Genomic DNA, 55,750 nt, shown 5'->3' with positions numbered 1-55,750 from the left:
AGTGCGGCATGGCGCGGAACAGATCGGCGTATTCGTTGTCCCCGGTCGCCGTGAGAATCCGTCCGTCGCCGGTGAGGATGTCCATCTCGGTCACGCTGTCGTGCGGCAGCCCGCCCCGGAACGAGGAGGATTCCGCGCCGGTCCCGGCCACGCCGCCGCCGATGGTGATGGTCTTGCAGTCCAGCACGACCGAGGGCAGCAGGCCCGCCGCCAGCGTGGCATCGGCAATGGTCTCGTAGGTCGCCATGCCCTCGACCTCGGCGGTCCGCGTCGCCGGGTCGATGCTCAGCACCCGGTCCAGACCGCGCACATCGAGGGTCGCTCCGCGATGGCGCTGCCGCGGCCGGTACAGGTTGGAGGACCGTTTGGCGAGCCGGACCGGCTGCCCGGGTGGCAGCGAGTGGAACCGATCCAGCAGCCGATCTACGGCGCGCCGGTGTTCCGCCATGGTGGCGAGGGGTCGAATAGTCATGCGCCAGGCTCTTTTCCGTCACGCTGTGACCGACATCACCAGCATCCCACGTCCCTCCGACAGGTTTCTCCCTCGGCGTAATCGTGCGGGAACAATCACCGCTGCTCGGACGCTCTATTGTCGAAGTAGTCCAGCGCGCCGGGCGCAGACCCGTGTGTGCTCATCCGTGCTCACGAGGACGAACCCGTTGAAATATGTGCCGCGCCTGATCCTCTTCCTGGCGATACCCGCCCTGCTCTTCGCGCTGCCGTGGTGGACGCTGGTCGCGGCGCCCACCGACGGGACCGGGCCGCTGTTCTGGGCCGGGTCGGCGCTGTTCCTGCTCGGGTACGTGACGCTGCCGGCGACCATGTTCCTCGGTCACGGCCCGCGACAGGCCGATGCGGCAACCATCGTGGGCGACACGCTGCTCGGCGTGATGTGGGTGCTGTTCAGCTGGTCGGTCATCGGCAATCTCGGGCGGCTGCTGCTGGCCGGTTTCGTGGACGATCCCGCGCGCTCCCGGATTGTCGCGGCCGCGGTCGCGGCGGTGTCGGCGATCGTGGTCGCGTACGGCATTTTCGAGGCGCGCCGAGTGCCGCGGGTGCGCACCGTGGATGTCGGGATCCGCGGGTTGGCCCCGGGACTCGACGGGCTGCGGATGGTGGTGGTCACCGATACCCACTTCGCGGCGCTGGATCGGTTGCGCTGGTCGGAGAAGGTCGTCGATATCGTCAATGCGCAGCAGCCCGATATCGCCTGCCACGCTGGTGATCTCGCGGACGGGTCGGTGGCGAAGCGGCATGCGCAGGTGGATCCGCTCGGCAAGGTCGAAGCCCCGCTGGGCAAGTTCTACATCACCGGCAATCACGAGTATTTCGGTGACGCGCAGGGCTGGATCGAGCATATGACCTCGATCGGCTGGCAGCCCCTGCGCAATCAGCACGAGACGCTCGAGCGCGGCGGCGACCGCCTGGTGATCGCGGGTATCGACGATCCGACCGGTACGTCGTTGCCCGGGCACGGTCCCGATCTCCCGGCGGCCCTCGCCGGCGCGGACCCGGAGCTGCCGGTCATCCTGCTGGCGCATCAGCCCAAGCAGATCGCCGATGCCGTGAAAGGCGGTGTCGCGCTGCAGATCTCCGGTCACACGCACGGCGGCCAGATCTGGCCCTTCCACTACCTGGTGCGGCTCGACCAGCCGGTGGTGGCGGGCCTGAGCCGGCACGGTGAGCACACCCAGCTCTACACCAGCCGGGGCACCGGATTCTGGGGTCCGCAGCTACGGGTGTTCGCGCCGAGCGAGATCACCGTCCTGGTGCTGCATCCGGAACCGGCGAACTGATCCCGGAACGGTTATCCGAGAATCCCGCCCAGCATGCCGCCGCTCTGGCCCGCCTGCTGCCCGCCGCCGGTGCCGCCGAGGAGGCCGCCCGGCGGCAGCTCCGACGGCTGCACGATCACGAACCCGCGGCCCGAGAACGCCAGCGTGAGGCCCTCCCCGGTACTGCGGCCCATGAGCCGGCCCAGTCCGAACGAGTCGTTGCGCTTGATCCCGGTCTGCAGACTCGACGACCACGCCACCGCCGCCTGCGGATCCGCGTACGTCGGCTGATCCACGTTCAGCACCACCGGCGCGCCGTGCGTGGTGATGGCGATCCGCCCGCGCCCGGTGAACACGCAGTTGAACAGGCCCGCGTTCGAGGCGTATCCGGCCGCGCCCTGCACCCGCTTGATGCTGTAGCTCAAGGTCGGATCGAAGGCCAGCACATTGGATCCATTGATGGTCAGCCCATCCGAGCCGTCCAGATCGATGGTGTGCACATCCGCGGCGCCATTGGCCAGGAACAGATCTCCGCGCCCGGACACCTTCATCAGCGGCACGCCCTCACCCGTCAGGTGCTGCTGGATCGCCCGGCCGATCCCGCCGGACCCGAGCGCCTTGAACTGCATATCGCCCTGATACGCGACCATGGACCCGGCGCGGGCCATGACCTCCCCATTGACGGCAACCTTGATCATCTTGCTGCCCTGCTTCTGAATCCCCATCCCGTTCACCTCGGCATGGCGGGGATCGAACAGATCGCTTTGCATGGGCTGCGCTCCTTGGTGCAGAGGTGGCATGGGTGGCGGCGCCGGCGCCGAATACGCGGGCGGCGGTGAGTAGTTGGGCGGCGGTGTCGGCGGCGCCTGGTACCCGGGTGGCGGCGGTGCGGAGTAGGCCGGTGGCGGCGGTGGCGAGTAGGCCGGTGGCGGTGTTGCCGGTGCCGAGTACGCGGGCTGTGATGGCGGAGCCGGACGCGCCGCGGGCGGCGAATACGACTGTGTGGCAGGAGTGCTCACGGCCCCCGGCGTCGGCGTCACCGGTTGCTCCGGCTCATCGTCGATATTCACGCCGAAGGCGGCGGCGATTCCGGCCAGCCCGTCGTCGTATCCCTGGCCGACGGCCCGGACCTTCCATGCCCCGCCCCGCCGGTAGATCTCGACGCACACCACGCCGGTCTCGGTGGTCAGCCCGCTCATGGGGAAGGTCAGCGCCCCCGCATCGGATCCGATGGTGGCCGTCAGCGACCCGACGCCCGCGAAGGTGGCGGGCCCGCTCCCGTCCAGGCTGGCCGTGACCACGACCTTGTCCACGTCCCCCGGCAGCGCGCTGGTCTGCACATCGACCATGTCGCCGCTGCCGCGCCCGTGCCGATAGGTCACCCCGGGTCCGACCGGTTGGTTGAAGAACACGAAATCCGCGTCCGACCGCACCTTCCCATCGGCCCCCAGCAATAGCGCCGACACGTCCACGGCGGCCGAACAGGCCACCGTGACGGTCATCCGATCCCCGGGCGCAGGCCGGTTCTCCCCGCGAGCCAGCGAACTCACGCCGAATCACCCCCGCCGAGTTCCCGCTCCGATGTCATGCCATCCACGCTGTCGAGTCTGCCCCGCTCCCGCCGAACACGCTACGACCACCCCGCCCGCGCCGCATTCATCCGCGCGCGGCGCGGGTCGGCACTCGCTCACTCGCCGATCGGCGAGATGTGCACCCGGTTGTCGTGGAACACGGCCCCGCCGCCGAAGTCGGCGTCGCGCTCGGCAATGGTGGCATTGACGGTCGCTCCGCCGGAGAGTTTGGCCCAGCGCCCCTTGGTGGTGGCGGCCACGCCGGGCCGGACGTGATCGGAGACCTCGGCCACCGCCTCGAACGAACCACGGGCATTGCCGACGGAAACCTTTGCGCCATCCGCGATTCCGAGGGCCGCGGCGTCCTGCGGGTGGATGGTGACGGTGGGGTCCCCGGCTCGCCGCAGCAGCTCCCGATTCGCACCGAACGTGGTGTTGAGGAAGTAGTGCGAGGCAGCCGAGATCAGCACCAGCCCGTCACCAGGGTCCCCGGGCGGCGTATACCCGGGCAGCGGGTCGTGCCCGGCCTGCGCGGCCCGCCGCGAAACGAACTGGAGCTTCCCGCGGGGCACCGGCCCCGGGCTGATCTTCAGGAACCCCTCGGTGCGCAGTCGTTCGACGTCGTAGCCCTTCAGCAACTGCCGCGCCAGCTCCTCATCGGACTCGTACAACGCCGGCTCGGTGAACCCCATGCGCTGCGCCAATCGGCGGAAAGTCTCTGTGGTGGACAGGCATTCGCCCGGCGGCGCCACCGCCGGTTCATTCCACACCAGATACAGATTCCCGTACGCGGCCAGCACATCGAGATGCTCGGGCTGCATGGTGGCCGGCAGCACGATATCGGCATAGTCGACGGTATCGGTCGGAAAGTGTTCCAGGACAACGGTGAACAGGTCCTCGCGTTCGAGGCCGCGCCGCACATTCACCTGGTCGGGATTGGACCCGACCGGATTCGCGGCAATCACGAACAGCGCCTTCACCGGCGGGTCGCCGGCCTCCAGCAGCCCCTCGCCGAGCCGGGTCATCGACAGCGTCCGCACCGGATGCGGCAGCAGATCGAACCGCACCAGGCTCGGCAGATCGAGTTCGAAGTGCCCGCTCGTCGAATAGTGCAGTCCACCACCGGGAATCGCCCAGTCCCCGGTGATTCCGGGCAGGCAGGCCAGCGTCCGCAATGCCATCCCGCCGCCGTCATGACGCTGAATGCCTTGTGAGACACGGATGGCGGTCGGCCGCGTACCCGCGATCCGCTCACCCAGTTCGACAATCTTCTCCACCGGCAACCCGGTGATCCCCGCAACCCGCTCCGGCGTGAATTCCGCTATCCGCTCCCGGAATTCGGGCCACCCCTCGGTCTGCTCGGCCAGGAATGCCGAGTCCTCCGCACCCATCGACACGATGACGTGCATCAGCCCCAGCGCCAGCGCCGCATCGGTCCCCGGCAGCGGCGCCAGATGCTCATCGCACCGCTCGGCCGTGCGCGTCCGCACCGGATCGATGGCAATGGTGTACGCCCCGCTGTCCTGAATGAACTTCCACACGTGATGCCCCGACGTCAGCGGATTCGTCCCCCACAGCAGAATCAGCTTCGACTTGGCCAAGTCCTCCGGATCCATCCCGCCCGAAGTCCCCAGCGCGTACTTCAGCCCCGTCGTCCCCGCCACCGAGCAGATCGTCGGATCGTGCAGCGACGCCCCCAGCGCATTGAAGAACCGCCGCCCCGAAAACCCCTCCAGCCCCTGGATGTACCCGAGGCTCCCGGTCCCGTGAAACGGCCAGACCGCCTCACCCCCATACTCCTCGACAATCCCGCCCACCCGCTCCGCGATCTCCCCGAGCGCCTCATCCCAGCTGATCCGCTCGAACCGCCCCTCGCCCTTCCGTCCCACCCGCCGCATTGGATACAGCAACCGCTCATCCGACTTCAGCTGCTCCAGGTACCGATTCACCTTCACGCACAGCGCGCCCCGCGTCACGGGATGCTCCTTGTTCCCCCGCAGCCCGACCGCGGCCCCATCCTCCACGGTCACGACCCATGAGCACCCGTCGGGACAATCCAGCGGACACGCACCCAGCACCTTCATCCCACCAATCCTAGGCGGAACGAAAAATCGGTGCGGATCATGCGATCCGCACCGATTTTCCCAGGTGAAGGCCGTTTACTTCAGCTTGTCGCTGCCCAGCTCGAGCACGCGGCGGGCCACGATGAGCTGCTGGATCTGCTGGGTGCCCTCGAAGATGTCCAAGATCTTCGAGTCGCGGCCCCACTTCTCCAGCAGCGTGCGCTGGGAGTAGCCGGTGGCGCCGGCCAGTTCGACGGCCTTGAGGGTGACGTCGGTGCCCATGCGGCCGGCCTTGGCCTTGGACATGGAGGCCTCGAGGGAATTGGGCTTCTTGTTGTCGGCCATCCAGGCCGCCCGCAGCGAGAGCAGGTAGGCGGACTCGTAGTCGGCTTCCATGCGCAGGAATTCCGCGGCGGCGGCGTGCTGGTTATTGGCCGGCTTGTCGTAGGAGATCTCGATGCCCGCGTCGGTGAGGACCTTGCGGAGCTCTTCGAGGGCGGCGCGGCCGACGCCGACGGCCATGGCGGCCACCAGGGGGCGGGTGTTGTCGAACGTCTGCATGACGCCCGCGAAACCCTTCTCCACATTGACTTCCGGGCTGCCGAGGATGTTGTCCTTGGGGATGCGGCAGTCCTCGAAGCGGATCTCGGCGGTGTCGGAGGCCTTGATGCCCAGCTTGTGCTCGAGGCGGGAAACCGTGAGGCCCTTGGCATCCCGCGGCACCACGAACGACTTGATGGCGGCGCGGCCCAGCGACCGGTCGACCGAGGCCCAGACCACGATGTGGGTGGCGCGCGAGCCGGCGGTGACGAAGATCTTGGTGCCGTTGAGAACCCACTCGTCGCCATCGAGGGTGGCGGTGGTGGTGACGGCCGCGGAGTCGGAGCCGAAGGAGGGCTCGGTAATGGCCATGGCGGCCCACACCTTGCCGAAACGCTGCAGCTGCTCATCGGTGGCGACCGCGGCGATGGCGGCATTGCCGAGACCCTGGTAGGGGATCGACAGCATCAGGCCGACATCGCCCCAGGAGGTCTCCAGGGCGTTCATGAGCGCGGACATATTGCCGCCGTTGCTGTTTCCGAGCAGCTCGGTGGCGTGTTCGTCCTTCTCGCCCTCGGTCTTGCGACCGCCGGTGGCGCCGGAGACGTCACCGCCGGAGTCGGACAGGCCCTCCACCATGGCGGCCATGGTGTCCAGCTCGATGGGGTATTCGTGCTCGGCCAGGTCGTACTTGCGCGAGGCGGGGCGGAAGATCTCCGCGGCGACCTGGTGGGCCTGGTTGGCGCTGGCCCGCAGCTTCTTGGGGAGTTCGAGATTGATCATTTGGTATCTCTCCGTTGCGAAGTCGGGTCAGAGGAGGACGACGCCCTCGGCAACGCCGATGGCACGAAGGTCGCGGTACCAGCGCTCCACCGGGTGCTCCTTGGTGAAGCCGTGGCCGCCGAGCAGCTGCACACCGTCCAGGCCGATCTGCATGCCCTTGTCGGTGGCCAGCTTCTTGGCCAGCGCCGCCTCGCGGGCGAACGACAGGCCCTGCTCCGCGCGCGACGCACCCCGCAGCGTCACGAGCCGGAGACCATCTAGCTCGATGGCCATATTCGCCACCATGAACGCGACCGCCTGCCGGTGGGCGATCGGCTCACCGAACGCCTCGCGCTCCTTCACATACGGAATCACGTAGTCCAGCACGGCCTGACCGGTGCCGACCGCCAGCGCCGACCAGCCCAGGCGAGCCAGGCGCACGGCGTCGGCGTAATCCTCGGCGCGCTGCGCGGTCTCGGCGTCGCCCAGCAGGGCGGTGGCCGGCACGGCGACATTGTCGAGAATGAGCCGGCCCAGGCCCGCGGCGCGCAGACCCATGGACGGATCGGCCTCCACGACCAGACCCTTGGTGTCCGACTCGATAATGAAGAAGGCCGGGCGGCCGTCCAGCTCGGCGGCCACGATGAACAGCTCGGCGTCGCCCGCGGCCGGAACCAGGCTCTTCACGCCATTGATGCGGTAACCGCTGGGGGAGCGGGTGGCCTTGGTCTTCAGCGCGAACGGATCGAACAGCGCCTGCGGCTCGGAGATGACCACCGACGCCTGCGGCACGTTCTCGCCGGTGAAGGCGCCCAGGTAGGTCTGCTGCTGCGCGTCGGTGCCCCACTGCGACAGCGCGACCGCGACACCGCTGGGCGCCAGGATCGGCAGCGCCAGGCCCATATCGCCGTGCGCGAGGGCCTCGGCGACCAGCGCGTTGGTGACCGCGCCTCGCTCGGAGGCCGCGCCGTCCAGCTCCTCGGGCACATTGATGAGCGTGATGCCGAGTTCCGCGGCCCGCTCCAGCAGATCGCGCGGCGCCTTGGCGGCATTGTCGGCGTCGTAGGCGGCCGGGCGCAGGATCTCGGCCGCGAACTCGCGGACCGTCTCGACGATCATCTGCTGCTCGTCGGTCGGCGTCAGATCGAAGTAGTCCTTGCCGCGGGACTCGTTGGCGGGCAGCCGCTTCGGGGCGCCGCCGCCGGCGACCTTCTCGAACACCCGGGTGGCCGCGCCGAGGGTGCGGAAACCGGTCTTGGTGCCCTCGTAAGTGATCCGGTCGATCGGCTTGCGAAGGTTGTACTTCTCGGCGAGTTCCGACCCGGTAATGGTCGTCATGACCCGCATGGCAGCGCCCATCCAGTCGCGCTTGACCGGATTCAGGCCCACGGCGGAAGTATCCGGACGTCGCGTCTTTGCGGTGTCTCGAGTGCTCATAATCACCAGTTTTCTTGAGTGTGGAGGGTGATCCTGCCCAGCAATCTTACTCCAGAGTAAGACTATCTTACTTCAGAGTAAGAACTGCCGTCGAGGGTTGTCGAATCGGCAGGTCACGGCGGTGGTTCTCGGGCGGGGGAGGACGTTCGGGCAATTAGTGAAACAAACTTGCTTCAGATAGGGCTCGGGTGGGCTAGCGTGGCGGCACCATCCGCCCCCCGAATGGAGGTCTTGCCCATGAGAACACTGGTTGGCACTACCGGCGCGTTGGCCGTCGCGCTGTTCCTGGCGAACGCGCCGAGCGCTGCCGCCCAAGGGATTCCATTGCGCCCCGCGCAACCCATCGGCATCGGCACCGAGAGCTCCGCGCCCCAGGGCGGCATCGACCTGGGCTCCGGCGCCGCGGGATCCAGCGGTGACACCGGTTCCGGGGAGACCGGGTCCGGCATCGGCACCGGGTCGGGCCAGACCGGATCCGGCGGCACCGGATCGGGTGGCAGCGGCTCCGGCATCGGGTTGCCGATTCCCTTCTGACCATGACTCCCGGCGCCGGGGACCGCAGCCCCGCGCCGGACGGCGCGTCTACATCCGGCGGGGGAGAGCGGAGTACTCCGGGAGGCGTATTTCAGTGCCAAAGCGATGCGCGCGGGCCGCGGGGGTGCGAGTATTCGTGATGGAGGGGCGGCACGAATACCCGGCGTTCACCGGAGTTCGACAGGGTGGCGGAATGTACTGGGTGGCAGCGGTCTTCGCAGTGGTGATGCTCGCGGTATCGAATCGGTACGGCTATCACCGCGACGAGTTCTACTTCCTGGCCTCCGGGCGGCGACTGGATTGGGGCTACGCCGATCAGCCGCCGCTGGTGCCGCTCATCGCGCGCGGCGTCTCGGCCATCGACGCGGATTCGCTGATCCTGCTGCGGATTCCCGCCATTGCGGCGGGCGTACTCGTGGTGATCTGCGCGGGGCTCATGGCGCGCGAGCTGGGCGGCGGAAGACCGGCGCGGGCGCTGGCCGCGGCCGCCGTGGCCTCGGCTGCGGTGCTGATGGGCGGGGGACACACGCTCGGCACCACCATCTTCGACCTCCTCGCCTGGTCGGTCATCGTGCTGATGGTGGTGAAACTGCTCCGGCCGGACGCGGATCGGCGCTGGTGGCTGCTGATCGGCCTGGCCGCCGGCCTCGGCCTGCAGAACAAAGCGCTGCTCGCGGTGCCGATCCTGTTCCTCGCGCTGTCGCTGGCCGCGATCGGCCCGCGAGAAATATTCGCCACCAGATACTTTCCGCTCGCTATCGGCCTCGCCGCGCTGATCTGGTCGCCCTACCTCTGGTGGCAGGCGAGCAACGACTGGCCGCAGTGGGAGCTCGGCCGCGCCATCGCCGGCGGCTCCTCGGGGACCTCGGACAGCCCGATCGAGTTCGTGCTGCTGCAATTCGGCCTGATGGGCCCACTCATGGTGCCGCTGTGGATCTTCGGCTTGTGGTGCCTGTGGCGACGGCCCCGCTGTCGTGCCTTCGTCCTCGCCTACGCGGGACTTTTCGCCTTCTTCCTGCTCACCGGCGGCAAGGCCTACTACCTCGCCGGCATGTATCCGCTGCTGCTGGCAGCCGGCGCCGTCGGGCTCGAACCCCGGCTGGCCGACAGCGGAATCCGGCGCGGCGCAGTGGCTTCCGTCGTGGTGGTGAACGCCGCCGCCTCGGCGCTGCTGTTCCTTCCGGTGCTACCTGTCAGCACACTGCGCGACTCTCCGGTCCTGGCCGTCAATTACGACGCGGGCGAGACCGTCGGCTGGCCGGAGTTCGTCGCCCAGGTCGCCGCCGCCCGCGCCCGGGTCGCGCCCGACGCCGAACTGCTCACCGCGAATTACGGTGAGGCCGGGGCGATCGAGCACTACGGCGGGCGCTATGGTCTCCCGACGCCGCACAGCGCCCACAACTCCTATTGGTGGTGGGGTCCGCCGCCGGAGGGCAAGCCGGTGCTGCTGGTCGGCGTCGGTCGGGAGCGGGCCTTCCGCGTCTGTATGGACGCAGAACCGGTGGGCCGCATCGATAACGGGCTCGGCATCGAGAACGACGAACAGGACAGGCAGCTGTTCCTGTGCCGCACACCGCGTTCGCCATGGTCGGAAAAGTGGTCTACGCTGCGACGACTCGGATGATCTTGCAGCTCAATGAAATTACGTATGCAATCCGTGAAAAGTGGTTGTGCACACTGTAATTCGCTGCGTAGTGGATCTTGAAAATACGGGACTTGACTACTGTTATTTCGTTCTGATCACGCCGGCTGTCAAGCGTGCCTACGGTTCTGGGTGGAGACGAAAGGAGGAATGGTTATGTTGTCAGGACTCGTCTCAGTTGTAACAAGCCTGCTCAGTGGTCTCGTCGGGGTGCTCATCGGCACCCCCGGTGGCGGAGGCGGCGGCGGCTCTGCCGGCTAATCGCGAAACCGCTTGAAACCGAACACCCCCCGTCGTTACCACGGGGGGTGTTCGCTGTTCGCCGTACTGTGATGTCAGGCCGCGAGCGCGGCCAGCACCTGATCCTGCAGGTGCCCATTGGTGGCCACCGCACTGCCGCCGTGCGGCCCCGGCTCGCCGTCGAGCGAGGTGAAGGTGCCCCCGGCCTCCCGGATCAGAATGTCCAGCGCCGCCATATCCCACAGCGACAGTTCGGGTTCGGTGACAATGTCCACCGCGCCCTCGGCCAGTAGCGTGTACCCGAAGAAGTCCCCGTACCCGCGCACCCGCCACACCTCATCGGTCAGCGTGAGCAGCTTGTGCCGCCGCCCCAGCGCCCGCCACCCGGACAGGCTGGAAATGGCCAGGCTGGCCGCACCCAGCTCGGCGATCGCCGACACCGAAATGGCCCGCGCCTCGCCCTTCTCGAAGCTGGTCCACGCACCCGCCCCCGACGCCGCCCACCAGCGCCGCGACAGCGCCGGCGCGCTCACCACGCCCACCACCGGCACACCGTCCTCCAGCAGTGAGATGAGCGAGGCCCACACCGGCACGCCGCGCACGAAGTTCTTGGTCCCGTCGATCGGATCGATGACCCACTGCCGCCCGGCGAATTCGGCATCCCCGCCGAACTCCTCCCCGAGCACCAGATCCCCCGGCCGGTCCGCACCCAGAATGTCGCGAATCTCCCGCTCGACGGCCAGATCGGCATCCGATACCGGCGTCAGATCCGGCTTCGAGTCGATCTTCAGATCCAGCGCGAGAAACCGGTCCCGGGTAATGGCGTCGGCCGCATCGGCCAGCTTCAGCGCAAGTTCGAGATCAGCGTCATATGCGGTCACCCGCCAAACGTTAGCCGCTCCGCCCAGCCCCCGCGCGCCGGCAGCGAACTTCCGGCACTCTCGCTGCTGGTCAAGCGATCACCGGGAAACTGTGGCGGCATCGGCCGAGCAGGCCCCGCCACCAGTTCCCGGTCGGTGCTGTTTCACATTCAGGCGGACACGGGGAGGGTGCGGGCGGCGGCGAGTGCGCTTGCCCACCAGTGCATCCGGTCGAGCATCTCGTCGGCGGCCTGTTCGAAGCCGGCGGGGTCGAGGAGGCTGCCGTCGGGGGCGAAGTGCAGGTAGAAGCGGGGGAAGGACACGTATTCGCGGACGGTGTGGGCGTGCAGTTCATTGAAGACCTGGCGCAGGTGCTCGATGGCGAGCAGGCCGCCGCTATTGCCGCTGTAGCCGACGAAGCCGATCGCCTTGTGCTGCCACTGGGTGTAGTGCCAGTCGATGGCGGTCTTGAGGGACGCCGGGTAGGAACGGTTGATATCGGGGGTGACGATGACCATGGCGTCGGCCGCGGCCAGCCGCTCGGCCAGTTCCTCGGTGCCGGCCGGGCGCACCGGGTTCGGTTCCATGAGCGGGGACACCGCGGGCAGGGCGTGCGGCAGCGGGTAGTCGGCCAGATCGATGAGGTCGATCTCGAATGTGCCGTGCTTGCGGGCCTGTTCGGCATACCAGTTCGCGACCACCGGACCGAAGCGTCCTTCCCGGACGCTGCCGATGATCACCGCGAGGCGCAGGGGCGTGCTGGTCATTGGGGGTCTCCTTCGAGTTCCGGGCGACCGGATCGGCCGCTGACAACGACTCTGCTGGGCGTGGAAGGCGGTAGGGAGACCTCGCTGAGAGTGGTAGTGGCAGGGACAGTCTGAGCGCCCGAATCGGGCTGCGTTCACCTGGCGATCCTTGCTACGGTCGAGATGTGAGCGATAACGAGCTGGGCCTGTTCTTGCGCGTCCGGCGCGAGGCGGTCTCGCCCGCACAGGTGGGGCTGCCCGCCGGTCCGCGCCGGCGCACCCCCGGTCTGCGCCGCTCCGAGCTCGCGACCTTAGCGGGGGTGAGCGTCGAATACATCACCCGGCTGGAGCAGGGGCGCGACCGGCATCCCTCGTCCGCGGTGCTGACGGCGCTGGCCAATGCGCTCGGTATGACTCCGAGCGAGCGAGTCCACCTGCATCGCCTGACGAAGGCGGCCACGCCCGGTTTCACCTGCAACGGCAACCTGTCGCCGACCCGGGTGGTGCGCCCGGCCGTGCTGGCCATTCTCGAACAGCTCGAGCCCGCGCCCGCCGCGGTGATCAACCGGCTCAGCGAGGTCGTGGCCTGCACCGACGGCTATCGCGCGGTGATGGGCCCGACCGGTCTGTTCGACGAGGGCATGCCCGCCAACTACGCCCGCTACATCTTCACCGACCCGCGAGCGCGCGTGACCCATCCGGACTGGGAGCACGCCGCCGACAAGATGGTCGCCACCCTGAAATTCGGCCCGTACCGTTCGGACCCGGTGGTCTCACACCTCATCGACGAGCTATCCCTCACCGCCGGTGACGAATTCACCAGCCGCCTCGAGCGCATCCCGGGCCTGCCCGAAACCAACAGCATCACCCGCATCCACCACCCCGAGGCCGGCCCGCTGCGCCTGGCTCAGGAAACCCTCGATCTCTCCGCCGACGACGACCAGCACCTGATCGTCAAACTGCCCGCCGACGAAGCCACCGCCGCCGCCCTGGATCGCCTGATCGGCCGCAAGCCGGGCAGCCTGCGCGCCGTCGCTGGTTGAAGGCCGGGCGGTCGCCCCGCACCGCAGACCGGTGAGCCCGCGCGGGTGGACGCGCCGCGCTCACTCGCACCAGGGCGTGGCCGCCGGGCCGCCCCGACTTGAGTCGAGTTCGGCGCGTGGCCCACTCCGCGTGGGCCGCCCGCCGCGCACCGTTTCCGCGGCCCCTGCGCCGCACCCGGCCGCCACGACTGCGGCCGATTTCCCCTTGTTTCACCGACCTGGAAAGGAACGGTAGCCTTGACTCTCGTGCATCCTGACGTATCCGCTGATCTGGCCGAACTCGACACGACTCTGAAGACCATCGAGTCCGTGCTCGATATCGATGAGCTGGCTCGTCGCATCGACGAACTGGAGCATCAAGCGGCGGATCCGGAGCTTTGGAACAACCAGGAACACGCGCAGCAGGTGACCAGTGAGCTGTCGCACGCGCAGAGCGAGCTGCGCCGGGTCCAGGAGCTGCGGCAGCGGCTGGAGGATCTGCCGGTGCTCTATGAATTGGCCGAGGCCGAGGAGGGTGAGGACCGCACCGCGGCGCTCGCCGACGCCGATGCCGAGCGTGCCGCGCTACACGCGGACGTGGAAGCCATGGAAGTCCGCACCCTGCTGTCCGGCGAGTACGACAAGCGCGAGGCGCTGGTCAATATTCGCTCCGGCGCGGGTGGCGTGGACGCCGCCGACTGGGCGCAGATGCTCATGCGCATGTACGTGCGCTGGGCCGAGCGGCACAAGTACCCGGTCGAAATCTATGACACCTCCTACGCCGAGGAGGCGGGCATCAAGTCCGCCACCTTCGCGGTGAAGTCGCCGTACGCCTACGGCACGCTCTCCGTGGAAATGGGCACGCACCGACTGGTCCGTATCAGCCCGTTCGACAACCAGGGCCGCCGCCAGACCTCCTTCGCCGAGGTCGAGGTGCTCCCGGTCGTCGAGACCACCGACCACATCGAGATTCCGGAGAACGAGGTGCGCGTCGACGTGTACCGCTCGTCGGGTCCCGGCGGCCAGTCCGTCAACACCACCGACTCCGCGGTGCGCCTCACGCACATCCCGACCGGCATCGTGGTCACCTGCCAGAACGAGAAATCCCAGCTGCAGAACAAGATTTCGGCCATGCGCGTGCTCCAGGCCAAGTTGCTGGAGCGCAAGCGGCAGGAGGAGCGCGCCCAGATGGACGCGCTCAAGACCAATGAGGGCGCGTCCTGGGGCAACCAGATGCGCTCGTACGTGCTGCACCCTTACCAGATGGTCAAGGACCTGCGGACCTCCTACGAAGTGAACAACCCGTCCGCCGTGCTCGATGGCGATATCGATGCTTTCATCGAATCCGGAATCCGTTGGCGCATGCGGGAACAGCAGACAGCACAGGGGTAATACATGAGCTCGATCTATGCCGCAGGCACCGGATCCGATCTCGGAAACTGGTTCCGGTCCAGCGGCCTCGAGATCGTCCTGCTGATCGTCGGCGCGATGCTGTTCAGTCGCGCCGTCACCTATGTGCGCGACCGGATCACGCGCAAGATCGACGCCGGCTTCCGCAGCAGCGATGCGCTGGTGCGGACGGAGGCGGCCAAGCACCGGCATGCGCTGGCGCAGGTGGTCACGTGGGTGGTTTTGTCCCTTGTGTACTTCTTGGTGGCTTTGGAAGTCTTGAAGCGCTTGGGATTTCAGATCTCCGGTCTGGTCGCCCCGGCCGCGGTGCTCGGCGCAGCGCTCGGTTTCGGCGCCCAGCGCATCGTGCAGGATCTGCTCGCCGGATTCTTCCTGATCACCGAAAGGCAGTACGGCTACGGCGATGTCGTGCGCATCTCGGTCACTGGATCCGCGGCGGAGGCCGAGGGTACGGTTGAGGACGTGACGTTGCGCATCACGACTTTGCGTAGCGCGGATGGAGAAGTCATCACGGTTCCGAACGGTCAGATCGTGAAAGTTACCAACCTGTCGAAGGATTGGGCTCGCGCCGCCATCGACGTGCCCGTACCCGCGAGCGCCGACATCAACCGGGTCAACGAGATCCTGCACGATGTCGGCGCGAAGGCGTTCGCCGATCGCAAGCTGAAATCGCTGCTGCTGGACGAGCCCACCGTCATGGGTGTCGAAGATCTCACCGTCGACCAGATGAACATCAAGATGGTGGCCCGGACGCTTCCGGGCAAACAGTTCGAAGTCGGACGCGAGCTGCGCGTGCGGGTAGCCGCGGCGCTCCGCCGGGAGGGTTTGAGTGAAACTGAGTCTGCGTAAGTCCACAGCGAAACCACGTAAGTCCACGGCGATCCTGATCACAGTCTGGCTCGCCACGTTCGTGCTCTACTCCTTCGTCAAGCCGGAGACACCCAACGCCCCGGGCTACACGCCCGTTGCGAATACGGTGCTCAGCAACCTGGTACCCGACGCCAAGGAGCCTGAACCCCGCTGATTTACCGCCGCGCGGTGCGATGGAGCGCCGCGCGGTCGTGGCTACACTGGCTCCCCGTGATTACCCTGCGGAACGTCACCAAGTCCTACAAGACCTCGACGCGACCCGCCCTGGACAACATCTCCGTCGATATCGGCAAGGGCGAGTTCGTCTTCGTCATCGGACCCTCCGGGTCCGGGAAGTCGACGTTCATGCGGCTGCTGCTCAAGGACGAGAAGCCCAGCACCGGCGAGGTGTGGGTGGCCGATTTCCGGGTGGACAAACTACCCGGGCGCAAGGTGCCCAAGCTGCGCCAGCGCATCGGCTGCGTATTCCAGGACTTCCGGCTGCTGCAGCAGAAGACGGTCGAACAGAATGTGGCGTTCGCGCTCGAAGTGATCGGCAAGCCACGGCGGTTCATCGACCGGGCGGTGCCCGAGGCCCTCGACATGGTGGGGCTGGCGGGCAAGGCCGACCGGCTGCCGGGCGAGCTGTCCGGTGGTGAACAGCAGCGCGTGGCGCTGGCGCGCGCGTTCGTGAACCGGCCGCTGGTGCTGCTGGCCGACGAGCCGACCGGCAATCTGGATCCCGATACCAGCCAGGACATCATGACGCTGCTGGAGCGGATCAATCGCACGGGGACCACGGTGGTGATGGCGACCCACGACAACACCATCGTCGACGCCATGCGCCGGAGGGTGGTGGAGCTCGATCGCGGCCGGCTGGTTCGCGATGAGGAGATGGGCGTGTACGGGGTGGGCCGGTAATGCGATTCGGATTCCTCTTCGGCGAGGTCGCGCGCGGCCTCTACCGCAATGTCACCATGACCATCGCCATGATCCTCACCACCGCGGTCTCGCTGACCATGCTCGGCGGCGGTCTGCTCGCGGTGCGGATGGCGGACAAGATTCAGGACTACTACGTCCAAAGGGTCGAGATCCGGCTGTATCTCGACGACAACGTGTCGCGGACCGACCTGGACTGCACGCAGGAGCCATGCAAGTCGCTGCTGGTGGATCTGAAGCAGCACGACCATGTGGCGAGCGTGCAGTTCGTCAACAGCCAGGAGGCGGTGCAGGAGGTCAAGGAGACGACCTTCAAGGATCAGCCGGGTCTGGCCGACGAGGTCAGCAAGGACGGGCTGCCGGCGTCGTTCCGGGTCAAGCTCGACGATGTGACGCAGTACAAGTCCATCTATGACGACTTCTCCAAACGGGAGGGGGTCATGACGGTGCTCAATGACATGGACATCGTGGACCGGCTGGTCAGCTTCTTCGTCGGATTGCGCAATGCGGCCTTCGGTCTCGCGGCTCTGCAGGCGCTGGCGGCCCTGCTGCTGATCGCGAATATGGTGCAGGTCGCGGCGCTGGCGCGGAAGACCGAGGTCGGGATCATGCGGCTGGTGGGCGCGACGCGGTGGTACACGCAGTTGCCGTTCCTCTTGGAAGCGGTGCTGGCCGCACTGGTCGGTTCGGTGCTGGCGGTGGCGGGTTTGTTCGTCGCGCAACCGCTGGTGATCAACCGTGCGCTGGGCAGTCTGTTCAATGATCAGATCCTGCCGCGGATCACGGGTGACGACATCGCGGCGGTGGCCTTGGTCATCACGCCGATCGGTGTCGGGTTCGCGGCGCTCGCCGCCTATGTCGCACTGCGGTATTACGTCCGCGAGTGAGATCGCGCACCCGGTTGGACTCTCGCATTCCGCGCATAAGGGATGCGAGAGTGCGCGTCGGGGTGCGAAGTTCGCGGGGACGTTCGGAAGAGAGGACCGGTGTCGGGTGGTGTCCGTAGGATTGCCGTCGTGAGTGCACCGGAGGTGGAGACCGCCAGAGTCAGCGAGTCCGTCGGGGACGCCGGAAGTGTTGCGGCGCATGAGGTTCTGCGGAAGACCTTCGGGTACGACAGTTTCCGCGGCCCGCAGCGCGAGATCGTCGAGCAGGTGATCTCCGGCGGGGACGCCCTGGTGCTCATGCCCACCGGCGGCGGCAAATCGCTGTGCTATCAGATTCCGGCGCTGGTGCGGCCCGGGGTGGGCGTGGTCATCTCCCCGCTCATCGCGCTCATGCAGGATCAGGTCGATGCGCTGAACGCCGTCGGCGTGCGCGCGGGCTTCCTCAACTCCACGCAGTTCCCGGACGAACGACGCACGGTCGAGGCGCAATTCGTGGCGGGGGAGCTGGATGTGCTCTACCTCGCGCCCGAACGGCTGCGGCTGGAGTCCACGGCGCAGCTGCTCGATCGCGGCAAGATCTCGGTCTTCGCCATCGACGAGGCGCACTGTGTCTCGCAGTGGGGCCACGATTTCCGGCCCGACTATCTGGCGCTGTCCGTGCTGCACGAGCGGTGGCCGGACGTGCCGCGCATCGCGCTCACCGCCACCGCCACGGAGGCGACCCGCAAGGAGATCGCCGAGCGCCTGGATCTGACCAAGGCCCGGCACTTCGTCGCCAGTTTCGACCGGCCGAATATCCAGTACCGCATCGAGGCCAAGAACCGGCCCGAGCATCAGCTGCTGGCATTCATCCAGAACGAGCACGCCGGTGACGCGGGCATCGTCTACTGCCTGTCCCGCAATTCGGTGGAGAAGACCGCCGCCTTCCTGACCGCCAATGGCATCGAAGCGGTGCCGTACCACGCGGGCCTGGACAACCGCACCCGCGCCCGCAATCAGTCCCGCTTCCTGCGTGAGGACGGCTTGGTCGTCTGCGCCACCATCGCCTTCGGCATGGGCATCGACAAGCCCGACGTCCGCTTCGTGGCCCACCTCGACCTCCCCAAGTCCGTCGAGGGCTACTACCAGGAAACCGGCCGCGCCGGCCGTGACGGCCTGCCCTCCACCGCCTGGATGGTCTACGGCCTCAGCGACGTTGTGCAGCAACGCAAGATGATCGACTCCTCCGACGGCGACGCCGCCCACCGCCGCCAGCTCCAGCTGCACCTCGACGCCATGCTCGCCCTCTGCGAGACCGTCCAATGCCGCCGCACCCAGCTCCTGGCCTACTTCGGCCAATCCGGAAAAGCCTGCGGCAACTGCGACACCTGCCTCAACGCCCCCGAATCCTGGGACGGCACCGTTCCCGCCCAGAAGCTCCTCTCCACGGTCCTGCGCCTGAAGCGCGAACGCGGCCAGAGCTTCGGCGCCGGCCACCTCGTCGACATCCTCCTCGGCAAACGCAACCCCAAGGTCGAACAGCACGCCCACCACGAACTCAAAACCTTCGGCGTCGGCACCGAACTCCGCGACATCGAATGGCGCGGCGTGGTCCGCCAACTCCTCGCCCAGGGCCTGCTCGCCGTCCACGGCGACTACGGCGTCCTGACCCTCACCGAATCCAGCAACGAAGTCCTCTTCGACGGCCGCCAGGTCATGCTCCGCCGCGAACAGGAACGCGCCAAGGCCGCCCGAACCCCCAAGCCCGCCAAGGCCTCCCGCCTCGCCGCCGCCGACATGTCCCCGGGCGACTCGGACCTCTTCGAAAAACTCCGAGCCTGGCGAGCCGCCACCGCCAAGGAACAGGGCGTCCCCGCCTACGTCGTCTTCCACGACGCCACCCTCCGCGAAATCGCCTCCCGCAAACCCGCCACCATTGCCGACCTCGGCACCATCTCCGGCATCGGCGAAGCCAAACGCGCCAAATACGGCGAAGGCGTCCTCGAAGTCGTCGCCGCCGGTGCCGGTCCCGCCGCATCGCCCCCGGCCGCACCCGGCGAATCGGCCGGGCCCGCCCCGGCGGCATCGGCTGCGCAGCCCAGCGGTACGGCTGGTGACCAGCTCTTCGACGTCTCTGGTAAGGCGCCGAAGTCACCGGATGCGAACGTCACTCGCGGTGGCGGTGTCGCCCGCGAGCGCGGCCGTGCAGGCGGATCCACGGTGCGGACGGCCACACCTCCGCGCAACTCCAGGTTCGAACCCGCGCCACCGGCGGCTCACCTCGATGAGGTCCCGTGGCCGGACGAAGCGCCGCCGGACTTCGACGAACTGCCCCCAGACCCCAGGGCGTGGGGCTGACGGTGTCCAGGAGGGATGCGTAGCTCAGCCACCAGCGGCGAGTCGAGTGCGAACCGCCGCTGCACCAGTGTGTCGCGATACCCTGGCTACGTATTTCCCGTCGATCGGCGCCGAAGCCGCCGCACCGTGAGGACATGACCGCCGTGCATGAGTCGCTCATGACGACCGAGCAGTTCGAGGAACTTGCGCGGGCGGCCGATCGTATCGCGGAGGGTGTGCGGCTCGAGTTCATCGATGGAAAGCTGGGGGCGAAGGCGATGCCGGATGGCGACCACGGTCGTATTCTCCAGTGGTTGATTCGCATCTTTGTAGCGCTCCGTCCTGAACTGTTCCTGACTCCGGAGCAGGGGCTGAAAGTAGCCCGGTACCGGAAAGGCCGCGCACGGCCCGATGCGGTGTTGGCCGACGCCGATGCCTTTGTTGGGCAAGGTGAGTGGGCCGATCCATCGCCGGTCCTCATGGTTGTCGGGGTGACATCCGATGATGAGGACACCGACCGCCGCGATCGGAAGGAGAAGCCGAGAGCCTATGCCGAGACCGGTATCCCGGTCTACTTGCTGATCGATCGGGATGCCTGCGTGCTGAAGGTGCACAGCAAGCCGAACGACGGTCGTTACGAGCTGATCGCAACTGTTCCCTTCGGTGCATCCGCAGAACTGCCTGATCCGGTCGGTGTCGTTCTGGATACCGGACCGCTGAAGGATTGGGTGCACTGAGGCTCCGCTCCGGAGTTCGGTGATCACAGCGGCCTGGTCAGCGGATTTGGTTGCTGGGCGTCGGCAGGATAAGCTTTCGGAGCTGCCGCGGTCCACGGATCGCAGCGAGCGACCTGGTCCCGTCGTCTAGCGGCCTAGGACGCCGCCCTCTCAAGGCGGTAGCGCGGGTTCAAATCCCGTCGGGACTACTGTGAAGGCCCTTCAGCCACTGGCTGGAGGGTTTTTCTCGTTTCAGGGGTGCGGAAAATCGTTGGCGTGCGGGCGGATGCGGTCGTTACCGTTGATCTCGGCCGTACCAAGGGGCGCCCCGGAATCTCCGGATCGCGTACCCCGTGTCGGGGCGGCTCTTTCTAACTGGTGAAGCGGAGCGATCCGCCGAGGTTCGAATCCTTGTAGCGATACGCCCTGCCCGGTCGCATGCGACGGCGTGGCTCTGCGGGCTCTCCGTCCTCGGACGGGGGAGGCCCCCGCCGCGCCGTCGTGGCCGGGCGGGGCGTATCCGTTCGGGGCCGGATGCCAAGCGGGGGAAGGAGATCGGGAATGTTCACGAAGACTTTGTTCACGAAGACCTATACGACGGTCATGGATTGGCAGCGCACCCTGCTGTACCGCGACGGAGCCCTGGAAACGGTGCTGGAGCCGGGCCGGCACCGCTATGACGAGGAGCGCTGCACGCTGGTGTGCGTCGACATGCGGCCACGGCTGCTCCAGGTCACCGGACAGGAACTGCTGACCAAGGACGGGCTCTCGCTGCGGGTGAGCTTCGTCGTGGACTGGGTCGTCACCGATCCCGTCGCCTTCACCACCGGCGCGCAGTATGCCGACCAGGTGCTCTACAGCGAGGTGCAAGAAGCCGGCCGGGATCTGGTCGCGGCGCACACCCTCGACGAACTCGTCGCCGATCGTTCCCTCTTGGCCAATGGCACCGGACCGGTCGCGTCCGCCGTCGAGGAACTCGGCATCACCGTGACCAGCATGCGTGCCAAGGACCTCATGCTGCCGGGCGAGCTGCGCAAGGCCGCTCTGGAGACGGTCCTCGCCCGGGAGCGCGGCCGCGCCGAGCTGGAGCGGGCCCGCGCCGAGGCCGCCGCCCTGCGGTCGCTGGCCAATACCGCCAAGCTGCTCGACGACAACCCGGTCCTGCTGCGCCTGCGCACCCTGCAGGTCGCCGCCGCGCCGGGCACGCAGATCGTCCTGGACCCGCGCGAGGGCGCGTGACCGGGCCCGTGGTCGCCCGGAGGTAGCGACCTCCGGGCGACTCCCGGAATATTCGGTTGGCACGGGCCATTAATGTTGGACGTTATGAAGGCGGTGTCTGTATGAAAGAGAAGGGTCGCAAGGTCATCGCGACCAACCGCAAGGCGCGGCACCACTACGCGATCATCGACACCTACGAGGCCGGGATCGCGCTGGTCGGCACCGAGGTGAAGAGCCTGCGCGAGGGTAAAGCCTCGCTGGTGGATGCCTACGCCAGCATCGACGACGGCGAGGTCTGGCTGCGCAACCTGCACGTGCCCGAGTTCTCGCACGGCTCGTGGACCAACCACGCGCCGCGCCGGACCCGGAAACTGCTGCTGCACCGCCGCGAGATCGACAAGCTGCTGGGCAAGACCAAGGAGTCGAGCCTGACCCTGGTGCCGCTGTCGATGTACTTCTCCGACGGCAAGGTCAAGGTCGAGCTGGCTCTCGCCCGAGGCAAGCAGGACTACGACAAGCGGCAGGATCAGCTGCGTCGCACCGTCGAGCGCGAGGTCACCCGCGAGGTGGGCCGCCGCATCAAGGGCATGAGCGGCTGACCGTTTGCCCTGGTAGCGGATCCGCCGCTCGACGCGCGAATATTGGGATGATCCGACGTTTGCGCGGTGTTACCATTGGTGTCCCGGTGAAAGCCGGGATCGTTCTGAATCAGTGAACGAAGACGGGGCTGAACGGTTTCGACTGCGTACGTTGATTCAGGGGAAGCGTGTCGGTGCAGGCAGGAGACCACCGTATAAGCGTCGCTGTAACCCTATAAGCGCCGATTCTCATCAGCGCGACTACGCTCTCGCTGCCTAAGCAACGAAGCGTGTCTGTCAGCCCGGGTTCGCCCTCGACCCGGTCCCTGGCATCAGCTAGAGGGCTCTACCGTCCGACGCGGCCGCGGCGTCGGACGGGACACCTAACAGCGGCTGGGATCGTCATCTCGGCTTGTTCGCGTGACCGAGAGATCCGAGCAGAGGCATAGCGAACTGCACACGGAGAAGCCCTGAAGATGCGGCGGAGGACCCGGGTTCGATTCCCGGCAGCTCCACCAAGGCCCCGACCTGATACCAGTAGGTCGGGGCCTTTCTCATACGACGTCCGGCATTCGTAGAGCGGCCATCTCGCTCCGTACCCGAGCGCACAATGGGGGCATGGGCTTCCGGATCCTGCGTTGGACGTGCGCGCTGGGTGCGCTGGCATGCCTGTTCGGCGGGCTGCTGCTCGGATTCACCGCTGGCTGGTGGGCCGGGGTGGGCGCGTTCCTGGTGATTGGCATCCTCATCGAGTGGACGCGCGCCCCGAACCTGAACGAAACGAGCCGTGACCGGGGCGGATGGTATTGAGATTTCAGGCTGGCCAGCCGTCTTCAGCGGTAAATTGTCGGGATTGCGGTGTTTATCCAATTCGATACGCAATCGTCGATTATTTTGCTCGAGGAGAATAAAAGAATGGGTGTTGAACTGAGGGTTAATTTAATTCCAACCAGATGGCGTGGAGGTTTCATGCGCTTGCGCTATAGCTGCTGGTGAAGCCTCTGGTTTGATAGATGATATGGTTTTGCGAATTCTGATCGTATTGCGCGATGTTGAGGCTGTCGGCTGGTCGGAGAAATTGTCGGTGCTAGCTTTTCTGCACCCCAACAATTCCCGAGCAGTACAGGTGGTTTGAAATGGCTAGCTTTATCGGAGACGCGGGTTCCTCGGTCCTCAACAGTGGGTCCGGGGTGGTCGGAAGCGGGTTGGATCTGGCTACGGCGATCGTCGGGCTGATCAATTCGATTTTCGGGGCCTTCGCGTGACGCGGTAGGAGGACGCGAGCGGCCCGGTCCGGGAGGACCGGGCCGTTTCGTGTGCTCAGGCGGCGCCGTTGGGTTCGCCGTAAGCGGCGGCGATGTCCTTGGAGCTGCTCCAGCGGCTGTAGGTGGGGGATTGGGGCCAGCCTTCGGGGGAGTCCTGCCATTCCTCTTGGCGGCCGTAGGGGAGGAGGTCGATCAGGGCGAAGGAGTGGCTGAGTTGTTCGGTGCCGCGGCCGTTGGTGTGCCAGGTGCGGTAGACGGTGTCGCCGTCGCGGAGGAAGACGTTGACGGCGAAGCCGCCGCCGGGTGGGGCGCCGACGTCGGTGCCGAAGGGGCTGTTCGCAGTGGAGTACCAGGTCATCTTGTTGCCTACGCGGCGTTTGTAGGCGAGGGCTTCGTCGATCGGGCCCTGGGTGACGATGACGAAGCGGGCGTCGTAGTTGTCCAGGAACTCCAGGCGGGTGAATTGCGAGGTGAATCCGGTGCAGCCGCCGCATTGCCATTCCTCGCCGGGGAACCACATGTGGTTGTAGACGATCAGTTGTGATGTGCCGGCGAAGATGTCGGCCAGCCGGACCGGGCCCTCTTCGCCCTCGAGGGTGTAGTCGGGCATTTCGACCATGGGCAGGCGGCGGCGCTGGGCGGCGATGGCGTCGAGCTCGCGGGTAGCGGCCTTTTCGCGGACACGCAGGGCGTCGAGTTCACGCTGCCAGGTGTCGGCGTCGACGACGGGCGGTAATGCTGTGGTGCTCATGGGACCTCCCAAAACCTTGTTCGCAGAATGCGTGCTGTAGGTGTAGACCGCGCGCGCTCATCGAATTCATCGGTTTCAGGTGCGGCGGGTGGGGGTTTCGTGGCGGAGGACGCGGCGGCGCTGGAGGGTGTCACGGAGCGTGGTGTGGGTGACGCCGATTCGGTCGGCTATGTGGGCCAAGGGCCGGCCTTGGCGGTAGAGGGCGACGGCGTGCGCGATTTCGGTGTCGTCGAGGTGGCGGCGACTGCGGGCCGGGTTGGTGCTGACGGCGGTGGCCGGACCGGGACGTGAGGAGCGGAGTTCCGCGCGCAGCGCCGCCAGCTCGGCGAGGATCGCAGCCGAGACGTCGTCCCGGGCATGCCGATCGGTGTGCTCGCGGTTCTCGTCGGCGCGGACATCCTCTGCGGCGCTGACCATTACGGCGAGGAAGAGGTTGAGCACCACGAATGTCGACACGAGGATGTAGACGAGGAAGAAGATCCACGCGAGCGGCTTCTCGTCCATGACCGTGCGCGCGATATCCGGCCAGGCTTCGCCGGTCATTACTTGGAAGAGCGTCCACATCGAAGTGCCGAGACTGCCGAAGTATTCGGGGGTCACGGTGCCGAACAGTTTGGTCGCCGTGACGGCTGCCACGTACAGCACCACGGCGAGCAGCCCGAGAATCGATCCCATGCCCGGAAGGGCCGCGAGCAGGCTCGCCACCACCTTCCGCATACTCGGGGTCGCCGAAACCAGCCGCAGCACCCGAAGTATGCGGAAGGCCCGCAGCACGGACAGCCCGCCGGTCGCGGGCAGCAACGCCACGGCTACAACGAGAAAATCGAAGCAGTTCCAGGGATCTCGAAAATAAGCGAGCCCATAGCCGTACAACTTGAGCAGCATCTCGACAACGAATATGACGAGCGCAATCGTGTCGACCAGCCGAACCACCCCGCCCCCGACCACCATCACCGACTCGGAAGTCTCGGCCCCCAACGCCACCGCATTGACCAGAATCACCGCAATGACGAACCGCTGAAACCGAGGCGATTCGACCAGTTTTCGTACCCCTTCGCGTTGCAAAACGGACAGCCTCCTGACTCGTCACTGCACGGTCGCCGGCACTGGCGCATCTATGACTACCATCGGCGAGTGTCCAACCAGGAGATCATCGCCGAGTTCCGCGCCAACGCCGGAAAACTCAGCGGCCCCTACGCCCACCTCGACGTCCTACTCCTCACCACCACCCCCACCACCGGCGCCCACCGCACCCTCCCCCTCGGCTACGCCCGCGACGCCGACCGCTTGATCGTCTTCGCCGCCGACGACGGCCGCGAAAACGGCCCCAACTGGTACCACGACCTCCTCGCCCACCCCCACGCCGAGGTCGAGGTCGGCACCGAAACCCTCCCGGTAACCGCAGCGATAGCCACCGATCACGAGCGAACCAGACTCTGGGACAACCAAGTCGAACACTGGGATTTCCTGAACGATCTCCAAGCCAAGGTCGCCTGGCCGATCCCGATCGTCATCCTCACCCCAGTCGGCCCCTGACTCGCCCACTCAGTCCCCGAGACCTGCCGGGTTGGGGTTGCTCTCCCGCTTCAGTGCCTTGCTGATGATCGTTCGGACATCGGTTTCGTCGAAATCGGCCGGAAGATCCAAACCGAGGATTTCGAACAGGGCGCGCACTTCGGGGACGGTGGGTTCTCTGCTCAGCGCCACCGCGGACGCCCTCTCCAGGGGCACTCGTTCGCTCGCGTTGAAGCTGGTCCGCAACTCGATACTCCACGAATCATATTCGGGCAGCCCCTTTTTCACGATCATTGCGGGGTATCTCGGCCCGCGCTGTGTCACGATCAAGTATTCGGAGGTGAGGTCGAAGCGGAACATCGACTCCCTGGAAGTCAGCGCCAACTCGATGTCCAGCAGATGCCCGGACCGCTGCTTGTACCAGCAGACGGCCAAAATTGTTGCAAACACCTCGATCTGAGTTCCCTTGGCAGTCCAAGTCTGTGCGTCGTCGCCCTCGTCGGCCAGCGACTTGTAGAGCTCGGCGTAGCGGTTGCAAGCAGCGTGATCGGGGCTGAGAATTTCCAGTCGTACCGTTAGGTCTCGTCTGCCTCTAGCGTGTCCGATCAGCTTCGGAAGAGTTTCGACACGAGTGTAGGTTCCGGTTCCGCCTCTGAAGGTCAAGCGATTGCTGTCTACCAGTGCCGATTTCAACGATTCCGTGACCTCGGCACCGGTTGCGAATCGAATGCCTGCGCGTTCCGTCTGCTCCTGTACTCGATCGAGCCTCTCCACGATCTCGGCGGCCATGCGCCGGCTTTCGGCGGTTTCCCGCTCTTGGCGCCATCGATCCCGGAGAAGGAAGAACGCTATCACTCCGAGCGTGAGAGGTATGACCTTATTAACCAGATCGGTTGGTATCAAATCTATGAGCCCCAGAACGCTATCGAAGTAGCAAGAAGAAGGGCAACCAAACCCTCGGCGTTGTTCTTGACCCATTCCAGATTGGCGTGGAATCGCCTCAACATGAGCCGCATCCGTTCTAATTGACGGATCGCCCACAGAGATATCCCGGTACTGTGGTCGGCATCGGCCACTGGGACTAAGAGTTTGCGCCTGCGGACTTACCGTGGAAATGAGCAGGTCGCTGTCACCAGGATAAACCGGCGCATGCATTCTGCTGGCGATTTGACAAGGACTCGAGTGCGATGGGGCGATTGGCGACGCGGCTGCGGGCAGATCTGCTGTGGGTAAAGGCCAACGCGGAGGGATCGATCGCCATCGGCCTTGCGGTGGCTATGAGTGCGCTGGGTCTCGTCGGGTTGGTATCTGTCGATCTGGTCAGCAAGGTCATTCCGCTGACGCTGGCCGTCGTTGCCCTTGCGGTGCTTCGTGATCGGTGGCGGCAGGAGACGGTGAATGCCGAGATGCTGCGAAGCGTCGGTGAAGCCAATGCAGCGCTGGGGCATATGCGTGAGTGCGTTGATCGCATCGGCCAGTTGGAGGGCCTGATGACCAGTACGCAGCGCACAATGGAGAGCTTTGCGGCCGTTCGATTCGCCAGTGGCGCAGAAGTATCGGATGCCTTGGAGCAGGCGCGTGGTGATACCGATCGCTGGATCTTCAAGGGCGGTACGGGTGCCTTCAACCGGGTCGTGACGTTGCCGCACTGCGTCCGGCATGCCGTGCACGTTCGCCGAGAGTTGCTGGTGCGAATGGAGATCCTCGATCCCACCGACCTTCAGGCCTGTGAGCGATTCGCGCGACTGTATCGATCGCTGGCCGACGGAGCCGATGACGATGCCCACACATGGAGCGGGATGGGCACGCAAATCGAGTCGTATGCAACGATTTTCGCGGCTTGCTGGTACAAGCAGCGTGCCACGCACCTGCTGGATATCGAGATCGGATTGACGTCAGTGGTCTCGACGGTGCGCTGGGACTTGTCCTCGCAATGCCTGATAGTCACCACGCGCGGTCCGCGTTTTCCTGCGATGATCGTGGAAAAGGGCCAGCCCTACTACGATTCGTGGAGCATCGAGCTGCGGACGAGTTTTGCCGAGGCTCGAAAGGTGCCCATGGACCGGGCTTCGACGGTGCCCTTGGGGCCCGAGCCGAGCGTCGCCGAGGCTCGCGATCTTTTCGACGCGCTCGGGCTCGGCCTGCCCGATAACTACACCGACGCCGATGTCGAGACGATCGTCGAAAAGGCGCTCTGCGTCGACAATCCGTTCCTGCGCGGTGCCGGCGACTATCGCAATCGTTGAAACGACGACGGAGTTGTGCAGCCCGGGTGCAGTCGATCACGTCGGACAGTGATCATCGCGGCGGCGGTGAGAGTGATCAGGTAGATCAGGGAGTAGATGTTCAGCAGGAGTGGGGCGATGGGCCAGGACGGGGGGAAGAGGAACAGGCCGACGGCTACTTGGCCGGGGGCGTAGGTGTAGGTCCAGGCGCTGGTGCTGAGGTAGAGGGCGAGGGCCGCGAGCCACCAGCGGGGGTTGGATTGGGCTCGGTGGATCAGGTAGACGAGCAGGGGGATGAACCAGACCCAGTGGTGGCCCCAGGAGAAGGGGGAGATAGCGCAGGCGGTGAGGCCGGTGAGGGTGATGGAGAGGAGGGGGTTGCCTTGTTCGTAGAGGCGGGTGGTGACGAACAGGCTCACTACGGTGACTGCACCGGCTATCAGGACCCACAGCCAGAGGGGGGCGGCGTTGCCGGTGAGGTGGGCCAATGCGCCGCGGAGGGATTGGTTCGCGGGGTGGGTGTCGGGGGCGATTCGGCTCGACTCGAAGAAGGTTGAGGTCCAGTATTCGCGGGAGTCGGCGGGGAGCAGGATCCAGGAGGCGAGGACCGTTGCCAGGAAGACGGCGCAGGCGGTGGCGGCGGATCGCCATTGGCGGAGGGCGAGGTATTGGACGATGTAGTAGAGGGGGACGAGTTTGATGCCGGCGGCTATGCCTACGCCCATGCCTCGGAGGAGGGACTGGTCTTTGCGGGAGAAGTCCCAGAGGACCAGGAGCATGAGGAGGAGGTTGATTTGGCCGAAGAAGAGGGTGGTTCGGACCGGCTCCAGGAAGATGCAGGTCGTTGCCAGTAGGACGCTGGCGGTGACGAGTTTGGGGGTTGGGCGGTAGCCGAGGATGCGCCAGCACATCAGGACGCAGAGCGCGAGGATGGACAGGTTGATCCAGAGCCAGACCGTGTTCACCCAGGCCCAGGGGATCAGGTAGAAGAAGGTGAAGACGAGGGTGGAGAAGGGGGTGTAGGTGTACTGGAGGCCGCGGAAGGTGGGTTCGGTGTAGAGGGGGATGTCGTGGAGGATGCGGAAGGCGCCGTCTCGGTAGACGTGGACGTCCATGCCGCCTACGAGGATGCCCACGTTGGGGAGCCAGGGGTCACAGGTGACCGCTACCAGGACCAGCGCCAGGGGGGCGGTGAGAGCCAGGACGAGAACTGTTGCCCGAGTGAGGGAAGGCTCCGGCCGCTGATCGTGCACGCCAGTGGGCTCCCTTCGACCTTCACCAGATTGCGGTACATCGAACTCCAAGCGGGGTCACGGTACCTGTTCGCCGGCGGGGGTGGCCGAATCGGGGGTGGTGTGTCAGGGGCTCGGGCACACTCGGGCCCCCTGACTCGGGGCAGGAGTCAGGGGGCCTTCGTGCCGTTGGCCGGGGCCGGCAAGGTGTTCGGCGTCCGGCGGCAACGCTGGGGAGGGGGTTATTTGCCGGTGTCGATGACGGCGCCGACGTGGGACCAGCGGTCGTTCTGGAAACGCTGGATCTGCACCGCCTCCATCGGGAAGGCGTCGCCCTTCCCGGTTTTCAGCGTGATGCCGGGCAGCAGGGTGTCGATGCTGATGCCGGACAGTGAGCGCGCCGCATCGCGAAGTCCTTCGCGGGTGGGGCATTTCGCGGCCTCGAGGGTCTTGCGGAAGCTGTCCGCGGCGGCCCAGCCGATCAGGGTGTAGTTATTGGTGGGATCCGCACCGGGCGCGTACTTGCCCAGCTTCTCCTTGTACAGCTTGATGGCCGGATCCTCGGCCAGCCCCGGATCGGCCGCGTCCTTGGTGAACGCGCCCGACACCACGCCCTGCACGTTCTCGAAGCCGACCGGCTTCAGCACGCTCACCGAATTGGCCACCATGGACACGATGTGCAGCGGATTCCAGTCCGGATTGCGGGCGTCACCGGCCAGAGCCTGGGAGGCGAACTTGGGCGTCGAGAAGTTCAGCAGCACATCGGCATTGGCATTGGCCAGATTGCGCAGCTGCGGATCGACGGTGGGATCGGTGACCTCGTAACTCTGTTCGGCCACCACCGAGACGCCGCTGCCTTTCACGGCCTCGGTGAAGCTGTCGCGCAGATCCTTTCCGAAGTCGTCGTTCTGGAACAGCACCGCCACGGTGGCATTGGGCTTCTCCTTCTTCACGTACTCCGCGAACGCCCGCCCCTCGGCCCGATAGCTCGGCTGCCAGCCGATGGTCCAGGGATGATCGGTATCCGAACCCCACTTGGTCGCACCGCCCAGCACGAAGACCTGCGGCACCTGCCGCTGGTTCAGGTAGTCCCAGACCGCCGAGGACGTGGAGGTGCCGAGGGTCGGGAAGATGGCGAACACCTGATCCTGTTCGGCCAGCCGCCGCACCTCCTCCACGGTCTTGGGCGGCTGGTAGCCGTCGTCGCGCACCAGATATTCGACTGTGCGGCCATTGATTCCGCCCTGTTCGGCATTGAGGTAGTCGAAGTAGGCCCGGGCGCCCTTGGGAATCTCCCCGAAGGCGGAGGCCGGCCCGGACAGCGGATACACCCCGCCCAGCTTGATGCTCGTATCGGTGATGCCGACGGTCTGCTGACCCTTGCAGTCGCCCTGGGCGACGGAGTCGCCGCTCTCGCCGCGCCCGCCGCAGGCGGTGGCCGCGAGCAGCACGGCCGCCGCGGCTCCGATGACGCGAATGGCCTTAGTGCGCATTGGTTTTCCCTTTCCGAACGAAACTTCCGATCCACTCCGCCGATCGGGTGGCGAGCCCGGCCAATCCGGTCGGCGCGAGGTACATGACGGCAATGAGCAGCAGCCCGAACACCACGCCGGGCGCGGCCTGATTGACGTCCTGGGCGAGGCTGGGGACGTACATGACGAAGAAGCCGCCCAGCAGCGGTCCCCACAGCGAGCCGAGCCCGCCCACCACCAGTCCCGCCAGCAGCGTGATGGACAGCCCGGTGGCGAAGGAATCCGGTGAGACATAGGCGATCACCCAGGTGTAGACGCACCCGGCCATGCCCGCGAACATCGCGCTCCAGGCGAAGGCGAGGGTCTTGTACTGCGCGGGCCGCACGCCCATGACCTCCGCCGCGGTCTCATGATCGCGAATGGCGTTGAGCGCCCGTCCGACTCGCGACCGCAGCACGCCCGCGACGAACAGAAAGCTCACCACCGCGACGCCCAGCGCCAGGAAATACAGCCACTGATCCTCGGCCAGCCCCGTCCATTCCGGCGCCTCCGGCTTCGGCACCGTCAGCCCCATGGACCCGCCGGTCAGCGATTCGAAGCGTTTGAGCAGCGGCACCAGGAAGATGGCGATGGCGAGGGTGACCAGCGCCAGATACAGCCCCCGCAACCGCAGCGCCGGAATCCCCAGCGCCAGACCGAGCACGAAGGTCAGCCCGGCCGCCACGGGCAGGGTCGCGATGTGCGGTGCGTCCCAGCGATCCAGCATGACCGCGGTGGCGTACGCGCCGACCGCGAGGAAGGCCCCGTGCCCGAGCGAGATCTGACCCGTCTGTCCCACAAGCAGATTCATGCCGAGCAGCGCGACGGCGTACACCAGCGCCATGGACAGCTGGAAGGTGTGGAACGGCGAGAGCTGGAACGGCGCGTAGCAGGCCAGCGCCAGCAGCGCGGCAATGGCGATCGAATGCCGGTGGTTCATACCCGCTCCACCACCGCTCGCCCGAACAGCCCCTGCGGCCGCAGCAGCAGCACGCCGAGAATGATCACCAGCGGCACGCCGATCTTGAGCTCGGTGCCGATGACGTCCACGTAAGCGCCGGTGAGGGTTTCGGCGACGCCGACAATGAGCCCACCGGCCACCGCGCCGCCCGGACTGTCGAAGCCACCCAGGGTGGCCGCGGCGAAGGCGTAGATGAGAACCCCTCCCATCATGTTGGGTTCGAGGAACAGCACGGGCGCCGACAGCACCCCGGACACCGCGCCCACCAGCGCGGACAGACCCCAGCCGAGCGCCAGCACCAGCCCGACGCGAATCCCGGAGAGCCGGGCCGATACCGGATTGCTCGCCACCGCCCGCATGGCCAGGCCGATCTTGGTGTAGCGGAACAGCAGATAGATGAACGCCATCACCAGGGCGACGACCACGATCACGCCGAGGCTGCCGTATCCGGCGGTGACGCCACCGGCCCGTAATGCCCCGTCCGGGAACGGATTCGGGAAGGACTTCACCTGATACGACCAGATCCAGCCGGCCGCCGCGTTGACGAAGAAGTAGAGGCCGACGGTGACGATCACCAGGGTGAGTTCGGGTGCGCCTTCGACCGGGCGGATCACCACCCGCTCGATGAGCATGCCCCCGAGGAACGACACCGCGAGCGCCACGATGAGGGCCTGCCAGAACGGCATTCCCGCCTCGACGCACTGCCAGGCCAGGAAGGCCGAGAACATGGCCAGCTCGCCCTGCGCGAAATTGACGATCCCGGTGAACCGGTAGATGAGCACCATGGCCAGCGCCAGCCCGGCGTAAATCGCCCCGGCACTGAGCCCTTCGATGATCTGTTGCAGTAGCCCGGCCACATCACACCCGATATCCGAGGTAGGACCGCGCCACCTGCTCGTCCGCGCGGATCTGAGCCGCGGTGCCGGACAAGACGATCCGGCCGCTCTCGATCACATGGGCGTGATGGGCGACTTCCAGCGCCAGGTGCGCATTCTGTTCGACGACTATCACGGTGGTGCGCTCCTCGGCATTGATGGTGTGCACGATCTGGAAGAGCTCCTGGGTGACCAGGGGCGAGAGTCCCAGCGACGGTTCGTCGAGCAGCAGCAGCCGGGGCCGCAGCATGAGCGCGCGGCCGATGGCCAGCATCTGCTGCTGCCCGCCGGACAGCCCGCCCGCGGGTTCGCGCAACTTGTCCCGCAGGATGGGGAAGAAGTCGAAGACCCGAGCCAGATCGGCCTCGACGCGGGTGCGATCGCGCTGGGTGTAGGCTCCGACGCGCAGGTTCTCCTCGACGGTCAAGGCGGTGAAGGTGCCCCGGCCCTCAGGCACGTGGGCGACGCCCAGCCGCGCCACGGATTCGGGTGCGCGACCGGTGATCTCGGTGCCATCGAGGCGAATCTCGCCGCGCGCCTTCACCATTCCGCACAGTGCCCACAGCAGCGTGGTCTTGCCCGCCCCATTGGGCCCCAGAATGGCGCACACCTCACCCCGGCGCACCCCGAAGTCCACGCCGTGCAGCACCCGCGCGCCGCCGTAACCGGCATGCAGATCGTCGATGGTCAGGAATTGCGGCTCGCTCATGCGGCGCTCCCCAGATAGGCCGCCACCACGGCCGGATCGCGTTGTACCGCTTCGGGTTCGCCATCGGCGATCACCCGCCCGAACTCCAGGCAGATCACGCGATCACAGGTGTTCATGACGAAACCCATGTGGTGTTCGACCACGATCACGGTCAGATCGAAGTCCGAGCGCAGCGCCCGCAGCCGATCCGCGAACTCGTCGACCTCGCCGTGGCTGAGGCCGTTGACCGGTTCGTCGAGCAGCAGCAGCCGGGGCCGCACCGCCAGCGCCCGCGCCAATTCGATGCGCTTGAGCGTGCCGAAGGGCAGCCCGGCGGCCGGGCGATCGGCCACATCGGCCAGATCGAGCCGCCGCAGCAGCTCGTCGGCCTCCGCCCGCAACCCCGCTTCCGCGCGGCGCACTCCGGGCAGCCGCAGACCCGTGGACAGGAATCCGCCCCGCGCCCGATGATGCGCCCCGACCAGCACGTTGTCGCGTACCGACAAGCGTTGGAAGAGCCCGAGATTCTGGAAGGTCCGGGCGATCCCGAGACCGGCGAGGGCATACGGCGGCTGTGCCAGCAGTGACGCGCCCTCGTAGGCGAGCGTCCCGGCATCGGGCGTATAGCGCCGCGTCAGGCAGTTGAACAGCGTGGTCTTGCCCGCGCCGTTGGGCCCGATGAGCCCGACCATGGCGCCGGCCGCCACACCGAAGCCGACATCCTGCAGCGCGGTGATCCCGCCGAAGCGGAGCGTCAATTGGGAGATTTCGAGCATGCGTCCTCCGGCCCGCCGCAACCGGCGAGCTGAGATCGGTACGGTCCGCGAGCCGCGGCTCCGACCGGAGGGATAGAACTCGCTCAGCGTAAAGTCGCAGGTCAGCCCGCACATTGGACGCGAAGGACCAACTTGGCGGGCGGCATTTGTCTCCCGTGGACATGGTCGGCGGGCGCGCTCGCGTTGACACGCCGGGGCCGACGTGGATTAATCCCGTCCCATGTATGCCGGATCACAATCGGCCGCGATCGCGAATCACTCCGAGAGCGTCCTGGCGGCGCGCACCCGCATCGTGAGCCGGCTCTTCGACCAGGTGAACGACATGGCCGATATCGGCGTCTCGGCCATCATGGGTCAGATTCCCGCCTATGCCGCACGCGACGAGTCCTTCTACGCCGATGTGCACGATCAGCTCGCCCAGCTGTGCCGGGCCGGGCTCGGGGCGCTGCTGGAGGACCGCAAGGTCACCGCCGGCGACTTCGCCCACATCCGGCGGGCGGCGGCGCGGCGCGCACGGGCGGGGCTCACGCTCATGGACTACATCAATGCCTTCCGGCTGGGGCAGCAGGCGCTGTGGAAGTCATTGATGAACTACGCCGGCGACTCCGAGGACGATCGCGAGGCGGCGCTGTCGATGGTGGTGCCGCTCAACAGGTATTGCGATCTGATCAGCACCCAGGCCGCCAATGCCTACCTGGAATTCCAGCAGTACCAGTCCGAAAACGGTACGGGCAGCCGCGAATTGCTGGACGCCCTGCTCGGCGGCACGCTGCCCGATCGCGGCCCGCAGCTGTCGCTGGCGCACGGGTTCGGCCTCGGCGTCGAACCGGACGCGCCGATGGTGGTGGTCACGGCCGCGGTGCTCGATATGCACGGAACAGATACCGACGCAATGCATCTCACCTCGGCAGCACTGGCGCGGATCGGCGTGAACGGCCTGCGCACCCTGGCCGGATCGCATCATTCCGAGGTGGTCGCGATTCCCGCGCTCGGCCGCCACGGCAGCACCGATGACCTGTGCGAGAGGTTGCGCGCCACCCGGGAGAAACTGCTGGCGGCCGGAATCCGGCTCGCGATCGGCGTCAGCCCGGTGGTGCACCGCATAGCCGATCTGCCACGGGCACACCAGGAATCGCGGTCCGCGCTGGATCTGCTGCCCGAGGACGGCGGCGTCATGTCGCTGCCGCATCTCACGCCCTTCCGCTATCTCATGCTGCGCGCCGACGACACCGCCCGCCACCTCGTCGATCCGCGCATCGCCGCCCTGTTGTCCGAGGACGGCTCGCGCGGCGGCGTCCTGGCCGCCACCATTCGCGCCTTCGCCGCGGCCGATATGAACCTGCGCGAGGCCGCCGACGCCCTGTGCATCCATCACAACACCGCGAAATACCGGCTCGGCCGGATCCAGGAGATGACCGGCCGGAACCCGCGCGGCATCAGCGATCTCATCGATCTGCTGGTGGCGATCGAACTGCACGGGAATCGCAGCGCGCGGCGGTGATCGGTAGCGTTCGCGCCGTCGGTGACGATGAAGCGGGAAGATCATTAACCGACGCAAGGGGTTCGCATGTCCTACCGGCAGCTCGGCAAGATATCCGCCATCACCACCGTCGCGATCGCAGCGCTCATCGGCGCGAGCACACCCGCCGCCGCCTCGAACTACATCCCCGTCAGCCTGCCGCTGACCACCACCGGAGCGCACGGCCTCGGCTGCTCCGGTGACGTCTGGGCCGAGGGCAATGTCTACCCCGACGGCGACGTCCCCGGCACCGTCATCCTGCAGCTGAAGGGCTGGCTGAAGGTCCTCGGCGTCCCCGCGCCGTGGTGCTCGGTCACCGCCATCGTCGACTGGCACAACAACGACACCGGCGCCTCCGGCTCGGACTCGGTCTTCCTCGGCAGCGGCAATGGCTTCCCGTTCTGGTGGGGCGGCCCGCAATTGGGCAACCTCCGCATTGTCACCGGGCCCGGCCAGGTGACCTTCACGCTGCAGACCGATCTGCCGCACAGCCCGAGCGTCACGACCTTCGCCGTGTACTGACGGCCCGCTCAGGGCTTGGTTTTGTCGGTGTAGAGGCTGAGCTGATTGCCGTCCGGATCGGCGAATTCGAAGAAGTCGATCAAGCCCTCGACCTCGACGATCTCACCGAGGGTGAGGCCGAGGGCGGTCAATCGCTCGTGCTCGGCGGCGACATCCGGCACTTCCAGCCGGAACACCCACGGCCCGCCGCCCCGCTCGACCTCCATGAGCTGGAGCCAGGCACCGCACACCACGTATTCGGCCACGCCGGGGACCGGTTCGAGGTCGGGGGCGGGCAGTTCGAAGACGCGCTCGTACCACTGGCGGGCCGCGGCCAGGTCGGTGACCGGCACGCCCACTGTCACGCTGGTCGGTTTCATCTCGGTGTCCTTTCAACAGGGGCTACGACTACTCCTACTCGTTCCGACGTACGGGAAGCCCGGAGTTCGACAGCGGGAGCGAACGGGATCGGAAAGGATCGGCCCGATGTGGGGTTTCCGACATCGAACTTGAAAGTTCGGGACACCGAACATTAATCTTGGTTGATGAAGGTTTGGCTCCACCGTTTGCCCGTTCGTTTTGTGCGTCGCTCGATCGGGGCAATGGTGGTGGGCATGCTGGCCTTCGCCGCGACCGCGTGCGGCAGTGCCGGGAGCGGCGGCGACGGGAAGCCGACGGTATTGACCACGTTCACCGTGCTGGCCGATATCGCCCGGAACGTGGCGGGCGATCATCTGACCGTCGAGTCGATTACCAAGGCGGGCGCGGAGATTCACGGCTACGAGCCGACGCCGGGCGATATCAAGAAGGCGTCGAAGGCCGATCTGATCCTGGACAACGGGCTGAACCTGGAGGCGTGGTTCGCCCAGTTCCTGTCCGATGTGAAGGTGGATCACGTCGTGGTCAGCGAGGGCGTCGCGCCGATCAATATCGGCGAGGACGCCTATCAGGGCAAACCCAATCCGCACGCGTGGATGTCGCCGCTGAACGTGCAGATCTACGTGGACAATATGGTGCGCGCCTTCGGTGAGCTCGCCCCCGAACACGCCGCCGACTTCAAGGCCAATGGCGAGAAGTACAAGGCCGAACTGGGCGCGGTGCAGACCGAGCTGGTGAACAAGCTCAGCGCGCTGCCGGCCAATCAGCGGGCGCTGGTGACCTGCGAGGGCGCGTTCTCGTACCTGGCTCGCGATGCCGGCCTGACCGAGAAGTACATCTGGGCGGTGAATGCCGAACAGCAGGCCACGCCGCAGCAGATCGCCTCCGCCATCGACTTCGTCAAGCGGAACCAGGTGCCCGCGGTGTTCTGCGAATCCACCGTCTCGGATGCGCCTATGCAGCGCGTGGTCGAAGCCTCCGGCGCGGCGTACGGCGGTGTGCTGTACGTGGATTCGCTCTCCGAGGCCGACGGGCCGGTGCCGACGTACCTGGATCTCATTCGCCACGACGCCAAGACCATCGGCGCGGCTTTGACGGGACAGCGGTCATGAGCGCACCGGCCATCGAGGTCAGCGGCGTGAGCGTCCGCTACGGCGACGTCCTCGCGCTCGAAAACGTCGACATGTCACTGGATTCCGGCCGCGTCTGCGGTTTGATCGGCATGAACGGCTCGGGCAAGTCGACCCTGTTCAAGACGATCATGGGCCTGGTCGAACCCGGTCGCGGCACCGTCCGGATCAATGGCGGCACACCGAAATCCGCGCGCCGGGCGGGCATTCTGGGCTATGTACCGCAGGCCGAGGACGTGGACTGGACCTTCCCGCTCTCGGTGCGCGATGTGGTGATGACCGGCCGCTACGGCCACATGGGCTGGACTCGCCGCCCGCGCAAGGCCGATCGGGACGCGGTGGAGCACGCACTCGAACGCGTGGAGCTGACCGAACTGGCGGACCGGCAGATCGGGCAGCTGTCCGGCGGTCAGAAGAAGCGCGCCTTCGTGGCCCGCGGCCTGGCGCAGGGCGCCACCGTCCTGCTGCTCGACGAGCCGTTCGCCGGCGTCGACAAGCGTTCGGAGGCCACGATCACCATGCTGCTGCGCGAGCTGGCCGCCGACGGCGCGACGATTCTGGTGTCGACGCACGATCTGCACGCCCTGCCCGGACTGGCCGATGAGGCGGTGCTGCTCATGCAAACCGTTCTCGCCCACGGCGATCCGGACGAGGTGCTGCTACCCGAGAACCTGGCCCGGGCCTTCGGCCTGGATGTGCTGAACCGGGTCTGAGCCCGGCCGAGTTGGACAGCGAGTACGAGACAGTCAGATGAGCGTCACCGAAATCTTCATCGATCCACTGCGTTACGAGTTCATGGTGCGGGCGCTGGCCACCACCGTGACCGCGGCCGTCGTCTGCGCGGTGCTGTCCTGCTGGCTGGTGCTCATCGGCTGGTCGCTCATGGGCGACGCGGTCTCGCACGCGGTGCTGCCGGGCGTGGTGCTGGCCTACATTCTGGGTGTGCCATTCGCGGTGGGCGCCATCGTCTTCGGGTTCCTGGCGGTCGCGCTGATCGGCATCGTCCGCGACACCAGCCGCATCAAGGAGGATGCCGCCATCGGCATCGTCTTCACCACGCTGTTCGCCTTCGGCCTGGTGCTGGTCTCGGTGACGCCCAGCCAAACCGACCTCAACCACATTGTTTTCGGCAATCTGCTCGGCGTGAGCCGCGGGGAACTCGTGCAGATCGTGATCCTGGCCGCGGTCACTCTCGCGGTGCTCGTGCTGAAGCGCCGCGACTTCACCCTGTACGCCTTCGATCAGACGCACGCGCACGCCATCGGGCTCAATCCGCGGCTGCTCGGCACCGCCCTGCTCGGGCTGCTGGCGCTGACCGCCGTGGTCGCCCTGCAGGCGGTCGGCGTGGTGCTCGTGGTCGCCATGCTCATCATTCCGGGCTCGACCGCGTACCTGCTCACCGACCGTTTCGGCCGCATGCTGGTGATCGCCCCCGTCGTCTCCGTGGCGTGCGCGGTGACGGGCCTCTACATCAGCTATCACCTCGATACGGCGCCCGGCGGCATGGTCGTCGTGGTGCAGGGCGTGGTCTTCACCCTCGTCTACCTGTTCGCGCCGCGGCAGGGCGTCATCGGCCGCCGGCTCGCCGCCGCCCGGCACCGCCGCGCCGAGACCGCCGCGGCCCTCGCCGGTTAATCCACCCCGGACATCCGCAGGATCGCAATGGCCGCGGCGCAAATGTCCGGCCCCAGCGCGGGCAGGTCCTCGGGCCCGGAGGCAATGAGCTGCTGGCGAATTCGATCGTCGATCCCGCCGATGAGGAACGCCAGCATCCCCTCGGCGGGTTCACCGCTGAGCTCGCCCTGTTCGACGCCCACCCGATGCGCCCCGCGCATGCGGTCGACGAACACCCCGTTCATCCGCGCCCGGAAATGCGCGATCTCCCCGCCGGCGGCGACCGCCTCGAGATGCAGTGCGCGCGCCACATCGGGCTCGGCCGCGAGCAATTCGAGATAGACGGTCAGCGACCGCCGCACCAGCCGCCGCCAATCGAGCCGGTCGGCCGGCTCCAGCGCCTCGTCGAGATGATGCTGGGCGACCGCGACGCCGCCCTCCAGCCCGGCGAGGAAGCACTCCTCCTTGCTCCGGAACAGTTCGTAGAACGTGCGTTTCGACACCTGCGCCCGCTTGGTGATGTCCGCGATGGTGGTCGGCTGATATCCGGCCGCGGCCACCGTCTGCAAGGCGGCCAGCGCCAGCCGCCCCCGTTGCGAGGCGAGCACTTCCTCACGGCTCAATGCGCTGGGACCCGGCCGTAGTCGCTGGGTGACCGGTGGATCGAGTTGCACCGCTTCACTGTATCGAGATTGTGGCGCCGGATTTGCCCGATCACTTCGACCATCGACAAAACATACGGCCGACCGTATAGTTGGGCCATGGATGACGGGCGAATGTTCGGGCTCGCACAGCGGCTCGCAGAGGTGAAGAGCAAGCAGGACGCGGCGGCGGCCGCGCGGCTCTTTCATCCCGAGATGGTCTTGGAGACACCGGCTTTCGGATCCGTCGTGCGCGGGCTCGCGGCGAACGAGGCGGCGCTGCGCTGGTTCTTCGCGGTGTTTCCCGACTACCGGGTCGACCTGGCCGGGCACGCGACCGACGGCGAGACGCTGGTGTGCTGGGGCGCCGCGCGAATGACCATGACGGGCAATGGATTCGGAGTGACGCCCAATGGCCGGACCGCCGAGCTGCCGGTCTTCATCCAGTTCACCTTCGCGGACGACCTGATCGCGAGTGAGCGGTTCTTTTTCGATCTGTCCGAACTGTGCGACCAATCGGGGATCTCCACCGACGCGGTTCGGCGAATGCTGTTCGGAGGCAAATGATCATGGATACCCGAGTGCGCGCTGTCGCGGCCATCGAGACCAGGCAGCTGTTCGATGTGGTCGTGGATCTGGAGCCGCCCTTGGCCACCGGCGGCGGGCGGGTGCTCTTCCGCGCCGGCGGCGGCTCGTTCGCAGGTCCCAAGCTGCGCGGAGAGGTGGTGCCCGGCGGCGGGGATTGGGCGACATTCCGGCCCGACGGCAGCATGACCCTCGATGTGCGGCTCACGCTGCGGACCGAGGACGGGGCCCTGGTGCAGATGACCTACGGCGGGCGGTGGGTCATGCCGGAGGAGGTGCGGGCGGAGATCGGCGATCCGGCCACCCGGCACCTCGTCGACCCGGCGCGCTACTACTTCCGGACCGCGCCCCTGTTCGAAACCGGTGCGCGGGACTACCTTTGGCTCAACGACATCGTCTGCGTCGGCACCGGATATCCGGTGGAGGGCGGAATCGCCTACCGGGTCTGCGAGGTGGTGTAGCCCCTACCGCGGGGGAGCGAGCAGGGTGTCGAGGGCCCGGCGAGCCCTGCCGACCGCGTCCGGATCGTCCAGGCGCAGTGCGATATTGGTGGCGGTCAGGACGGCGGCCAGCTGGAAGGCGGCGAGATCCGGGTCCAGCGGGGCGATCTCGCCGCTCGCAACCGCGGTGCGCAATTCGGCGGCCAGGACCGCGAGCCAATTCCGATGCTGCTGCGCCAGGGCATCGCGGACCGCGCCCGGGCGGCTGTCGAATTCGGCGAGGTTGGCCGACCAGAAGCAGCCGCCGGGCAGCAGCGGTTCGGAGGCGTAGGCGAGCCAGCGCTCCACCACGGCGCGCAGGCGCGCCGCGCCCGCGGGCTCCGGGGCGGCCGGGCGGATGACGGCGTCGACGAAGACCGTGAGCGCCTCGTCGACGGTGGCCAGTTGCAGTTGTTCCTTGGTGCGGAACAGGGTTTGGATGCCCGCCTTGCTGATGCCCAGATCGTCGGCGAGCCGGCCGAAGCTCAGGCCGTAGAGGCCCTCGGCGGAGGCGATGTCGACGGCGTGGCGGGTGACGGCCTTGCGGGAGCGCGCCCCGCGGCGCAGGCGACGGTCGGCGATGTCCTCCGGATCGGCCGCATCGGATTCGCCGTCCGGGAACCGCTCGGCGGCTGCGCTAACCATACGACCGATCGTATGCCAATGCGGCCGTTCGCGGTATCTGCCCGGATGTCGTCTCGTCATCGAATGCCGCCGCACTGCGTGTCAGTGGCGGGCCGGGGGCGGCGATCCGGGTAGGTTCGCGGTTTGCCGATTACTAGCTCTGAATGTTCCGAATGGTCGAGGGGTCGGCCGAGGAGGGCGATATGAGCACCACCGTCATCGACGAGGCACCCTTCACCGGCTTCCACAAACGGCTCGCCCTCGCCTGTTCCGGCGGGCCGCTGCTGGACGGCTACATCCTCAGCATTGTCGGCACCGCGCTCATCGGCATGACCGCCGAGCTGAATCTGACCACCGCCGATACCCAGTGGATCGGCGCCGCGGCGCTGGTCGGAATGTTCGTCGGCGGCGCGCTGTTCGGGGTGCTCACCGACAAGATCGGCCGCGAGGTCATGTACACCGCCGATCTGGTGGTCATGGCGGTGTGCTCGATCCTGTCGTTCTGGGCCGAATCGGTCTGGATCATTGTGATCCTGCGCTTCGTGCTCGGCATGGCCGTGGCCGCCGACTATCCGATCGCCACCTCGTTGCTGGGGGAGTGGCTGCCGCTCAAGCAGCGCGGCAAGCTGCTCGGTTTCCAGATCGTGGCCTGGTACGCCGGATCGGTGCTCGCCTATGTGGTCGGCTATCTGTTCCTCACCTTCGGGGGCAATGGCAGCTGGCGCTGGCAGCTGGCCAGCGGCGCGGTGCTGTGCGCGTTCTTCCTCATCGTCCGCCAGTCCACCGCCCCGGAATCGCCGCGCTGGCTGGCCCAGCACGGCAAGGCCGAGAAGGCCGCGCACCTGGTGGAGAAGTTCCTGCACGTGAAGGTGACCCCGGCCTCGCTCATCGAATCCGGCGAGGAATCGCATCCGGCGCAACACGGTTCGCTGCGCGAGCTGTTCCGTCCGAAGTACCGCAAGCGCACCATCTTCTGCAGCGGCTTCTTCCTGTGCCAGGTGGCGGTGCTGTTCGCCATGCTGACCTTCGGCCCGCAGATCCTGGCCTCCTTCGGCATGCCCGAGGGCACCTGGATGGACACCCTCGGCACCGCCATCATCAGCATGGTCTTCCTCATCGGCTGTCTGCCCGCCATGCGCTTGATCGACACCGTCGGCCGCCGCCCCACCATCATCTGGTGCTTCGGCCTGATGATCATTCCGGTGCTGTTCATCGGCATCTGGCCGGCCATGCCCGCCATGCTGGCCTTCGTCATGCTGTGCCTGTACGCGTTCTTCTGCGGCGGGCCCAATGTGCTGGACTGGACCTACCCGAACGAGTTGTTCCCCACCCACATTCGCGCCACCGCCGTCGGTTTCGCCACCTCCATCAGCCGCGTCGGCGCGGCCCTGGGCACCTACCTGCTGCCGTGGTCGCTGGACAATCTCGGCATGGGGCCGACTTTCCTGTATGCCGCCGCGCTGACCGCGGTCGGCTTCGGGATCTGTGTGTGGGGCGCGCCGGAGACCAAGGGCAACACCCTGGAAGAGGCCGCGGCGTAATCGCTACGGGGACAGTGCCATCGCTGCTACTGCGACAGTGCCATCGCTGCGCGCACCTGGTCCGGATCGAGCGGGACGCCGGGCAGGGGATGGGCCGCGCCGCTGCGCAGTCCATCGAGGAGGATCCCCAGATGCCGCCGCCAGGCGTCGGGCGCCGCGACCCGGATCCCTTCGGTGGCACGCACTCCCGACCACAGCAGCAGCCCGATATCGGTGACGTCCACATCGGCCCGCAGCGCACCACTGTCCTGTGCGCGGCGCACCAGCCGATGGAACAGCTCGTGGCCGCGCGCCTTCGTCTGCTCGATGGGGGAGTCGGCCGGCAGGGACCGCACGCAGATATCGGTGAAACCCCGGTCCCCGGCTTGCGATTCGGCCAGCCACAGCAGATGCGTGACCAGCCCGGTCCACGGATCCGGTTCGCGCAGTGCGGCTTCCGCCCGCGCGACGGACTCGGCCACCACATCGTGCAGGGCCGCGTCGATGAGCGCGTCCCGGGTCGGGAAGTGGTTGTAGAGCGTTCCGATGCTGACTCCGGCCGCGCGGGCGATACCGGCCAGCGAGGCCTCCAGCCCTTCGGCGCGGAAACGTTCCCGGGCCGCGGTCAGCACCCGGTCCCGGTTGTCCCGTGCGTCGCGGCGGCGCGGGCGCGGGGCGGTCTCGGTGTGTGCGGCCATGCGTCGATCCTAACAACTTGAGAGCCCCCTCGATTTCGCGCTAAGTTGAGAGAGCACTCAAGTTGAGTGGGTTCTCGAGTTAGTCCCGAAAGGACATGTCATGCCGCATCTCGCCGTCTTCGGAGCCGGTCCCGCCCTCGGTCTCTCCGCCGCCCGCCGCTTCGGCGAGGCCGGGTATTCGGTCACCCTCATCGGGCGCAATGCCGCCACGCTGGACGACCTCCGCACCGGTCTGACCTCGGGCGGCGTGGTGGCCGACGTGCTCACCGCCGACCTCGCCGAGACCGATCAGGTCGCTGCCGCCCTGCGCGAACTCGACGCCCGGCACGGCACCCCCGATGTCGTCGTCTACAGCCCCGGCGATGTCAGCCGGCTGCCTGTGAACGTGCTGGTCCTGGATGCAGAGACCCTGCGCACCTGGCTGCCGCTACACCTGCTGACGCCCGTCCAGCTGCTGCACGAACTCATCCCCGCCATGGCCGAACGCGGCCACGGCGCGGTCGTTTTCGGGCACGGCGCCTCCATCCGGCATCCGATGCCGGATCTGGCCAGCGTCAGCGTCCCGCAGGCCGGACTGGTGAACTACCTGCACGCCGTCGACGCGCAGGTGCGGTCGCGGGGCGTGCGGGTCGGCAGCCTCCAGATCGGCCGCTTGATCGACGGCAGCGCGGCGGCCGCACTGCTGGATTCCGGGCACTTCGACAGCGTGGACGCCGGGCGGATCGTGCGCGTGGATCCGGATGAGCTGGCCGAGCAGGTTTTCGAGATGGCGACCACCGATACCGCCGTCGAACGCGCCGCCTGAGCATGACAACTGTCATGCCCGAGAGGTGATGGTTGGCAGATCCGGCGAGGTCGGGACATCCGTAGCGTCATTTTCCGTAGCGCACAGTCGAATTGCAGGAGCCCGGAAATGAACGACACAGTCACCGCCGCGAATACCGTTGCCGGATCCGCCACTCCGCCGCCCGTTCGTCCGCCGCTGCTACGGCTGCTGGCCCCGATCGTCCGCGATCTCGCCGTCCCGGTCGCCGCCTACTTCCTGTTGCAGGCACTGGGCTACTCCGACTTCGTGGCGCTGCTGCTGGGTGCGGTCTGCTCGGCGCTGATCGTTCTCGTCGAGGCCATCCGCGCCCGCCGCATCGACCCGCTCGCGGCAATCGTGCTGGGCGGCTTCGTCATCGGCCTGATCGGATCCATGATCAGCGGCGATGCGCGGACGCTCATCATTCGCGACTCCTTCGGCACGGCCGCGGTCGGCCTCGCCTTCCTCGTCAGCGCCGTGATTTCCCGGCCGCTGACCTACGCCGCGGCGCGCAAGTTCCTGGCCACCACCGATCCGGCGCACCTGCCGGCCATGGAGGAGGCCTACCGCACCGTCGCGTCGGTGTCCCGCACCCACATCCGGCTGTCCGTCATGTGGGGCGCCGGGCTCCTGGGTGAGGCCGTGCTGCGCATCGTGCTGGCCTATCGGCTGCCGGTTTCCACCATGGCCTGGCTGTCCAGCGTGCTGATGGTGGCGACTATGGGCATCTTGATGGCCGTCAATATCCGGACCGTCAAGAAGTTGCGGCAGCAGAACCCCGCCACCGATTAAGCGGATGTGATTAACTCCGAGCAGAGGGGAGGGCGCGGGCCGGAAACGGTCCGCGCCCCTTCGGTCGTCGAGTGGAGTTGCGATGAGCGTGGCCGGTGGACCCGTCACCCAGATCGCCTGGGTGGTGGCCGATGTGGGCTCGGCCGAGACGTATCTGGGCGCGACCATGGGCGCGGGTGCGTGGACCCGGATGCCGGAGGTGCACTTCGGGCCCGAAACCTGCACCTACAGAGGCCAACCGGCGGATTTCACGGCGCACATCTCGCTGGCCTACCAAGGTGATACGCAGCTCGAACTGATTCAGCCGGTGCGGGGGACCTCGATCTATACCGAGTTCCTGGAGCGCAGCGGCCCCGGGCTGCATCACCTCTGCCTGGAGCCCGCGGATTTCGACGCGGCGCTGAAAGACGCTGCGGCGCAGGGGATCGAGATCGTGCAGCAGGGAGATATGGGCGGGCAGATGCGGTTCGCCTACCTCGACGGCGCGGCCGCGGGCGTGCCGTTCCTCGAACTCGCCGAGATCGGCCCGAATATGCGGATGTTCTTTGACCAGATCAAGAAGGGCGCACGATGAGCGACCAGATTCCGGCACTCGTCGCGGCCGAGTCGGTGACCGCGTGGGACGGCGAATTCGATGTGGTGGTCGCGGGTTTCGGCATTGCCGGCGGCTGCGCGGCCGTGGAGGCGGCCGCACGGGGCGCCCGCGTCCTGGTGCTGGAGAAGGCCGCGGTGGCGGGCGGCACCACGGCCCTCGCGGGCGGGCACTTCTATCTCGGCGGCGGAACCGCGGTGCAACGGGCGACCGGGCACGAGGATTCGGCCGAGGAGATGTACCGGTATCTCGTCGCGGTGGCGCGGGAACCGGAGCACGACAAGATCCGCGCCTACTGCGATGGCAGCGTGGAACATTTCGGCTGGCTGGAGGGGCTCGGCTTCGAATTCGAGCGCAGCTACTACCCGGAGAAGGCGGTCATCCAGCCCGGTACCCAGGGGCTGATGTACACCGGCAACGAAAAGGTCTGGCCCTACCGGGAATCCGCGATTCCGGCCCCGCGCGGGCACAAGGTGCCGGTGCCCGGGGACACCCGGGGCGCGGCGCTGGTGATCGAACTGCTGGTGAAACGGGCGGCGGCGCTCGGCGTCGAGGTGCGCTACGAGACCGGGGTGACCAACCTCGTCGCCGATGCTTCCGGGCAAGTGGCGGGTGTCGCCTGGCGCATGCCCGGGAAAACCGGTGCGGTGCGGGCGAAATCGGTGGTGCTGGCGGCCGGCGGGTTCGTCATGAACGCGGAGATGGTCGCCGCGCACGTGCCGTGGCTGGCGGAGAAGCCGTTCGTGCTCGGCACCACCAATGACGACGGGCTCGGTATCCGGCTCGGCCTCTCGGCCGGCGCCGCGACGCGGAATATGGAGCAGGCCTTCGTGACCGCGCCGGTCTACCCGCCGTCGGGCCTGCTGACGGGGATCATCGTGAATCGCGACGGCCGCCGATTCGTCGCCGAGGACTCCTATCACGCGCGCACCTCGGCCTTCGTCCTCGAACAGCCCGGTGCGGCGGCCTATTTGATCGTCGACTCGGCGCACATGGAAAGCCCGGCCATCCCGCTCGCCCCCTTCATCGACGGCTGGGAGACCGTCGAGGAGATGGCCGCCGCGCTCGGAATTCCGAGCGCGGCACTGCGATCCACCCTCGACGGCTACAACGCCGATGCCGCCCGCGGCGAGGATCCGGACTTCCACAAGAGCGCGGAATGGCTGGAACCCCAGGACCAGGGGCCCTGGGGGGCGTTCGACCTGACGCTCGGCAAGGCGCTCTACGCAGGCTTCACGCTGGGCGGTCTGCGCACCTCCGTCGACGGAGAAGTGCTGCGCGACAACGGCTCACCCATCCCCGGCCTGTACGCGGCGGGCGCGACGGCGGCCACCCTCGCCCAGGACGGCAAGGGTTACGCCAGCGGCACCCAGCTCGGCGCGGGCTCGTTCTTCGGCCGCCGCGCCGGTCGTCACGCCGCCAGCCGCTCCAGCTGACGGAGCAGCTCGGAGGCGGCGAGGGCGTCCAGGACGCCGAAGCGGCTGCTGTTGATCCGCACGGAGACGATGTGCTGCTCCTCCGCCTCGTAGTGGTAGCCGCCCCGCAGGCCGGGGTCCAGCGTGATGCGCACGCGCGTCAGGACCCCGAACGGCCGGCTGATATCTCCGTAGGACAGCTCCCAGCCGCGCTGCCGCAGCCCGTAGAGCCTGCGGGTGGGCACGGTCCGATCCGCGAAGCGCGCCAGCTCGTCCGCGGCCGCCTCGGCGGGGGTGAACCGGTACACCCCGCGGTCCAGCTGTTCGAACGGTTGCAGCAGTTCGTAATCGGAGAACACCTGCTGCCACCGCGTAACCGCATCACCGAGGTGCAGCGGATGCGCCACGCCGACCAGCGCGTCCTCGGGCAGCTCGAACGGTTCGTCGGCGGTGTCGGCGAGGGTGCCGTCGGCGTCGATCCGGAACGATCCGGTCGCCGTGCCGTCGGCGTCGAAGACCGCCCAGACCAGCCGCCGCGCCAGCTGCCCCAGCACCGGATGCTCGACGACCAGGGTGCGATGCGCGCTCGCCCGCCACCGGCGGCCGTCCAGCATGGCCGACTCGAAACGCCGGACCTGCTCGGCGGTCACGGTTTTCAGCTCCTTCGCCAGGTCGCGGAAGGAACGATAGGCCGCGGGCGCCAGCTCCGGGTCGTCGGCCGCGGCCGGCTTGGGCAGCGTGCGCAGCCGAGTGCCCTCGGTACTGACCCTGGGGCGTAGTTCGTGATCCAGCCCGATATCGAATTGCCGCCGGCCATAGTTCACCGTCGCGGTGCCCGCCGCCGAGAGACCGAAACTCGGGACGATCCGATCGGCCAGCTCCTCATCGCTCAGGTTCAGCGCGCGGGCGATCTCCTCGACCTTCTCCCGCGCCCTGGTGCGCAATCCCTCGAAGCGAGAACTCTCGGCAATGGAGTGCAGATGCATGAGCGCGATATCGCCGCCGATCGCCGCCAGCACGTTCAATCCCGCCGCGGCCCGTGCGCTCGCGGATTTGCCCGGCCAGGCGGTAATGAAGGGCACCAGCCGCCGCACGGTCTCGTCATCGCCGGTCCGCGCCAGGGAATCCAGCACCCAACCGCACTTGGCGGGATATCCACCCGCCCCCCAGGCTTCGAAGATCGCCCAGGTGAAATCGGCCAGCGACGCGGGGTCGGTCGCCGCGGCGACTTCGGTGAGACCGGGATGATCGGCGTCCGGCGCGGCGGTCATCAATACGGCGATCACCCGGGCGGCGGCCGAATCGGGCAGCGTCGTGCCACTGTCCCGCCGCCGGATCCGCGGCAGCTGATCGGTAACCAGCCAGCGCGGCAGCCGCGGCGACTTCGCCCGCGGCCCGGCGGGCGGCAGCCACTCGTCCTCGCTCGTCATATCGGCCTCTCCGGGATTGATACCGGCCCGATCTTGCCCGTTTCCACCGACAATTTCGTCGGACGCCCGCGCTATGGTGCTTACGTCGCCTCGTTCGAGGCGCGGCCGCATGCACATTCGAGGGGGAATGCCATGGGTGGGGTACGCATCGAGAGGGCTCGGCGCGGTGCGGTGGTGGCCGCGGTGCTCTTGCTCATCGCGGCCTGTGGCAGTTCCAGTGGCGCCACGGATCCGTACCTGTGGTTGGAGGACTGGGACAGTCCGCGGGTGCGGTCCTGGGTGGCGGCGGAGAACGCCCGGACCCTCGGGGTGTTGGAACAGGACCCGCGGCATGCCGGGAATCTGGCCCAGGCCATCGAGCTCGGCAAGGCGCCCGATCGACTGCCCGAACCGGTGTTCCAGGGCGGGATGGTCGGCAACTTCTGGCGGGACGCCGAGCACGAACGCGGTATCTGGCGCGAGACCACCATCGCCGATTACGAGACGCCACAGCCGAATTGGAGCACGCTGCTGGATCTGGACGCGCTCGCGCGCGCCGAGAACCGCAATTGGGTGTGGAAGGGGTCGAGTTGCTCGCCGGTCACCCGCACCCGGTGCCTGGTGTTCCTGTCCGAGGGCGGCGAGGACGCGGTCACGGTCCGCGAATTCGACCGGGCCGCCCGGGAATTCGTGGCCGGCGGGTTCGAGCTGGAACGGGGGAAGCAGTTCGTCTCCTGGACCGACGATGACGCGCTGCTGGTCTCGCGGGAATGGGTGGCGGGGGAGAAGACCGCCTCCGGGTACCCCTATGTCGTCAAACGCTGGGAGCGCGGGAAATCGCTCGCGCAGGCGGTCGAGGTGCTGCGCGGCGATCCGGCCGACGGCCTGGCCACCGAACCGGTGCTGCTCGACGGCGGCAAGAAGCGGCTGCTCAATCTCGTTGTCCGCCATCCTTCTTTCTACGAGGCGGAGTTCGATCTGGTCACGGGCGCCCGGACGGTGCGGCTGGCGCTGCCGCCCGAAGCCGATATCGAGGGCATCCTCGGCGATCGGGTGCTGGTCTCGCTGCGACAGGACTGGACGACCGACGGCACCACCTTCGCCTCCGGATCACTGGTCTCGCTGGACGCCGACGAAATGATCTCGACCCCGGATCGATTGCGGGCCACCGTCGTGTACGCCCCCGGTCCGCGGGAGACCCTGCAGAGCGTGCTCACCACCCGCGATCGGCTGATCGTGACCTCGCTCTACGACGTGCGCGGGCGCGCCGCCGTCTACACCCCCGAGCCCGGCGGCGGCTGGTCCGCCGCGCCGATTCCGCTGCCGGACAATGCGACCGTCAGCGCCGTCGACGCCGACGGCCGCGGCACTAGCGCCTACCTCTCGGTGACCTCGTTCCTCACCCCGACCGCGCTGTGGCGCATCGATACCGCCGACGGCCGCCTGGACATGGTGAAAGCCGAGCCGGCGCAATTCGATTCGTCCCGTTTCGTGGTGGATCAGCTGAAGGCCGCCTCCCCGGACGGCACGCAGGTGCCGTATTTCGTCGTCCGTGCCGCCGGTATGCCCTACGACGGAACCAATCCGACCATCCTCTACGGATACGGCGGTTTCAATGCCGCCGTCACGCCCAGCTACGACGGGCTGCTGGGCAGATTGTGGCTGGAACGCGGCGGCGTCTACGTCATCGCCAATATCCGCGGCGGCGGCGAGTACGGCCCGGCCTGGCACGAGGCGGCGCTGAAGACCAACCGGCAGCGCGCCTTCGACGATTTCGTGGCCGTCGCCGGTGACCTCATCATCCGCAATATCACCACGCCGCGGCATCTCGGCATTCAAGGCGGCTCCAATGGCGGCCTGCTGGTGGGCGTGGCCATGACCCAGCAACCGGCGCTGTGGAATGCCGTGGACATCCAGGTGCCGCTGCTGGACATGGTGCGTTACGAGCAGATCGCCGCGGGGGCGTCCTGGGTGGGCGAGTACGGTTCGGCGGAGCATCCCGAGGAGCGCGGATTCCTCGAATCCATTTCGCCGTACGCGCAATTGAAGGACGGCGTGCGGTATCCGGAGGCGTTCGTCTGGACCACCACCAAGGACGACCGCGTCGGCCCGCAGCATGCGCGCAAGTTCGCCGCCAAGCTATCCGGCCTGGGCAACCCCTACCTCTTCTACGAGGCCACCCAGGGCGGGCACGGTGCGGGCGCGAATATCGACGAGGAGGCGCACACCGCGGCGCTGGAGTACACCTACTTCATGCGCCAGCTGGTGCCGGAGCAGCCGCGCTAGTCCCGCACGATCAGCGAAACCGCAATGGGGACGAGCACTTCCACCAGATCGCTGACCGGCGGCCGCGGATCCGAGAGCAGCCACTCGTGGGCGAGGCCGTTGATGGCGCCGATGAGCGCGCTGCCCGCCAGCTCCGGATTCATCCGGGTGCGCGCACCCGGCCCGGCCAGCGGCCCCAGGGCGGCCTGGATGATGGCGACCCAGATGTGCCGCCGGGCCCGGCGGTGTTCCTCCATGCGCTCGCTGACGCCGACCACCTCGACGAAGGCGACCTTGGCGCGGTGCGGATCGGAGCCGACCGAGCCCAGGTAGGCGGTCATGGCCCGGGTCACCTGCTCGGCGATATCGGGATCGGGCGGCAGCTCGGTGAGGGCCTGCGCCAGTGCGGCCCCGGCCTCGTCCTGGATTCGGTCGTAGGCGGCGACCAGCACGTCCTCGCGGGTGCTGAACTCCTCGTAGAACTGCCGTTTGGACAGCCCCGCGGCGGCGCACACATCGGCCAGGGCGCAGTTGGCGTAGCCGCGTTCACCGAAGATCCGGATGGCGGCGTCCAGGAAGCGCTGGCGGCGTTCGGCTTTCCGCTCGGTGACGGCGCGCCCGCCGTATTGTCTGCCGGTAATTGTCATTGCCTGCCAGTAATCGTCATTGTCCGCCGCTGGTGGTGATGGTTTCTTCTCAACGGTAGTCGGATCCGCCGCCGGCTCAGTGCCGGGGACGCAAACCGTCCAGCATGTAGGTCACGGCGTCCTCGAAGCGGCTCTCGATCTCCGCCTCCGACAGCAGTCCGGATCCGGCGAAGGACGCCAGGCCGTGCAGGGTGGCCAGGGCCGACAGGCAGATATTGCGGGGATTTCCGGCGACCACCTCACCGCGCTCCTGGCCGTCGACGATCATGCCGATCGGCGCGGCCAGGGTCCGGTTCACGGCCGCTTCCATGGCGGGCGACGGACTGTGCCTGCGCGCGAACATCACTCCCACCAGGGCCGGATTGTCGATGGCGAACCGCAGGTAGGCGCGCGCCATGCCGGTCATCCGGTCCAGGAATGTGCCGGTGGCGGCCGCCTTTTCAATGATCCCGGCGAGCCGTTCGAAGCCGGACACCGCCAGCGCGTCCAGTAGCGCCTGCTTGTCCCGGAAGTGCCGGCTCGGCGCGGCGTGCGAGACGCCGGTATCGCGGGCCAGTTGCCGCAGCGACAGCCCGTCCACCCCGGAGCGGCGCAGGGTCGCCTCGGCGCTGCGCAGTAGTTCGGCCCGCAGATCGCCGTGGTGATAGGAGCGCGAACCGGCGCGGCGTGCGATGGACATGGTGAGTGCAGGATATCGGACACACTTTGAATGTTGGCGTTGACTACTTTGTAGTCGGTGCCTACATTGGCGAAGGCTATGACGAACGAGAGCGTGTCCGCACCGAAAGACGGTGCACCCCTAGGCGAGAAGGGCAGTGCAGCAGTGGACGATGCAACCGTGGCCGACACGGTGACCACCGAAAAGGCCGAGACGGTCGCCGCGGACAAGGCCGAGACGGTCACCGCCGAGCGGGCTGAGACGGCCGCCGAGCAGGTCGAGACGGTCGCCAATCCGCACGGTGGCCGGGTGCCGCTGCGCGGGTGGGTCGCGCCGATCCTCGTGCTCACGGTGCTGGCGGCGCTCATGGGCACCATGTACCTGGGCTTCACCGCCGATCCGGACAGCAATCTGCACGATTTCCCGGTCGCGCTGGTCAATCAGGACGACGGCGATGTGCTCGACGGCAAGCAGGTGAACATCGGCGACCAGATCGCCGAGGCGATGGCCGCGCAGGTGCCCGCCGACAAGGTCGACCTGCGCCTGCTCGGCATGTCCGAGGCGCACCGGCAGCTGCAGAACGGTCAGATCTACGGCGCCATCGTGATTCCCAGCGATTTCTCCAAACGCCTGTCGATCCTGGGCGCGTCCGCGGTGGTGCCGGGCGAGGTGGAGCGGCCGGTCATCAATGTGCACACCAATCCGCGCGCCGGCACCTATGCCTCGACGATCATGCAGCGCATCAGCAATCGCGCCCTTGCCGAGGTGGACACCACCGTCGGCACGCAGCTCACCGAGCAGGTGCGGGCGAAGCTGGGATCCACCCAGCTCAGCGGCGCGGCGCGGTTGCAGCTGGCGCAGCCGATCGACATCGCGGTCAGCCCCTATCACCCGCTGCCGGCGGGTACCGGCCAGGGCCTGTCGGCCTTCTTCTACACCCTGGTCCTGCTGTTCTCCGGATTCAGCTGCGCGCTCATCATTCACGCCATGGTCGACAATGTGCTCGGCTACGTGCCCGCCGAATACGGGCCCTGGTATCGGCATCTGGCCCCGGCGCCGATCAGCCGGTGGCGCACGCTGCTGGTGAAATGGGCGATGGCGGTGGTGACCGCACCGCTGGTGTCCGGCGTCTTCCTCGGCGTGGGGACGCTGCTGGACATGTCGATCGAGCATCCGCTGCCGCTGTTCCTCTACGGCACGCTCGCCATCGCGGCGGTCTCGGTGACCGGCCTGTCGGTGCTGGCGGCCTTCGGCACCATCGGCCTGATCGTGAACATGATCGTGTTCGTGGTGCTGGGCCTGCCGTCCTCCTCGGGCAGCATCCCCATCGAGGCCACGCCCCGCTGGATCGCGAATATGGCGACCTTCGAACCCATGCACCAGATGTACCTCGCGGTGCGCGCGCTGCTGTTCTTCGACGGGAATCTGGCGGCGGGACTGGGCACCGGCGTCTGGATGACGGTGCTGGGCCTGGGCCTGGGCCTGCTGCTGGGCGCGATCGCCACGCACACCTACGACCTGCGCGGACTGTACCGCCTCGGTGTATCGCACCGGCCGGTGAAATCCCCCGTGACGGCGTGACTTTCGGCCCTGTTCGTTGTGCGGTTGTGACGTGATAATGGCCCGGGGCACCGAATAACACATCGCGGCGCGACGATGGTTGGGGCGGTTCGTTCGATGGCTTCTTCGCAGTTCGACCAAGTGACAGAGCAGTTCCTGCACGCGGTGCACGCCGCCGGCGGCGGGCTGCCGGCGGTGTGCGCGGCATGCGTGCGGGTACTGCCGGTACGCCGCGCCGCCATCCTGCTCGACGAGCACGACGCCGGCATACAACCCTGGTGTGCCAGTGACGATTCGGCGCGCCGGGTGGAGACCGCGCAGGCCACCGCGGGCGAGGGCCCGGCGGTCTCCGCGGTGCACGAGGGCCTTCCGGTGCTGGTCACCGATCTGACCGCGGAGTGCGAGGATTGGCCGGGCTTCGCCGAAGCCCTCTCGGGCACACCGATATCCGGCTCGCTGCTGGCGGTGCCGTTGCGGCTGGGCGATATCCGCATCGGCGCGGTGGATCTGTATCGCGAGGCCATCGGGCGGCCCGGTCCGGGATTCACCTCGGCCGCCCTGCATGTCGCCGATCTGGTCACGGCCAGTCTGGTGCTGGCCGCCGGCGATGTGACCAAGCAGTGGGCGCAGCCGGTGACCAGCCGGTGGATCCATCAGGCGGCGGGCCTGACCAGCGCCCAGCTCGGCATCGAACTCGTCGACGCCTACGCCCGGCTGCGCGGATACGCCTTCACGCACGGGCTTTCGCTGGTGGAGGTGGCGCACCGGGTGGTGGATCGCCGGGTTCGCATCGAACCCGAATAACCGGATTCAGTGCGCGGAGGTGGCGGTGAAGCCGCGCGGCACCAGGATGACGGTGAGCACCGTGACCGCGGCGACCAGCCCCGCCGAGATCCACGAGGTGGTGGTGAGCGCGGCATCGTAGGCGTGCTGGGCGATGCGGAGGATCTGCGCGCCGGTGTCGCCGCCCAGCTCGTGCGCCAGATGCGCTGCGCCGCCGACCGATCCGCGCGCGGTGTCGAGCTGTTCGCCCTGCAGCGGCAGATCGGTCATGTGGGAGGTGAACAGCCGGCCGTGGATGCTGCCCAGCAGCGCCACCCCGAGGCCGATGCCGAGTTCGTAATTGGTTTCCTCCACCGCGCCCGCCTGTCCGGCGCGTTCCGGCGGCACCGCGGCCACCAGCACCGCGGCGGCGGTGGTGATTGCGATGCCGTCGCCGATGCCCAGGCAGACCAGGATGAACGCCACCAGCGGATAGGTGGTGGTCGGAATGGCGGCCAGCACCAGGAAACCCAGTGCCAGCGCGCCCAATCCGAAGGCCATCAGCAGCCGCACCCCCACCCGCCGCAGCAGCCACGGCGTGGACAGCGAACCCAGCAGGGTGGCGATGGCGGCGGGCACGGTGCGCAGCCCGGCCTCCGACGGCGTGTAGCCGTGAATGTATTGCAGCCACAACGAGATCAGGAACAGCGCCGCGCCGATGGCGAGCATGGCCATGAGGGTGGCGAGCGCGGCGGCGGTGAAGGCGCGATTGCGGAACAGCCGCACATCCAGCAGCGGATCGGCCGAGCGCAGCTGCCGGTAGGCGAACAGCCCGAGCAGCAGGATGGCCGCGAGCAGGATCACCAGGTCGAGCGGCGCCGGATCGCCCTTGGCCACATGCTTGATGCCCCAGGCCAGCGCCACGATGCCCAGCACCGACAGCACCGCGCTGAACCAGTCGAGGCTGCCGTGCGACGGGGCCAGATATTCCGGCAGCAGCCACAGCCCCGCCACCACGGTCACCACCACCACGGGCACGTTCAGCCAGAAGGCGGCCGACCATCCGAACTGCTGCACCAGCACACCGCCGACCAGCGGGCCGACCGCGGCGCCGGCGCCGGCGACCGAGGCCCAGATGCCGATGGCCAGGGTGCGCTCGCGGTCGTCGGTGAAGATATTGCGGATGAGCGAGAGCGTGGACGGCATCACCATGGCCCCGCCCACGCCGAGCAGCGCGCGCCCGGCAATGAGC

At 67.4% G+C, this 55,750-nt stretch carries 55 protein-coding genes, 1 tRNA gene, 1 other RNA gene and 1 pseudogene (1 of these 58 cut by a window edge); 34 read left to right on the top strand and 24 right to left on the bottom strand.

Annotated elements, in window-relative coordinates; genetic code table 11:
• Positions 1-472, bottom strand: partial view of an FAD-binding oxidoreductase gene (locus ACFVIV_RS23160; RefSeq protein WP_379199528.1) — the 5' end (the start) only. Its footprint begins 896 nt before the window's first position; the window shows 472 of its 1,368 coding nt (coding positions 1-472); it begins with the start codon at positions 470-472; its stop codon lies beyond the left edge, outside the window.
• A 187-nt stretch (positions 473-659) separates the two neighbouring features.
• On the opposite strand from ACFVIV_RS23160, the gene ACFVIV_RS23155 reads away from it, so the two are divergent.
• Positions 660-1,796 (top strand): metallophosphoesterase, encoded by a 1,137-nt coding sequence (locus tag ACFVIV_RS23155; RefSeq protein WP_379199526.1) that lies wholly within the window; start codon positions 660-662, stop codon positions 1,794-1,796.
• Positions 1,797-1,807: 11 nt separating this feature from the next.
• On the opposite strand, the gene ACFVIV_RS23150 is transcribed toward ACFVIV_RS23155, so the two are convergent.
• From ACFVIV_RS23150 to ACFVIV_RS23135, 4 genes are all read right to left on the bottom strand, one after another.
• On the bottom strand, positions 1,808-3,277 hold the full coding sequence (locus ACFVIV_RS23150; RefSeq protein ID WP_379199696.1) for an AIM24 family protein: 1,470 nt from the start codon (positions 3,275-3,277) through the stop codon (positions 1,808-1,810).
• Between the two features lie 185 nt (positions 3,278-3,462).
• On the bottom strand, positions 3,463-5,430 hold the full coding sequence (locus ACFVIV_RS23145) for a molybdopterin-dependent oxidoreductase (protein WP_379199524.1): 1,968 nt from the start codon (positions 5,428-5,430) through the stop codon (positions 3,463-3,465).
• Between the two features lie 75 nt (positions 5,431-5,505).
• A complete protein-coding gene (locus ACFVIV_RS23140; RefSeq protein ID WP_379199522.1) occupies positions 5,506-6,732 on the bottom strand; it encodes an acyl-CoA dehydrogenase family protein in 1,227 nt (408 codons plus the stop codon).
• A gap of 27 nt (positions 6,733-6,759) precedes the next feature.
• Positions 6,760-8,154: an acyl-CoA dehydrogenase family protein gene (locus tag ACFVIV_RS23135; protein ID WP_379199520.1), complete on the bottom strand. Its 1,395-nt coding sequence runs from the start codon at positions 8,152-8,154 to the stop codon at positions 6,760-6,762.
• 231 nt (positions 8,155-8,385) lie between these two features.
• Here ACFVIV_RS23135 and ACFVIV_RS23130 point away from each other — a divergent pair, with 231 nt between their 5' ends.
• On the top strand, positions 8,386-8,682 hold the full coding sequence (locus ACFVIV_RS23130) for a hypothetical protein (protein ID WP_379199518.1): 297 nt from the start codon (positions 8,386-8,388) through the stop codon (positions 8,680-8,682).
• A gap of 193 nt (positions 8,683-8,875) precedes the next feature.
• Positions 8,876-10,306: a glycosyltransferase family 39 protein gene (locus tag ACFVIV_RS23125; protein ID WP_379199516.1), complete on the top strand. Its 1,431-nt coding sequence runs from the start codon at positions 8,876-8,878 to the stop codon at positions 10,304-10,306.
• Positions 10,307-10,659: 353 nt separating this feature from the next.
• Here the strand turns inward: ACFVIV_RS23125 and hisN are convergent, their stop codons facing one another.
• Positions 10,660-11,445 carry a histidinol-phosphatase gene (hisN, locus tag ACFVIV_RS23120; RefSeq protein ID WP_379199514.1) on the bottom strand — a complete coding sequence of 262 codons (786 nt, stop codon included), beginning with the start codon at positions 11,443-11,445 and terminating at the stop codon, positions 10,660-10,662.
• 149 nt (positions 11,446-11,594) lie between these two features.
• Complete coding sequence (locus tag ACFVIV_RS23115; protein ID WP_379199512.1) at positions 11,595-12,191, bottom strand: NADPH-dependent FMN reductase; 597 nt, start codon at positions 12,189-12,191, stop codon at positions 11,595-11,597.
• 164 nt (positions 12,192-12,355) lie between these two features.
• On the opposite strand from ACFVIV_RS23115, the gene ACFVIV_RS23110 reads away from it, so the two are divergent.
• From ACFVIV_RS23110 to ACFVIV_RS23045, 14 genes and pseudogenes are all read left to right on the top strand, one after another.
• Positions 12,356-13,213 (top strand): helix-turn-helix transcriptional regulator, encoded by an 858-nt coding sequence (locus tag ACFVIV_RS23110; protein ID WP_379199510.1) that lies wholly within the window; start codon positions 12,356-12,358, stop codon positions 13,211-13,213.
• Positions 13,214-13,459: 246 nt separating this feature from the next.
• The gene (prfB, locus tag ACFVIV_RS23105) at positions 13,460-14,584 is read left to right on the top strand and encodes a peptide chain release factor 2 (RefSeq protein ID WP_379199508.1); all 1,125 of its coding nucleotides are present in this window, start codon (positions 13,460-13,462) and stop codon (positions 14,582-14,584) included.
• Positions 14,585-14,587: 3 nt separating this feature from the next.
• Positions 14,588-15,451 (top strand): mechanosensitive ion channel family protein, encoded by an 864-nt coding sequence (locus ACFVIV_RS23100; protein WP_379199506.1) that lies wholly within the window; start codon positions 14,588-14,590, stop codon positions 15,449-15,451.
• On the top strand, positions 15,432-15,626 hold the full coding sequence (locus ACFVIV_RS23095) for a hypothetical protein (protein ID WP_379199504.1): 195 nt from the start codon (positions 15,432-15,434) through the stop codon (positions 15,624-15,626). The genes ACFVIV_RS23100 and ACFVIV_RS23095 overlap by 20 nt, the downstream gene beginning before the upstream one ends.
• Positions 15,627-15,682: 56 nt before the next feature.
• A complete protein-coding gene (gene ftsE / locus ACFVIV_RS23090) occupies positions 15,683-16,372 on the top strand; it encodes a cell division ATP-binding protein FtsE (RefSeq protein ID WP_379199502.1) in 690 nt (229 codons plus the stop codon).
• Complete coding sequence (ftsX, locus tag ACFVIV_RS23085; RefSeq protein ID WP_379199500.1) at positions 16,372-17,277, top strand: permease-like cell division protein FtsX; 906 nt, start codon at positions 16,372-16,374, stop codon at positions 17,275-17,277. The genes ftsE and ftsX overlap by 1 nt, the downstream gene beginning before the upstream one ends.
• A gap of 144 nt (positions 17,278-17,421) precedes the next feature.
• Positions 17,422-19,275 (top strand): annotated as a pseudogene (gene recQ / locus ACFVIV_RS23080) (DNA helicase RecQ); the annotation flags it as partial.
• Between the two features lie 473 nt (positions 19,276-19,748).
• Positions 19,749-20,330, top strand: coding sequence for a Uma2 family endonuclease (locus ACFVIV_RS23075; protein WP_379199498.1), 582 nt, complete (start codon positions 19,749-19,751; stop codon positions 20,328-20,330).
• 115 nt (positions 20,331-20,445) lie between these two features.
• Positions 20,446-20,518: transfer RNA gene (locus ACFVIV_RS23070), tRNA-Glu, on the top strand.
• Between the two features lie 352 nt (positions 20,519-20,870).
• Positions 20,871-21,548, top strand: a complete 678-nt coding sequence (locus tag ACFVIV_RS23065) for a slipin family protein (RefSeq protein ID WP_379199496.1) — start codon at positions 20,871-20,873, stop codon at positions 21,546-21,548.
• A gap of 101 nt (positions 21,549-21,649) precedes the next feature.
• Positions 21,650-22,126: an SsrA-binding protein SmpB gene (gene smpB, locus ACFVIV_RS23060; RefSeq protein ID WP_379199494.1), complete on the top strand. Its 477-nt coding sequence runs from the start codon at positions 21,650-21,652 to the stop codon at positions 22,124-22,126.
• 124 nt (positions 22,127-22,250) lie between these two features.
• Positions 22,251-22,623, top strand: a transfer-messenger RNA (tmRNA) gene (ssrA, locus tag ACFVIV_RS23055).
• 100 nt (positions 22,624-22,723) lie between these two features.
• Positions 22,724-22,915, top strand: coding sequence for a hypothetical protein (locus ACFVIV_RS23050; protein WP_379199492.1), 192 nt, complete (start codon positions 22,724-22,726; stop codon positions 22,913-22,915).
• A 326-nt stretch (positions 22,916-23,241) separates the two neighbouring features.
• Complete coding sequence (locus ACFVIV_RS23045) at positions 23,242-23,370, top strand: hypothetical protein (RefSeq protein WP_379199490.1); 129 nt, start codon at positions 23,242-23,244, stop codon at positions 23,368-23,370.
• Positions 23,371-23,425: 55 nt separating this feature from the next.
• Here the strand turns inward: ACFVIV_RS23045 and ACFVIV_RS23040 are convergent, their stop codons facing one another.
• Positions 23,426-24,121 (bottom strand): DUF899 domain-containing protein, encoded by a 696-nt coding sequence (locus tag ACFVIV_RS23040; RefSeq protein WP_379199488.1) that lies wholly within the window; start codon positions 24,119-24,121, stop codon positions 23,426-23,428.
• Positions 24,122-24,196: 75 nt separating this feature from the next.
• Positions 24,197-25,186 carry an ion transporter gene (locus tag ACFVIV_RS23035; protein WP_379199486.1) on the bottom strand — a complete coding sequence of 330 codons (990 nt, stop codon included), beginning with the start codon at positions 25,184-25,186 and terminating at the stop codon, positions 24,197-24,199.
• A gap of 69 nt (positions 25,187-25,255) precedes the next feature.
• On the opposite strand from ACFVIV_RS23035, the gene ACFVIV_RS23030 reads away from it, so the two are divergent.
• Positions 25,256-25,657, top strand: coding sequence for a nitroreductase/quinone reductase family protein (locus ACFVIV_RS23030; RefSeq protein ID WP_379199484.1), 402 nt, complete (start codon positions 25,256-25,258; stop codon positions 25,655-25,657).
• Between the two features lie 9 nt (positions 25,658-25,666).
• On the opposite strand, the gene ACFVIV_RS23025 is transcribed toward ACFVIV_RS23030, so the two are convergent.
• Positions 25,667-26,425, bottom strand: a complete 759-nt coding sequence (locus ACFVIV_RS23025) for a hypothetical protein (protein WP_379199482.1) — start codon at positions 26,423-26,425, stop codon at positions 25,667-25,669.
• 407 nt (positions 26,426-26,832) lie between these two features.
• Here ACFVIV_RS23025 and ACFVIV_RS23020 point away from each other — a divergent pair, with 407 nt between their 5' ends.
• A complete protein-coding gene (locus ACFVIV_RS23020) occupies positions 26,833-27,882 on the top strand; it encodes a hypothetical protein (protein ID WP_379199481.1) in 1,050 nt (349 codons plus the stop codon).
• Here the strand turns inward: ACFVIV_RS23020 and ACFVIV_RS23015 are convergent.
• From ACFVIV_RS23015 to ACFVIV_RS22990, 6 genes are all read right to left on the bottom strand, one after another.
• Entirely contained in the window at positions 27,867-29,114 is a 1,248-nt protein-coding gene (locus ACFVIV_RS23015; RefSeq protein WP_379199479.1) for a glycosyltransferase 87 family protein, read from the bottom strand. The genes ACFVIV_RS23020 and ACFVIV_RS23015 overlap by 16 nt on opposite strands.
• 221 nt (positions 29,115-29,335) lie before the next feature.
• On the bottom strand, positions 29,336-30,586 hold the full coding sequence (locus ACFVIV_RS23010; protein WP_379199477.1) for an ABC transporter substrate-binding protein: 1,251 nt from the start codon (positions 30,584-30,586) through the stop codon (positions 29,336-29,338).
• Positions 30,576-31,544, bottom strand: coding sequence for a branched-chain amino acid ABC transporter permease (locus tag ACFVIV_RS23005; RefSeq protein WP_379199475.1), 969 nt, complete (start codon positions 31,542-31,544; stop codon positions 30,576-30,578). The genes ACFVIV_RS23010 and ACFVIV_RS23005 overlap by 11 nt, the downstream gene beginning before the upstream one ends.
• Positions 31,541-32,422, bottom strand: a complete 882-nt coding sequence (locus ACFVIV_RS23000) for a branched-chain amino acid ABC transporter permease (protein ID WP_379199473.1) — start codon at positions 32,420-32,422, stop codon at positions 31,541-31,543. Before ACFVIV_RS23000 ends, ACFVIV_RS23005 begins: the two co-directional genes overlap by 4 nt.
• 1 nt (position 32,423) lies before the next feature.
• Positions 32,424-33,149: an ABC transporter ATP-binding protein gene (locus tag ACFVIV_RS22995; protein ID WP_379199471.1), complete on the bottom strand. Its 726-nt coding sequence runs from the start codon at positions 33,147-33,149 to the stop codon at positions 32,424-32,426.
• Positions 33,146-33,904, bottom strand: coding sequence for an ABC transporter ATP-binding protein (locus ACFVIV_RS22990; RefSeq protein ID WP_379199469.1), 759 nt, complete (start codon positions 33,902-33,904; stop codon positions 33,146-33,148). Before ACFVIV_RS22990 ends, ACFVIV_RS22995 begins: the two co-directional genes overlap by 4 nt.
• Positions 33,905-34,124: 220 nt before the next feature.
• Between ACFVIV_RS22990 and ACFVIV_RS22985 the strand changes: the two genes are divergently transcribed.
• Both ACFVIV_RS22985 and ACFVIV_RS22980 read left to right on the top strand, forming a co-directional pair.
• Positions 34,125-35,405 (top strand): PucR family transcriptional regulator, encoded by a 1,281-nt coding sequence (locus tag ACFVIV_RS22985; RefSeq protein ID WP_379199467.1) that lies wholly within the window; start codon positions 34,125-34,127, stop codon positions 35,403-35,405.
• Between the two features lie 66 nt (positions 35,406-35,471).
• Entirely contained in the window at positions 35,472-35,945 is a 474-nt protein-coding gene (locus tag ACFVIV_RS22980; protein WP_379199465.1) for a hypothetical protein, read from the top strand.
• An 8-nt stretch (positions 35,946-35,953) separates the two neighbouring features.
• Here the strand turns inward: ACFVIV_RS22980 and ACFVIV_RS22975 are convergent, their stop codons facing one another.
• On the bottom strand, positions 35,954-36,304 hold the full coding sequence (locus ACFVIV_RS22975; RefSeq protein WP_379199463.1) for a VOC family protein: 351 nt from the start codon (positions 36,302-36,304) through the stop codon (positions 35,954-35,956).
• Positions 36,305-36,526: 222 nt separating this feature from the next.
• Here ACFVIV_RS22975 and ACFVIV_RS22970 point away from each other — a divergent pair, with 222 nt between their 5' ends.
• From ACFVIV_RS22970 to ACFVIV_RS22960, 3 genes are read left to right on the top strand one after another with little or no spacing between them, the layout of a single operon-like run.
• Entirely contained in the window at positions 36,527-37,414 is an 888-nt protein-coding gene (locus ACFVIV_RS22970) for a metal ABC transporter substrate-binding protein (protein WP_379199461.1), read from the top strand.
• Positions 37,411-38,145 (top strand): metal ABC transporter ATP-binding protein, encoded by a 735-nt coding sequence (locus ACFVIV_RS22965; RefSeq protein ID WP_379199459.1) that lies wholly within the window; start codon positions 37,411-37,413, stop codon positions 38,143-38,145. The genes ACFVIV_RS22970 and ACFVIV_RS22965 overlap by 4 nt, the downstream gene beginning before the upstream one ends.
• A 37-nt stretch (positions 38,146-38,182) precedes the next feature.
• Positions 38,183-39,067, top strand: coding sequence for a metal ABC transporter permease (locus tag ACFVIV_RS22960; protein ID WP_379199457.1), 885 nt, complete (start codon positions 38,183-38,185; stop codon positions 39,065-39,067).
• On the opposite strand, the gene ACFVIV_RS22955 is transcribed toward ACFVIV_RS22960, so the two are convergent.
• Positions 39,064-39,720 carry a TetR/AcrR family transcriptional regulator gene (locus ACFVIV_RS22955; protein WP_379199455.1) on the bottom strand — a complete coding sequence of 219 codons (657 nt, stop codon included), beginning with the start codon at positions 39,718-39,720 and terminating at the stop codon, positions 39,064-39,066. The two genes, ACFVIV_RS22960 and ACFVIV_RS22955, sit on opposite strands and share 4 nt — an antisense overlap.
• Before the next feature lie 87 nt (positions 39,721-39,807).
• On the opposite strand from ACFVIV_RS22955, the gene ACFVIV_RS22950 reads away from it, so the two are divergent.
• Both ACFVIV_RS22950 and ACFVIV_RS22945 read left to right on the top strand, forming a co-directional pair.
• Entirely contained in the window at positions 39,808-40,254 is a 447-nt protein-coding gene (locus tag ACFVIV_RS22950; RefSeq protein WP_379199453.1) for an ester cyclase, read from the top strand.
• A gap of 14 nt (positions 40,255-40,268) precedes the next feature.
• On the top strand, positions 40,269-40,733 hold the full coding sequence (locus ACFVIV_RS22945) for a DUF3237 domain-containing protein (protein WP_379199451.1): 465 nt from the start codon (positions 40,269-40,271) through the stop codon (positions 40,731-40,733).
• 3 nt (positions 40,734-40,736) lie between these two features.
• Here the strand turns inward: ACFVIV_RS22945 and ACFVIV_RS22940 are convergent, their stop codons facing one another.
• Positions 40,737-41,396: a TetR/AcrR family transcriptional regulator gene (locus tag ACFVIV_RS22940; protein WP_379199449.1), complete on the bottom strand. Its 660-nt coding sequence runs from the start codon at positions 41,394-41,396 to the stop codon at positions 40,737-40,739.
• Positions 41,397-41,578: 182 nt separating this feature from the next.
• Here ACFVIV_RS22940 and ACFVIV_RS22935 point away from each other — a divergent pair, with 182 nt between their 5' ends.
• On the top strand, positions 41,579-42,916 hold the full coding sequence (locus tag ACFVIV_RS22935) for an MFS transporter (RefSeq protein ID WP_379199448.1): 1,338 nt from the start codon (positions 41,579-41,581) through the stop codon (positions 42,914-42,916).
• Between the two features lie 26 nt (positions 42,917-42,942).
• Here ACFVIV_RS22935 and ACFVIV_RS22930 read toward each other — a convergent pair whose 3' ends face one another.
• Positions 42,943-43,593, bottom strand: a complete 651-nt coding sequence (locus ACFVIV_RS22930; protein ID WP_379199446.1) for a TetR/AcrR family transcriptional regulator — start codon at positions 43,591-43,593, stop codon at positions 42,943-42,945.
• Between the two features lie 100 nt (positions 43,594-43,693).
• Between ACFVIV_RS22930 and ACFVIV_RS22925 the strand changes: the two genes are divergently transcribed.
• From ACFVIV_RS22925 to ACFVIV_RS22910, 4 genes are all read left to right on the top strand, one after another.
• Positions 43,694-44,398: an SDR family NAD(P)-dependent oxidoreductase gene (locus tag ACFVIV_RS22925; protein ID WP_379199444.1), complete on the top strand. Its 705-nt coding sequence runs from the start codon at positions 43,694-43,696 to the stop codon at positions 44,396-44,398.
• 108 nt (positions 44,399-44,506) lie between these two features.
• Positions 44,507-45,190: a VC0807 family protein gene (locus tag ACFVIV_RS22920; protein WP_379199442.1), complete on the top strand. Its 684-nt coding sequence runs from the start codon at positions 44,507-44,509 to the stop codon at positions 45,188-45,190.
• Between the two features lie 82 nt (positions 45,191-45,272).
• Complete coding sequence (locus ACFVIV_RS22915; RefSeq protein WP_379199440.1) at positions 45,273-45,764, top strand: VOC family protein; 492 nt, start codon at positions 45,273-45,275, stop codon at positions 45,762-45,764.
• Positions 45,761-47,218 (top strand): FAD-binding protein, encoded by a 1,458-nt coding sequence (locus ACFVIV_RS22910; protein ID WP_379199438.1) that lies wholly within the window; start codon positions 45,761-45,763, stop codon positions 47,216-47,218. The genes ACFVIV_RS22915 and ACFVIV_RS22910 overlap by 4 nt, the downstream gene beginning before the upstream one ends.
• Here the strand turns inward: ACFVIV_RS22910 and ACFVIV_RS22905 are convergent.
• On the bottom strand, positions 47,194-48,627 hold the full coding sequence (locus tag ACFVIV_RS22905) for a DUF4132 domain-containing protein (protein ID WP_379199436.1): 1,434 nt from the start codon (positions 48,625-48,627) through the stop codon (positions 47,194-47,196). The two genes, ACFVIV_RS22910 and ACFVIV_RS22905, sit on opposite strands and share 25 nt — an antisense overlap.
• 132 nt (positions 48,628-48,759) lie before the next feature.
• On the opposite strand from ACFVIV_RS22905, the gene ACFVIV_RS22900 reads away from it, so the two are divergent.
• The gene (locus tag ACFVIV_RS22900; protein WP_379199434.1) at positions 48,760-50,892 is read left to right on the top strand and encodes a prolyl oligopeptidase family protein; all 2,133 of its coding nucleotides are present in this window, start codon (positions 48,760-48,762) and stop codon (positions 50,890-50,892) included.
• Here ACFVIV_RS22900 and ACFVIV_RS22895 read toward each other — a convergent pair.
• Positions 50,889-51,518 carry a TetR/AcrR family transcriptional regulator gene (locus ACFVIV_RS22895; RefSeq protein ID WP_379199432.1) on the bottom strand — a complete coding sequence of 210 codons (630 nt, stop codon included), beginning with the start codon at positions 51,516-51,518 and terminating at the stop codon, positions 50,889-50,891. The genes ACFVIV_RS22900 and ACFVIV_RS22895 overlap by 4 nt on opposite strands.
• Before the next feature lie 76 nt (positions 51,519-51,594).
• Positions 51,595-52,197, bottom strand: coding sequence for a TetR/AcrR family transcriptional regulator (locus tag ACFVIV_RS22890; RefSeq protein WP_379199430.1), 603 nt, complete (start codon positions 52,195-52,197; stop codon positions 51,595-51,597).
• A gap of 159 nt (positions 52,198-52,356) precedes the next feature.
• On the opposite strand from ACFVIV_RS22890, the gene ACFVIV_RS22885 reads away from it, so the two are divergent.
• Both ACFVIV_RS22885 and ACFVIV_RS22880 read left to right on the top strand, forming a co-directional pair.
• Positions 52,357-53,757 (top strand): ABC transporter permease, encoded by a 1,401-nt coding sequence (locus tag ACFVIV_RS22885; protein WP_379199428.1) that lies wholly within the window; start codon positions 52,357-52,359, stop codon positions 53,755-53,757.
• Between the two features lie 96 nt (positions 53,758-53,853).
• The gene (locus ACFVIV_RS22880; RefSeq protein ID WP_379199426.1) at positions 53,854-54,540 is read left to right on the top strand and encodes a GAF and ANTAR domain-containing protein; all 687 of its coding nucleotides are present in this window, start codon (positions 53,854-53,856) and stop codon (positions 54,538-54,540) included.
• A 6-nt stretch (positions 54,541-54,546) separates the two neighbouring features.
• Here the strand turns inward: ACFVIV_RS22880 and ACFVIV_RS22875 are convergent.
• Positions 54,547-55,750: MFS transporter (locus tag ACFVIV_RS22875; RefSeq protein ID WP_379199424.1), on the bottom strand; the 1,204-nt coding region annotated here is incomplete at its 5' end.

The sequence above is a fragment of the Nocardia sp. NPDC127526 genome (assembly GCF_042672265.1).
Classification (GTDB): domain Bacteria; phylum Actinomycetota; class Actinomycetes; order Mycobacteriales; family Mycobacteriaceae; genus Nocardia.
The sequence above is the reverse complement of the archived record's forward strand: the minus strand, read 5'-3'. Positions and strand labels throughout refer to the sequence as shown.

Bases quoted from the DNA above. Each gene is read 5' to 3' on its own strand.
- ACFVIV_RS23150 (WP_379199696.1), bottom strand. From the start codon at position 3,277: ATGACCGTCACGGTGGCCTGTTCGGCCGCCGTGGACGTGTCGGCGCTA.
- ACFVIV_RS23145 (WP_379199524.1), bottom strand. From the start codon at position 5,430: ATGAAGGTGCTGGGTGCGTGTCCGCTGGATTGTCCCGACGGGTGCTCA.
- ACFVIV_RS23140 (WP_379199522.1), bottom strand. From the start codon at position 6,732: ATGATCAATCTCGAACTCCCCAAGAAGCTGCGGGCCAGCGCCAACCAG.
- ACFVIV_RS23130 (WP_379199518.1), top strand. From the start codon at position 8,386: ATGAGAACACTGGTTGGCACTACCGGCGCGTTGGCCGTCGCGCTGTTC.
- ACFVIV_RS23125 (WP_379199516.1), top strand. From the start codon at position 8,876: ATGTACTGGGTGGCAGCGGTCTTCGCAGTGGTGATGCTCGCGGTATCG.
- ACFVIV_RS23115 (WP_379199512.1), bottom strand. From the start codon at position 12,191: ATGACCAGCACGCCCCTGCGCCTCGCGGTGATCATCGGCAGCGTCCGG.
- ACFVIV_RS23100 (WP_379199506.1), top strand. From the start codon at position 14,588: ATGAGCTCGATCTATGCCGCAGGCACCGGATCCGATCTCGGAAACTGG.
- ftsX (WP_379199500.1), top strand. From the start codon at position 16,372: ATGCGATTCGGATTCCTCTTCGGCGAGGTCGCGCGCGGCCTCTACCGC.
- ACFVIV_RS23075 (WP_379199498.1), top strand. From the start codon at position 19,749: ATGACCGCCGTGCATGAGTCGCTCATGACGACCGAGCAGTTCGAGGAA.
- ACFVIV_RS23065 (WP_379199496.1), top strand. From the start codon at position 20,871: ATGTTCACGAAGACTTTGTTCACGAAGACCTATACGACGGTCATGGAT.
- smpB (WP_379199494.1), top strand. From the start codon at position 21,650: ATGAAAGAGAAGGGTCGCAAGGTCATCGCGACCAACCGCAAGGCGCGG.
- ACFVIV_RS23050 (WP_379199492.1), top strand. From the start codon at position 22,724: ATGGGCTTCCGGATCCTGCGTTGGACGTGCGCGCTGGGTGCGCTGGCA.
- ACFVIV_RS23045 (WP_379199490.1), top strand. From the start codon at position 23,242: ATGGCTAGCTTTATCGGAGACGCGGGTTCCTCGGTCCTCAACAGTGGG.
- ACFVIV_RS23040 (WP_379199488.1), bottom strand. From the start codon at position 24,121: ATGAGCACCACAGCATTACCGCCCGTCGTCGACGCCGACACCTGGCAG.
- ACFVIV_RS23025 (WP_379199482.1), bottom strand. From the start codon at position 26,425: ATGGCCGCCGAGATCGTGGAGAGGCTCGATCGAGTACAGGAGCAGACG.
- ACFVIV_RS23010 (WP_379199477.1), bottom strand. From the start codon at position 30,586: ATGCGCACTAAGGCCATTCGCGTCATCGGAGCCGCGGCGGCCGTGCTG.
- ACFVIV_RS23005 (WP_379199475.1), bottom strand. From the start codon at position 31,544: ATGAACCACCGGCATTCGATCGCCATTGCCGCGCTGCTGGCGCTGGCC.
- ACFVIV_RS22995 (WP_379199471.1), bottom strand. From the start codon at position 33,149: ATGAGCGAGCCGCAATTCCTGACCATCGACGATCTGCATGCCGGTTAC.
- ACFVIV_RS22990 (WP_379199469.1), bottom strand. From the start codon at position 33,904: ATGCTCGAAATCTCCCAATTGACGCTCCGCTTCGGCGGGATCACCGCG.
- ACFVIV_RS22985 (WP_379199467.1), top strand. From the start codon at position 34,125: ATGTATGCCGGATCACAATCGGCCGCGATCGCGAATCACTCCGAGAGC.
- ACFVIV_RS22980 (WP_379199465.1), top strand. From the start codon at position 35,472: ATGTCCTACCGGCAGCTCGGCAAGATATCCGCCATCACCACCGTCGCG.
- ACFVIV_RS22975 (WP_379199463.1), bottom strand. From the start codon at position 36,304: ATGAAACCGACCAGCGTGACAGTGGGCGTGCCGGTCACCGACCTGGCC.
- ACFVIV_RS22970 (WP_379199461.1), top strand. From the start codon at position 36,527: ATGGTGGTGGGCATGCTGGCCTTCGCCGCGACCGCGTGCGGCAGTGCC.
- ACFVIV_RS22965 (WP_379199459.1), top strand. From the start codon at position 37,411: ATGAGCGCACCGGCCATCGAGGTCAGCGGCGTGAGCGTCCGCTACGGC.
- ACFVIV_RS22960 (WP_379199457.1), top strand. From the start codon at position 38,183: ATGAGCGTCACCGAAATCTTCATCGATCCACTGCGTTACGAGTTCATG.
- ACFVIV_RS22950 (WP_379199453.1), top strand. From the start codon at position 39,808: ATGGATGACGGGCGAATGTTCGGGCTCGCACAGCGGCTCGCAGAGGTG.
- ACFVIV_RS22940 (WP_379199449.1), bottom strand. From the start codon at position 41,396: ATGGTTAGCGCAGCCGCCGAGCGGTTCCCGGACGGCGAATCCGATGCG.
- ACFVIV_RS22935 (WP_379199448.1), top strand. From the start codon at position 41,579: ATGAGCACCACCGTCATCGACGAGGCACCCTTCACCGGCTTCCACAAA.
- ACFVIV_RS22930 (WP_379199446.1), bottom strand. From the start codon at position 43,593: ATGGCCGCACACACCGAGACCGCCCCGCGCCCGCGCCGCCGCGACGCA.
- ACFVIV_RS22925 (WP_379199444.1), top strand. From the start codon at position 43,694: ATGCCGCATCTCGCCGTCTTCGGAGCCGGTCCCGCCCTCGGTCTCTCC.
- ACFVIV_RS22920 (WP_379199442.1), top strand. From the start codon at position 44,507: ATGAACGACACAGTCACCGCCGCGAATACCGTTGCCGGATCCGCCACT.
- ACFVIV_RS22915 (WP_379199440.1), top strand. From the start codon at position 45,273: ATGAGCGTGGCCGGTGGACCCGTCACCCAGATCGCCTGGGTGGTGGCC.
- ACFVIV_RS22910 (WP_379199438.1), top strand. From the start codon at position 45,761: ATGAGCGACCAGATTCCGGCACTCGTCGCGGCCGAGTCGGTGACCGCG.
- ACFVIV_RS22905 (WP_379199436.1), bottom strand. From the start codon at position 48,627: ATGACGAGCGAGGACGAGTGGCTGCCGCCCGCCGGGCCGCGGGCGAAG.
- ACFVIV_RS22900 (WP_379199434.1), top strand. From the start codon at position 48,760: ATGGGTGGGGTACGCATCGAGAGGGCTCGGCGCGGTGCGGTGGTGGCC.
- ACFVIV_RS22895 (WP_379199432.1), bottom strand. From the start codon at position 51,518: ATGACAATTACCGGCAGACAATACGGCGGGCGCGCCGTCACCGAGCGG.
- ACFVIV_RS22890 (WP_379199430.1), bottom strand. From the start codon at position 52,197: ATGTCCATCGCACGCCGCGCCGGTTCGCGCTCCTATCACCACGGCGAT.
- ACFVIV_RS22880 (WP_379199426.1), top strand. From the start codon at position 53,854: ATGGCTTCTTCGCAGTTCGACCAAGTGACAGAGCAGTTCCTGCACGCG.